41 protein-coding genes and 1 pseudogene (2 of these 42 cut by a window edge) are annotated in these 57,671 nt (G+C 64.1%); 22 read left to right on the forward strand and 20 right to left on the reverse strand.

The window, feature by feature from the left end; all coding sequences use genetic code 11:
* The 5 genes from mscK to betI form a co-directional block, all read right to left on the reverse strand.
* Positions 1-2,366, reverse strand: the 5' portion of a protein-coding gene (gene mscK, locus K5H97_RS02110) for a mechanosensitive channel MscK (RefSeq protein WP_028688424.1). Its footprint begins 940 nt before the window's first position; the window shows 2,366 of its 3,306 coding nt (coding positions 1-2,366); the start codon lies at positions 2,364-2,366; its stop codon lies beyond the left edge, outside the window.
* A gap of 35 nt (positions 2,367-2,401) precedes the next feature.
* Entirely contained in the window at positions 2,402-4,144 is a 1,743-nt protein-coding gene (locus K5H97_RS02115) for a potassium/proton antiporter (RefSeq protein WP_028688423.1), read from the reverse strand.
* 164 nt (positions 4,145-4,308) lie between these two features.
* Positions 4,309-6,006 (reverse strand): choline dehydrogenase, encoded by a 1,698-nt coding sequence (gene betA / locus K5H97_RS02120; RefSeq protein ID WP_028688422.1) that lies wholly within the window; start codon positions 6,004-6,006, stop codon positions 4,309-4,311.
* A gap of 76 nt (positions 6,007-6,082) precedes the next feature.
* Complete coding sequence (gene betB, locus K5H97_RS02125) at positions 6,083-7,555, reverse strand: betaine-aldehyde dehydrogenase (RefSeq protein WP_028688421.1); 1,473 nt, start codon at positions 7,553-7,555, stop codon at positions 6,083-6,085.
* A gap of 38 nt (positions 7,556-7,593) precedes the next feature.
* The gene (betI, locus tag K5H97_RS02130; protein WP_028688420.1) at positions 7,594-8,250 is read right to left on the reverse strand and encodes a transcriptional regulator BetI; all 657 of its coding nucleotides are present in this window, start codon (positions 8,248-8,250) and stop codon (positions 7,594-7,596) included.
* Between the two features lie 479 nt (positions 8,251-8,729).
* Here betI and K5H97_RS02135 point away from each other — a divergent pair, with 479 nt between their 5' ends.
* Both K5H97_RS02135 and K5H97_RS02140 read left to right on the forward strand, forming a co-directional pair.
* A complete protein-coding gene (locus tag K5H97_RS02135) occupies positions 8,730-10,733 on the forward strand; it encodes a BCCT family transporter (RefSeq protein ID WP_028688419.1) in 2,004 nt (667 codons plus the stop codon).
* A gap of 135 nt (positions 10,734-10,868) precedes the next feature.
* On the forward strand, positions 10,869-15,551 hold the full coding sequence (locus tag K5H97_RS02140) for a dermonecrotic toxin domain-containing protein (RefSeq protein WP_028688418.1): 4,683 nt from the start codon (positions 10,869-10,871) through the stop codon (positions 15,549-15,551).
* Positions 15,552-15,596: 45 nt separating this feature from the next.
* On the opposite strand, the gene K5H97_RS02145 is transcribed toward K5H97_RS02140, so the two are convergent.
* Positions 15,597-17,024 carry a trypsin-like serine peptidase gene (locus tag K5H97_RS02145; RefSeq protein WP_028688417.1) on the reverse strand — a complete coding sequence of 476 codons (1,428 nt, stop codon included), beginning with the start codon at positions 17,022-17,024 and terminating at the stop codon, positions 15,597-15,599.
* A 161-nt stretch (positions 17,025-17,185) separates the two neighbouring features.
* Between K5H97_RS02145 and K5H97_RS02150 the strand changes: the two genes are divergently transcribed.
* Positions 17,186-21,856: a dermonecrotic toxin domain-containing protein gene (locus K5H97_RS02150; RefSeq protein ID WP_028688416.1), complete on the forward strand. Its 4,671-nt coding sequence runs from the start codon at positions 17,186-17,188 to the stop codon at positions 21,854-21,856.
* Between the two features lie 5 nt (positions 21,857-21,861).
* Here K5H97_RS02150 and K5H97_RS02155 read toward each other — a convergent pair whose 3' ends face one another.
* The 4 genes from K5H97_RS02155 to gpmI all read right to left on the reverse strand — a co-directional run bounded on the left by K5H97_RS02155 (position 21,862) and on the right by gpmI (position 27,029).
* Complete coding sequence (locus K5H97_RS02155) at positions 21,862-22,626, reverse strand: divergent polysaccharide deacetylase family protein (protein ID WP_028688415.1); 765 nt, start codon at positions 22,624-22,626, stop codon at positions 21,862-21,864.
* A gap of 9 nt (positions 22,627-22,635) precedes the next feature.
* The gene (locus K5H97_RS02160) at positions 22,636-23,967 is read right to left on the reverse strand and encodes a S41 family peptidase (protein WP_028688414.1); all 1,332 of its coding nucleotides are present in this window, start codon (positions 23,965-23,967) and stop codon (positions 22,636-22,638) included.
* An 87-nt stretch (positions 23,968-24,054) separates the two neighbouring features.
* On the reverse strand, positions 24,055-25,353 hold the full coding sequence (locus K5H97_RS02165; RefSeq protein ID WP_028688413.1) for a murein hydrolase activator EnvC family protein: 1,299 nt from the start codon (positions 25,351-25,353) through the stop codon (positions 24,055-24,057).
* Positions 25,354-25,493: 140 nt separating this feature from the next.
* Positions 25,494-27,029, reverse strand: a complete 1,536-nt coding sequence (gene gpmI, locus K5H97_RS02170) for a 2,3-bisphosphoglycerate-independent phosphoglycerate mutase (protein ID WP_028688412.1) — start codon at positions 27,027-27,029, stop codon at positions 25,494-25,496.
* Positions 27,030-27,235: 206 nt separating this feature from the next.
* Between gpmI and K5H97_RS02175 the strand changes: the two genes are divergently transcribed.
* Genes K5H97_RS02175 through secB form a run of 3 tightly spaced genes read left to right on the forward strand, consistent with a single transcriptional unit; the run spans position 27,236 to position 28,427 of the window.
* Positions 27,236-27,649, forward strand: a complete 414-nt coding sequence (locus tag K5H97_RS02175; protein WP_028688411.1) for a rhodanese-like domain-containing protein — start codon at positions 27,236-27,238, stop codon at positions 27,647-27,649.
* A 1-nt stretch (position 27,650) separates the two neighbouring features.
* Complete coding sequence (grxC, locus tag K5H97_RS02180; protein WP_003249204.1) at positions 27,651-27,905, forward strand: glutaredoxin 3; 255 nt, start codon at positions 27,651-27,653, stop codon at positions 27,903-27,905.
* Between the two features lie 39 nt (positions 27,906-27,944).
* Positions 27,945-28,427 (forward strand): protein-export chaperone SecB, encoded by a 483-nt coding sequence (gene secB / locus K5H97_RS02185; RefSeq protein ID WP_011531802.1) that lies wholly within the window; start codon positions 27,945-27,947, stop codon positions 28,425-28,427.
* Positions 28,428-28,496: 69 nt separating this feature from the next.
* On the opposite strand, the gene trmL is transcribed toward secB, so the two are convergent.
* Positions 28,497-28,952, reverse strand: a complete 456-nt coding sequence (gene trmL / locus K5H97_RS02190; protein ID WP_028688410.1) for a tRNA (uridine(34)/cytosine(34)/5-carboxymethylaminomethyluridine(34)-2'-O)-methyltransferase TrmL — start codon at positions 28,950-28,952, stop codon at positions 28,497-28,499.
* Here trmL and K5H97_RS02195 point away from each other — a divergent pair.
* Both K5H97_RS02195 and K5H97_RS02200 read left to right on the forward strand, forming a co-directional pair.
* Positions 28,951-29,388, forward strand: a complete 438-nt coding sequence (locus tag K5H97_RS02195) for a hypothetical protein (protein ID WP_028688409.1) — start codon at positions 28,951-28,953, stop codon at positions 29,386-29,388. The genes trmL and K5H97_RS02195 overlap by 2 nt on opposite strands.
* Before the next feature lie 267 nt (positions 29,389-29,655).
* Positions 29,656-30,456 (forward strand): RHS repeat-associated core domain-containing protein, encoded by an 801-nt coding sequence (locus K5H97_RS02200; RefSeq protein ID WP_081791505.1) that lies wholly within the window; start codon positions 29,656-29,658, stop codon positions 30,454-30,456.
* 77 nt (positions 30,457-30,533) lie between these two features.
* Here the strand turns inward: K5H97_RS02200 and ntrC are convergent, their stop codons facing one another.
* The 4 genes from ntrC to glnA all read right to left on the reverse strand — a co-directional run bounded on the left by ntrC (position 30,534) and on the right by glnA (position 35,400).
* Entirely contained in the window at positions 30,534-31,970 is a 1,437-nt protein-coding gene (ntrC, locus tag K5H97_RS02205; RefSeq protein ID WP_028688408.1) for a nitrogen regulation protein NR(I), read from the reverse strand.
* Complete coding sequence (gene glnL, locus K5H97_RS02210; protein WP_028688407.1) at positions 31,957-33,051, reverse strand: nitrogen regulation protein NR(II); 1,095 nt, start codon at positions 33,049-33,051, stop codon at positions 31,957-31,959. The genes ntrC and glnL overlap by 14 nt, the downstream gene beginning before the upstream one ends.
* Positions 33,052-33,305: 254 nt before the next feature.
* Positions 33,306-33,848, reverse strand: a complete 543-nt coding sequence (locus K5H97_RS02215; protein ID WP_028688406.1) for a chorismate mutase — start codon at positions 33,846-33,848, stop codon at positions 33,306-33,308.
* 145 nt (positions 33,849-33,993) lie between these two features.
* Positions 33,994-35,400 (reverse strand): type I glutamate--ammonia ligase, encoded by a 1,407-nt coding sequence (gene glnA / locus K5H97_RS02220; protein ID WP_028688405.1) that lies wholly within the window; start codon positions 35,398-35,400, stop codon positions 33,994-33,996.
* 414 nt (positions 35,401-35,814) lie between these two features.
* Between glnA and thiI the strand changes: the two genes are divergently transcribed.
* Together thiI and typA are read left to right on the forward strand one after the other, a co-directional pair.
* Complete coding sequence (thiI, locus tag K5H97_RS02225; RefSeq protein WP_028688404.1) at positions 35,815-37,269, forward strand: tRNA uracil 4-sulfurtransferase ThiI; 1,455 nt, start codon at positions 35,815-35,817, stop codon at positions 37,267-37,269.
* A 127-nt stretch (positions 37,270-37,396) separates the two neighbouring features.
* A complete protein-coding gene (gene typA, locus K5H97_RS02230; protein WP_028688403.1) occupies positions 37,397-39,217 on the forward strand; it encodes a translational GTPase TypA in 1,821 nt (606 codons plus the stop codon).
* 116 nt (positions 39,218-39,333) lie between these two features.
* Here typA and K5H97_RS02235 read toward each other — a convergent pair whose 3' ends face one another.
* Complete coding sequence (locus K5H97_RS02235; protein WP_028688402.1) at positions 39,334-39,738, reverse strand: YkgJ family cysteine cluster protein; 405 nt, start codon at positions 39,736-39,738, stop codon at positions 39,334-39,336.
* Between the two features lie 198 nt (positions 39,739-39,936).
* Here K5H97_RS02235 and K5H97_RS02240 point away from each other — a divergent pair, with 198 nt between their 5' ends.
* The 3 genes from K5H97_RS02240 to K5H97_RS02250 all read left to right on the forward strand — a co-directional run bounded on the left by K5H97_RS02240 (position 39,937) and on the right by K5H97_RS02250 (position 44,176).
* Positions 39,937-42,402, forward strand: coding sequence for a glycogen/starch/alpha-glucan phosphorylase (locus tag K5H97_RS02240; RefSeq protein ID WP_028688401.1), 2,466 nt, complete (start codon positions 39,937-39,939; stop codon positions 42,400-42,402).
* A gap of 163 nt (positions 42,403-42,565) precedes the next feature.
* Positions 42,566-43,576: a class 1 fructose-bisphosphatase gene (locus tag K5H97_RS02245; protein WP_028688400.1), complete on the forward strand. Its 1,011-nt coding sequence runs from the start codon at positions 42,566-42,568 to the stop codon at positions 43,574-43,576.
* Positions 43,577-43,579: 3 nt separating this feature from the next.
* Positions 43,580-44,176: a DUF924 family protein gene (locus tag K5H97_RS02250; RefSeq protein WP_028688399.1), complete on the forward strand. Its 597-nt coding sequence runs from the start codon at positions 43,580-43,582 to the stop codon at positions 44,174-44,176.
* 122 nt (positions 44,177-44,298) lie between these two features.
* Here the strand turns inward: K5H97_RS02250 and K5H97_RS29915 are convergent, their stop codons facing one another.
* A complete protein-coding gene (locus K5H97_RS29915) occupies positions 44,299-45,129 on the reverse strand; it encodes a methyl-accepting chemotaxis protein (RefSeq protein ID WP_371916451.1) in 831 nt (276 codons plus the stop codon).
* A gap of 24 nt (positions 45,130-45,153) precedes the next feature.
* Positions 45,154-46,191: pseudogene (locus K5H97_RS29920) on the reverse strand (cache domain-containing protein); the annotation flags it as partial.
* Positions 46,192-46,414: 223 nt separating this feature from the next.
* On the opposite strand from K5H97_RS29920, the gene bamE reads away from it, so the two are divergent.
* On the forward strand, positions 46,415-46,669 hold the full coding sequence (bamE, locus tag K5H97_RS02260) for an outer membrane protein assembly factor BamE domain-containing protein (RefSeq protein WP_028688397.1): 255 nt from the start codon (positions 46,415-46,417) through the stop codon (positions 46,667-46,669).
* Complete coding sequence (locus K5H97_RS02265) at positions 46,666-47,238, forward strand: lipocalin family protein (RefSeq protein ID WP_028688396.1); 573 nt, start codon at positions 46,666-46,668, stop codon at positions 47,236-47,238. The genes bamE and K5H97_RS02265 overlap by 4 nt, the downstream gene beginning before the upstream one ends.
* Positions 47,239-47,396: 158 nt before the next feature.
* On the opposite strand, the gene K5H97_RS02270 is transcribed toward K5H97_RS02265, so the two are convergent.
* Positions 47,397-48,761, reverse strand: a complete 1,365-nt coding sequence (locus tag K5H97_RS02270) for a formimidoylglutamate deiminase (protein WP_028688395.1) — start codon at positions 48,759-48,761, stop codon at positions 47,397-47,399.
* A gap of 144 nt (positions 48,762-48,905) precedes the next feature.
* On the opposite strand from K5H97_RS02270, the gene hutC reads away from it, so the two are divergent.
* The 7 genes from hutC to hutG all read left to right on the forward strand — a co-directional run bounded on the left by hutC (position 48,906) and on the right by hutG (position 57,225).
* Positions 48,906-49,616, forward strand: a complete 711-nt coding sequence (gene hutC, locus K5H97_RS02275) for a histidine utilization repressor (protein WP_172402402.1) — start codon at positions 48,906-48,908, stop codon at positions 49,614-49,616.
* Complete coding sequence (locus K5H97_RS02280; protein ID WP_028688393.1) at positions 49,613-50,185, forward strand: HutD/Ves family protein; 573 nt, start codon at positions 49,613-49,615, stop codon at positions 50,183-50,185. The genes hutC and K5H97_RS02280 overlap by 4 nt, the downstream gene beginning before the upstream one ends.
* 155 nt (positions 50,186-50,340) lie before the next feature.
* Complete coding sequence (hutU, locus tag K5H97_RS02285) at positions 50,341-52,014, forward strand: urocanate hydratase (RefSeq protein ID WP_028688392.1); 1,674 nt, start codon at positions 50,341-50,343, stop codon at positions 52,012-52,014.
* Positions 52,015-52,101: 87 nt separating this feature from the next.
* A complete protein-coding gene (hutH, locus tag K5H97_RS02290) occupies positions 52,102-53,634 on the forward strand; it encodes a histidine ammonia-lyase (RefSeq protein WP_028688391.1) in 1,533 nt (510 codons plus the stop codon).
* Positions 53,635-53,783: 149 nt separating this feature from the next.
* Positions 53,784-55,187 (forward strand): amino acid permease, encoded by a 1,404-nt coding sequence (locus K5H97_RS02295; protein WP_028688390.1) that lies wholly within the window; start codon positions 53,784-53,786, stop codon positions 55,185-55,187.
* Between the two features lie 18 nt (positions 55,188-55,205).
* On the forward strand, positions 55,206-56,411 hold the full coding sequence (gene hutI, locus K5H97_RS02300) for an imidazolonepropionase (RefSeq protein ID WP_028688389.1): 1,206 nt from the start codon (positions 55,206-55,208) through the stop codon (positions 56,409-56,411).
* Between the two features lie 10 nt (positions 56,412-56,421).
* Positions 56,422-57,225 carry an N-formylglutamate deformylase gene (hutG, locus tag K5H97_RS02305; RefSeq protein WP_028688388.1) on the forward strand — a complete coding sequence of 268 codons (804 nt, stop codon included), beginning with the start codon at positions 56,422-56,424 and terminating at the stop codon, positions 57,223-57,225.
* Between the two features lie 62 nt (positions 57,226-57,287).
* Here hutG and K5H97_RS02310 read toward each other — a convergent pair whose 3' ends face one another.
* A protein-coding gene (locus tag K5H97_RS02310) for a dermonecrotic toxin domain-containing protein (protein WP_028688387.1) crosses the window boundary here: on the reverse strand, positions 57,288-57,671 show its 3' end. The gene runs 5,106 nt beyond the window's last position; only the last 384 of its 5,490 coding nucleotides appear in the window; its start codon lies beyond the right edge, outside the window; it ends in the stop codon at positions 57,288-57,290.

Consider the following 57,671-nt stretch of genomic DNA (forward strand, 5'->3'; position numbering starts at 1 on the left):
AGCCCGCCGATGAAGCCGCCGAGCAGGGCCAGGCGGATCAGGCGCAGGGACTGCTGGTTGACTTGCTCGATGTCCAGGGTCGGCTCCTCGACCACCACTTCGCCGTCGAGCCCTTCCTTGGCCGCCTGGCGTTTGCTCAGGGCGCGCTGGTAGGCCAGGCGCCGCGCCGCCACCGACAGGCCGCGCACGAATGCGGCCTCGATCACCAGCCAGAACAGCAGCAGGTAGAGGGTGTAGATCAGCCGGTCGGTGAGCTTGAGGGCGGTGTAGTAGTAGCCGAAGCACACCGCCACGAACAGGGCGATGGGCAGGGCGGTGAAGGCCACCCCGACGGCCTTGCGGAACAGCGAGGTGTTGCGGTGCGCCGGGCTGCTCAGCAGCAGGCGGCTGAGCAGCCAGGCCATCAGCGCGTAGCAGGTCAGTACCACGCCGATGCCCAGCACGTCCTCGGCCAGGGCCGATGGCTGGTGTTCGGCCACCGCCACCACGCCGACCAGGGCCAGCACCACGGTGCCGAGCCGGCGCACCCAGCCGCGCAGGAACTCGACCTGCGGCTTGTGCCAGCGGAAGTGGATCTCGGCCACGCCGCCCGGGGCGAGGATACGGTAGGCGGTGTAGAACACCAGCCAGGCCTGGGCGATCTGCCACAAGGCGGCGCCGAGGTTGGCGTTCTGCCCGCGGGCATCGAGCTGCAGGGCGTAGCTGCCCAGGGTCAGGGCCAGGGCCACCGGCAGGGCCAGGAGGATGTTGATCAGGATCGCCTGGGGCGTGTGCCACTGGCTGTCGCGCTTGAAGTGGCCGATGTCCTGGTGGACCTTGCCCAGCCGTCGGTACAGCGCCTTGCGCCGCCACAGCAGGGCGCCGATCACCAGGATCAGCGGCAGGAACAGCAGCGGCTGTTGCACCAGGCCGTCCGCCAGCTCCTTGATGCCTGCGCCCCAAGGCAGGCTGGCCACCTGGGTGGTCAGGCGCTCGGGTACCTCGCGCAGCCATTGCCAGTCCAGCGGCTTGTTGCTGGGGATCCAGAACATCTGTTCTTCCAGCGTGGTGCGCAGGTTCTGGGCGGTGCTCAGCAGTTGCTTCTGGTTCAACTGCAGGGTGATGCATTCGTTGAGCAGCGCCGACAGCTCGCGGTTCAATCGTTCGAGCAAGTCGCTGCGGGTGATCGCCACTTCCAGCAGGGCCTTGCGCAGTTGCGGGGTGACATCTTCCTCGGGCTGGCTGGCCAGCAGCTTGTCCACATAGGTGGACGGGCTGCTTATCTGTTCGCGTTCCTGGTTGATCTCGAACTGGTAGAGGCGGATATCGGCGATCTGGTCGGCCAGGTTGCGGTCAAGCTTCAGGTGCGGCAGGGCCTGCTTCTGCTTGTAGAGGATCTTCGACAGCAGCAGGCTGCCCTTGAGCACGTTGATCTGTTCGTCCAGGGCCAGGTCGGCCTGGGTGAGGCTGTCGAGCTGTTGCTTGGTACGCAGGTTCTGCTGGGTCACCTCGTTGAGGCGATCGGTGCTGCGCAGCAGGTAGTCGGACAGTTGCAGGTTGGCGGTGCTCTCGGTGGCCAACAGGTTGCTGCCGCCGGCCTTCTGCGCCTCGATCGACTGGCGGGTGACGGCCTGTTGCGACTGGGCCAGGCGCTTTTCGTTGATCAGCGTCTGCAGGTCCTGGATTTCCTGCTCCAGGCGGGTGGCGCGCTCGATCAGCAGGTCGTGGCGGGCGTTGCCCAGGTCCTGCAGCACGCTGTTGCCGGCCAGTTCCTGGCGGCGCAGCAGGGTCAGCGCGTTGAGCGAGGCCAGCTCGGCGTTGAGCTGGTTGCGCTGGTCGGCGTTGATCGCCTTGCCGTTGTCCTTGCCGCTCTTGAGGCTGCTGTTGATCTGCTGGGCGCGCATCTGGTTGCCGCTGATCTCGGCCTGGGCGCGTTCAGGACGGGTCTGCGCATTGATGATCAGGCTGTTTGCTTCGGACAGCGCCTTTTGCAGATCGCCCTGCTGGGTGCTGCGTTCGCTGAGCATCTGCTCGAGCTGCGGTACCGTCAGGCTGGCGTAGCGCTGCGCCACCGGCGGGGTGGTGCTGGCCTTGAGCTTGATCAACTCGCGCTGGCTGTCGCGGATCTCCTGGGGTGCGCCGGCCAGCTGCTGCTTGAGGGCTTCGAGCTTCTTTTCGCTGTCGTCGCGGGCGTTGAGCAGCGCCAGGGTCTGCTCCAGCACCTGCTGCACGGCTTTCTGCTCGGTTTCCGGCAGCTTGCGCTCGGCGATCTTGCTCAGGCTGCTCTGGATGCCCGGGGTGGTCGGGACTTCCACCGCGCCGGCGGCGAACGAGAGGGTCAGGCACAGCCCCAGCAGGGCTGCGCGGCAATGGTCACGCAGGGACATAGGCAGAGTTCTTGTGTTACGCGGCAAATCGGAGTTTAGAGGAACAGCCCGGGTCCGGGGCGGGTACCTTCGGGGAATCTGACGCCCACTTTCTGGATCTTGTTCCCGTCCATGACCGCGACGGTCCAGATCGTGCCGTGCCATTCGATCTGGTCGCCTACTACTGGCGCGCCTCCGACCTTCTGTCGGATGAACTGCGCCAGCGGCATGTTCGCGTCCAGGCCATCGAGTTTCAGGCCATACAGCGCGGCCACCGCGCCCAGTTCGGCGTCGCCTTCGAGGACGAAGTCGCCGAAGAAACGCAGGTCCAGGCCACGCTGTGGTGCCTGGCTGAACAGCTTGCCCAGCGCCGGCAGGTTATGTTCGTGGCCGATCACGCAGAGCATGTCGCCGACTTCCAGCACGGTGCTGCCCGATGGGTGCAGCAGTTGCTCGCCGCGAAACAAGGCGGCGATGCGCGTGCCCTCGGGCATCTTCAGCTCGCGCAGGGCGGCGCCGATGCACCATTTCTCGGCGCCCAGGCGGTAGACGAACAGCTCCCACTCGCTGGTGACGTGCACTTCGAGTGCGGAGCGGGAAATCGGCGCCGGGTCCGGCGGTACCGTGACCTTCAGCAGTTTGGCCATCCACGGCAGGCTGGTGCCTTGCACCAGCAGTGACACCAGCACGATGAAGAAGGCCAGGTTGAAGAACAGCTGGGCCTGGGGCAGCCCCGCCATCAGCGGGAACACCGCCAGGATGATCGGTACCGCGCCACGCAGGCCGACCCAGCTGATAAAGCCTTTCTCGCGACCATGAAAGGCCTTGAACGGCAGCAGGGCGGCCACCACCGACAGCGGGCGGGCCACCAGGATCATCCACAGCGCCAGGCCCAGGGCCGGCAGGGCGATGGGCAGCAGGTCGTGGGGCGTGACCAGCAGGCCGAGCACCAGGAACATGCCGATCTGCGCCAGCCAGGCCATGCCGTCGAGCATGTGCAGGATGCCGTGGCGGCTGCGGATCGGCCGGTTGCCCAGCACCAGGCCGCACAGGTACACGGCCAGGAAGCCGCTGCCGTGCAGGGCGTTGGTCAGGGAGAACACCGCCAGTCCGCCGGCTACCACCAGGATCGGGTACAGGCCGCTGGCCAGGTTGATGCGATTGACCAGTTGCAGCATCAGCCAGCCGCCGCCCAGGCCCATCAGCCCGCCGATGCCGAACTCGCGCAGCAGGTGGGTGAGCAGGCTCCAGTGCAGGCCGGTCTGGCCGCTGGCGATCATGTCGATCAGGGTGACGGTGAGGAACACCGCCATCGGGTCGTTGCTGCCCGACTCGATCTCCAGGGTGGCGGTGACCCGCTCGTTCAGGCCCTTGCCGCCGAGCAGCGAGAACACCGCCGCGGCATCGGTGGAGCCGACGATGGCGCCGATCAACAGGCCCTGGATCAGGTTCAGGTTGAACAGCCAGGCGGCGACCATGCCGGTCAGGCCGGTGGTGATCAGCACGCCGATCGTGGCCAACGACAGGGCCGGCCACAGCGCCACGCGGAAGCTCGCCACCCGGGTGCGCAGGCCGCCGTCGAGCAGGATCACGGCGAGTGCCAGGTTGCCCACCAGGTAGGCGGTCGGGTAGTTGTTGAAGATGATGCCGCCACCATCGACCCCGGCAATCATGCCGACCGCGAGGATGATGACGAGAATGGGGATGCCCAGGCGCGATGACAGCGAGCTGACCAGGATGCTTGCGCCCACCAGTAAAGCGCCGATCAGGAACAGGCTGTTGATGGTGCTCGCATCCAAAGGTGGTACTCCGGGATATCGCGGGGGAAGGGACCTGGAAGCATGAACTAGCAGGTCGCGTGCCAATCGATTCTAACCTGATGAATTGGCAGGCTGTAAAGCGTTTCTGCAGATGTAGAAAAGGCACCTCGAGAGGTGCCTTTTCTTGTGTTGCCGCAGCAGGCTTACGCTTGCTTCACTTCACGCATCGGCTTGCCCTTCACCGGTGCATCGCCGGCCACGTAGTACTTGGCGGTGCTGCGCGGCAGCGGCTTGCGGCCACGGATCTTGTCCGAGATCTTCTCGGCGATCATGATCGTGGTGGCGTTGAGGTTGCCGGTGATGATCAGCGGCATGATCGACGCGTCGACCACGCGCAGGCCCTGCATGCCATGCACGCGACCTTCGCCGTCGACCACTGCCATGTCGTCGGTGCCCATCTTGCACGAGCAGGATGGGTGGAAGGCGGTTTCGGCGTGCTCGCGGATGAACTTGTCCAGCTCTTCGTCGGTCTGCACGTGGGCGCCTGGGCTGATCTCGCGACCGCGGTACGGGTCCAGCGCCGGCTGGGCCATGATTTCGCGGGTCAGGCGAATACCGTCGCGGAATTCCTGCCAGTCCTGCTCGGTGGACATGTAGTTGAACAGGATGCTTGGGTGCTGGCGCGGGTCTTTCGATTTGGCCTGGATGCGACCACGGGCTGGCGAGCGCATGGAACCCATGTGCGCCTGGAAACCGTGTTCTTTCACACCGTTCGAGCCGTTGTAGTTAATCGCTACCGGCAGGAAGTGGTACTGGATGTTCGGCCACTTGAATTCAGGACGGGTGCGGATGAAGCCACCGGCCTCGAACTGGTTGCTGGCGCCGATGCCGGTGCCGTTGAACAGCCACTCGGCACCGATGGCTGGCTGGTTCCACCACAGCAGCGACGGATACAGCGACACCGGCTGGGTGCAGGCGTACTGCAGGTACAGTTCGAGGTGGTCCTGCAGGTTCTCGCCGACGCCTGGCAGGTCGTGGACCACCGGGATGTCGAGGCTTTCCAGCAGTGCGCGCGGGCCGACGCCGGAGCGCTGCAGCAGCTGCGGCGAAGCGATGGCGCCGGAGCTGACGATGACTTCCTTGCGCGCCCGGGCTTCGACACGCTCTTCGCTGTCACCGACCAGGTAGGTCACGCCGACGGCGCGCTTGCCGTCGAACAACACGCGGTCAGTCAGGGCGTGGGTGACGATGGTCAGGTTCGGGCGTTTCTTGGCCTGGTCCAGGTAGCCGCGGGCGGTGCTGGAGCGACGGCCGTTCTTGGTCACCGAACGGTCCATCGGGCCGAAGCCTTCCTGCTGGTAGCCGTTGAGGTCTTCGGTGCGCGGGTAACCGGCCTGCACGCCGGCTTCGACCATGGCGTGGAACAGCGGGTTGTTGCCGGCTTTCGGCGTGGCCACGCTGACCGGGCCGTCGCCACCGTGGTAGTCGTTCGGGCCGATGTCGCGGGTTTCGGCTTTACGGAAGTACGGTAGGCAGTCCAGGTAGGTCCAGTCTTCCAGGCCCGGCAGTTCCGCCCAGCCGTCGAAGTCCATGGCGTTGCCGCGGATGTAGCACATGCCGTTGATCAGCGAGGAGCCACCCAGGCCCTTGCCGCGGCCACACTCCATGCGGCGACCGTCCATGAACGGCTCCGGATCGGTCTCGTAGGCCCAGTTGTAGCGACGGCCCTGCAGCGGGAAGGCCAGGGCGGCCGGCATCTGGGTGCGGAAGTCGAAGCGGTAGTCGGGGCCACCGGCTTCCAGCAGCAGCACGGTGACGCTGGCGTCTTCGGTCAGGCGGGTGGCCAGGGTGTTACCGGCCGAGCCGGCACCGACGATGATGTAATCGAATTCTTGGGACATGAAAAGTACCCTCGTTGGCGGTGGTCAGGGAGCGCAAGCGCCCGTGCGCGAAGGCACGGGCGTGGCTAAACGGGGTTTAGAAAACCGAGTTGTAGCCGCCCAGCTCGACCTGGACCGACTTGATGCGAGTGTATTGAGCCAGCGAGCTGACACCGTTCTCACGGCCGACGCCCGACTGCTTGTAACCGCCAACCGGCATTTCCGCCGGCGACTCGCCCCAGGCGTTGATCCAGCAGATGCCGGCCTCGAGCTTGTGGATGATGCGGTGCGCGCGGCTGATGTCGTTGGTGCAAACGCCGGCGGCCAGGCCGTATTCGGTGTCGTTGGCGCGACGGATGACTTCTTCCTCGGTCTCGTAGCTGAGGATGCTCATCACCGGGCCGAAGATCTCTTCCTTGACGATGGTCATGTCGTCGCTGCAGTCGGTGAACACAGTCGGGGCCACGAACGCGCCCTTGGCGAAGTCGCCGTCCAGCAGACGCTCACCGCCGCACAGTACGCGGGCGCCTTCTTCTTTACCCTTGGCGATGTACGACAGCACGCTTTCCATGTGCTGGAAGCTGACCAGCGGGCCGAAGTTGGTGTTCTCGTCTTCCGGGTTGCCGGCACGGATGCGGGCGACGCGCTCGGCGATCTTGGCTTCGAAGGCGGCTTTCATCGAGGCTGGGATGAACACGCGGGTGCCGTTGGTGCAGACCTGACCGGAGCTGTAGAAGTTGGCCATCATGGCGATGTCGGCGGCCTTGTCCAGGTCGGCGTCGTCGCAGATGATCAGTGGCGACTTGCCGCCCAGTTCCATGGTCACTTCCTTCAGCGACGAGCTGGAGGCGCTGGCCATGACTTTCTTGCCGGTGGTGGTGCCGCCGGTGAAGGAGACTTTCTCGATGCGCGGGTGCTCGGTCAGCCAGGTGCCGACTTCGCGGCCGCTGCCGGTCAGGACGTTGAACACGCCGTTCGGCAGGCCGGCTTCGGTGAAGATCTCGGCCAGTTTCAGGGTGGTCAGCGAGGTGACTTCCGACGGCTTGAAGATCATCGCGTTGCCGGCGGCCAGGGCCGGGGCGGATTTCCACAGGGCGATCTGGATCGGGTAGTTCCAGGCGCCGATACCGACGGTCACGCCCAGCGGCTCGCGGCGGGTGTAGACGAAGGACGATTCGCGCAGCGGGATCTGCTCGCCTTCGATGGCCGGTACCAGGCCTGCGTAGTACTCCAGTACGTCGGCGCCGGTGACGATGTCGACGTAGCGGGTTTCGGAGTACGACTTGCCGGTGTCCAGGGTTTCCAGCATGGCCAGCTCGTCGTTGCGCTCGCGCAGGATGTCGACGGCGCGGCGCAGGATGCGCGAACGCTGCATGGCGGTCATCGCGGCCCAGATTTTCTGGCCGCGCTCGGCGCTTTCGACGGCTTTTTCGACGTCGGCTTGGGTCGCGCGCTGCACATGGGCGAGGACTTCGCCGGTGGCCGGGTTGATGGCTTCGAAGGTGGCGTCGCTGCCTGCGTCGACGTAAGCGCCATCAATGTAGAGTTTTTGCGTTCCGAAACGGGCCATAGTGTCCTCGCAAGTGCAGTGTGTGGTTGGCTGCCGCGTCACGCTCCTGCCGGTTGGCTGGTCGCTGCGCGCGGCTGTTCAGAGGCCTGGTCGGTTGTGCCCAGGGACTGCTGTTTCGCCAGTTGTAGATCCATGTATTCGTAAGCGATGCGTATCGCCTGGTCGGTGTCGAATGCATCCCCCGACAGGGCGCCACGCAACCACAGGCCGTCGATCAGGGCCGCCAGCCCGCGGGCAGCCTTGCGCGCATGGTAGAGCGGCAGGACGCGGCGGAACTGGCAGCACAGGTTGGAATACAGACGGTGATCGTTGATCCGCTGCAACCTGTGCAAAGACGGCTGGTGCATGCTGGAGGCCCAGAAGGCCAGCCAGGTTTTCATTGCCGGGCCATTCACCTGGCTCGCATCGAAGTTGCCTTCGATGATCACCTTCAGGTGGGCACGCGGGCTGTCGTCCGTGAGTGCCTGACGACGCGCGATCACACCCTCGTTGAGCATGTTCATGATGTGGCGCATCGTCGCTGCGATCAGGCCGTTCTTGTCCTGAAAGTAGTGACTGATGATGCCGTTCGACACGCCGGCCAAACGGGCAATCAGCGCAATGCTGGCATCGCCCAGTCCGACCTGATCGACCGCCTGTAACGTGGCTTCGATCAACTGCTGGCGGCGGATGGGTTGCATACCGACCTTGGGCATCTTGCTATCTCCTCAGGCCTGCGGGCAGACGACGAGCGGCTGCCTCGGCGAAGGCCAGTCTATTTTGTTTTGATTGAACGTTCAATCAATAAAGAATAAGCTCTGCGACAATTTGTGCCATTGACAGTTTTTCAGGCCGTCAAAGGGACACGAATCGACACCCCAGGAAATCGTGTAACCCCCGGAATACAAGGCGTTGACGGGCATGAGCGATGCAAAGGACAGATTCTGCCGAGCGGTCATGGACTGCGCGGTCGGCCCTTGGAGCGGGCCAGGTGGTCTGTGGCGAATGCGCGCACCTTCTGCTGAGTGCGTGGCAATGCGACAGACGGCCGGTCTGTATTTTTTGCAGCGTTTCGATTCGGGATCACGGTTTCCAGGTGCCTTTTATAACACCTTGCGTAGTAGGGCTATTGCACCAATTGCGCGGGAAATAACTGTTTAGCCTCCACTGCCGCACTGCCCGGAGCATTCGTGCAATGAGTTCTGCCTCCCTGACAAAGCCTCCCGCCGAGCGGGTACGGGTCAACCGCGTGGTGTTCTACACCTCTGCGCTGATGATCCTCGTTCTGACTGCCCTGCTGATTGCTGTACCCGAAGCCGCCGGCCAGGCGCTGGGCGTTGCCCAGAAATGGCTGACCCGTACCTTCGGCTGGTACTACATGCTGGTGATCTGCGGTTACCTGCTGTTCGTCGTCTACCTGGCCTTCTCCGATTTCGGCAAGCTCAAGCTTGGCGGCAAGGACGACACCCCCGACTTCAGCTACGGCGCCTGGGCCGGGATGCTGTTCTCCTCGGGCATCGGTATCTCGCTGCTGTACTTCGGCGCCTCCGAGCCGCTGGACCACTACTTCAACCCACCCGAGGGCACCCCGGCCAGCCTCGAGGCCGCGCGCCAGGGCCTGCAGCTGACTTTCCTGCACTGGGGCCTGCACGGCTGGGCAATCTACGCCCTGGTGGGGCTTGCCGTGGGTTACTTCGCCTACCGTCACAACCAGCCGCTGGCACTGCGCTCGGCGCTTTATCCGCTGGTCGGTGAGCGTTGGGTCAAGGGTGGCGCCGGCCATGCCGTGGACATCTTCGGCATGTTCGTCACCCTGCTGGGCCTGGTGACCAACCTCGGTATCGGTTCGATGCAGGTGGCTTCGGGCCTGGAGTACCTGTTCGGCATGGACCACAGCAAGACCAACCTGCTGGTGGTGATCCTGGTCATGGCGGGCGTTGCCACCGTGGCCGCGGTGTCGGGCGTGGAGAACGGTATCCGTCGCCTGTCCAACCTGAATATCCTGCTGTTCAGCGGCCTGCTGATCTTCGTGCTGCTGGCCGGCAACACCCTGCACCTGCTCAACGGCTTCGTGCAGAACATCGGCGACTACCTCAACGGTGTCGTGCTGAAGACCTTCGACCTGTATGTCTATGAAGGCGACAACGACAAGTCCGAGCGCTGGCTGGGCCTGTGGACCGTGTTCTACTGGGCCTGGTGGATCTCCTGGGGCCCGTTCGTCGGCATGTTCATTGCCCGTATCTCCAAGGGCCGTACCGTGCGCCAGCTGGTCAGCGGCGTGCTGCTGATTCCTCTGGGCTTCACCCTGGCCTGGCTGTCGATCTTCGGTAACACCGCATTGGACCTGGTGATCAACCAGGGTGCGGTGGAGCTGGGCAAGACGGCGCTCGAACAGCCGTCGATGTCGATCTACCAGCTGCTGGAGTTCTTCCCGGCCGCCAAGATTGTCATCGGTGTAGCCGTGTTCGTCGGCTTCGTGCTGTTCCTGACTCCCGCCGACTCCGGCGCGGTGATGATGGCCAACCTGTCGTGCAAAGGCGGCAAGGTCGACGAGGACGCCCCGCACTGGATGGTGGTGTTCTGGTCGGTGGTCATCACCCTGGTCACCATCGGCTTGCTGTTCGCCGGTAACTTCGAGGCCATGCAGACCATGGTGGTACTGGCCGGCCTGCCGTTCTCGGTGGTCCTGGTGCTGTTCATGTTCGGCCTCATGAAGGCCATGAAGCAGGACGTCGCGGTCGAGAGCGAGCGCGCCGAGCTGGCCGCCCGTGGCCGTCGCGGCTTCAGCGAGCGCCTGAGCCAGTTGGACCTGCAACCGACCCAGGCCGTGGTCCAGCGTTTCATGGACAAGCAGGTCAGCCCGGCGCTGAAAGAGGCCGCCGAGCAGCTTCGCACCCTGGGCTTCGAGGTCGAGACCCGTGTAGGCCAGTCACGCAACATGATGGGCCTGCGGGTGATGATGGAAGAGGGTAACCCCTTCGTCTACGAAGCCAGCCTGGACGGTTACATGGCCGCGCCGAGCGAGGCGCCGGTCGAGGGCGAGCCGGAAGTGCGTCAGCGCTTCTACCGTGCCGAGGTGTACCTGCACGATGGCAGCCAGGAGTACGACCTGATGGGCTTCACCCGCGAGCAGATCGTGCGTGACGTGCTGGATCAGTTCGAGAGCCACCGTCAGCTGCTGGGGCGTGTTTACAGCTGATCGTGAGCGGTAACAGGCAGGGGCCTGGCGTGAAAGCGCCGGGCCCTTGTCGTTTCTGGGGCGCGCAATATGTACAGCCTCGCAGGCTGGTGGGTGACGGCATGGTGGCAGTCCACTCACCAGGAGGCGTTCACCATGACGACACCTTCGACACCCCTGTTCGATTTCAAGGGCGCTGCCGCCCGGCAGTTCGCCAACCGTCCGACCCTGCGCCAGGTGGCCAGCACGCAGGTGCTGAGCCTGCTGCTCGAACACTTGCCATGGCTGGCGTCGGTCACCCCGGCGCTGACCGACGCCGACCCGCTGATGCTCGACAGCCCTGTGCCCGGCACCAACTACTACACCACCGACAGCTTGGTCGACCTGGTGTTGCAGGCCATGGTCGCGGAGCAGCCCATGAACCTGGAAGCGCTCGAAGGGCGCCACCACAACCTCGGGCTGGTGGCGACCCACCGCTTCGCCGGCTCGCGCAGCGAGTTCGATACCCGCCGCCTGAGCGGGGTGACGGACGCCTTCAACGGGTTGCTGGCGCGCTTGCCCGAGCTCTTCTGCCAAGCGCAGCTGGACTATTGGCAGGGCCGGGGCAGCGCTGGCAAGAGCCGCGACCGGTGGCTGCAGTTGCTGTTGAAGATGGCGCTGCTGAGCAACCTGCCTGCGCAGGGGCTCGATGCCAAGGCGCAGGCGTGCGTGCGTGGCCTGATCGAGGGCGGTGCCGAGCAGCCGGCGACGTTCGTCGTGCAGGCCAGGCTGGGCTGGGATGACCAGGTGTTCACGGTCGTGCAACCCGGCCTGTTGGTGGTGGGCGAATGGGACGAAGCGCAGGTGGTGCTGTGGTGCAGGCCGTCGACCCAGGTCACGGCCTTCGCGTCGCTTGAGGCGTTTGGCCTGGCCCTGCGCGATGCGTTGGCGCTCGCGCACAGCTTCGACACGCTGAACTGGGAGCGCCATGCGCTCGAGGGCAACGTGTTCGCGCAGCAGAGTGCGCTGCTGCTGGCGAGGATGTGCGAGCACATCGCTCAGTTGCGTCTGCGTGGCCTCTCGGTGGCACGGATGGAGGCCCTGTTCGCGCAGTTGAGCGACCCCGCGCAGTGGCTACTTGGCGGCTACTTCCACGACGATGGCGTTCAGGCCAAACTCCCGCCAGGCCTGTCCAGCGCCTCGGCCAGCGACAGCTTCGCAGCCCAGGAAGCCCTGTTGAGTATGGCCTTGGCCCAAGCGCAGGCCGAAGGGGGCTCGGCGCTCGATGGCGTCCAGGACCTGCAGACCTACGCGCGCGAACGCTTGCGCGAACAGTTGCTGGCGGACTATCCGGTAGAAGCGAACTATTTTCCTGACGACCTGTTGCTGTCGCTCGCCACCGCCGAGGGCATTCCGGGTGGCGCGGGAAGCGGCGCAGGCGGGGGGGAGCCGTTGGCCGACAGGGGCGAGGTAAGCCTGACCGCCTTCGCCATCGGCAACCTCAGTTCACTGGGCGCGGCGGTCATCAAGGGCATACGGCACCGCACTGGACAATTGATCATGCCGTGGCTGACGGTCGACTACCTCAAGGGCGTGGTCCAGCGCGTCGACATCGGAGGCAAATACCCTCGCTACGTGGCGACCACCCTGGGTGACCCGTCAAGCCGGGCGCAGCGTACCCGGCACTTCGCCCGGGAGTGGCGCCAGGGGCTGTTATTCAGTGCCCTGCTGGCCAAGCTCGATGGCAAGGTTTCCGATGCCGGGCTGCAACACGTCGTCGATTTCTGCCAAGGCCACCTGGATCCTGAGTCACCCAGTAGCGTGCTGGCGCCCCTGGCCTTCAAGCGCCGTCCCGACGCCACGCATTCCGACCTGGTCCAGGCCATGTACGTATTGTTCTGTGCGCAGCCCTCGCGGGTGTTGCTGTACCGTCCGCTCTACGCCAAGGATACGCTGCTGGAGTACGCCAGCCTGGAGGCGATGATGGCGGCGATTCGCGCCTCCACCGAGCTGCAGCAGAGCCTGGTGGCGTGGATGAACCCAACGGCACGCTCCATCTATGACCACGACGGGTTCAAGGAACCGCACATCGGCAGCATCGGCATCGACCCTTATAACCTGCCGGAAAAGCCGGCCCCCGCCGAACTCGCCAGCTGCCACTGGGCCACGGGTGTGGATGAAAAGCTCTATGCCGCCAACCAGGCGTTGCGGGTGGCGCTGGCCGACGCGCAAAGCACCTCCACGGCAGAAAGCCGTTGGGCGCTGCTCGGCCAGGGCGCCTGGCTGCTGTTCGACGTGGCCAGCCTGGCGTTGCGTGGCCCGGTGGCATCGGCGGCATGGCTGGTGCAAACCCTCAGCGCCCTGGACAGCGATCTCGAGGCGGTGGCCCACAGTGACTATTTCAACCGGGACGCGGCCACGGTCGATCTGATCATCACCACCGGCATGACCTTGCTGCACGCGCACCTGCCCAAGGCTCCCCACGCCGATGCGCAGCCTTTACCCGGTGCGGCGGCGTTCACGCAAGCACCGGCCCAGGATGGCCGTTACCAGGCGCTCAAGGTCGTGCCGAGCCAAGGCCGGGTCACGTCACCTGGGCCCTTGGCATGGCCAGAGCCAGTGGTGGGCGACGCAGCCGTTGTGGACTTCAGTTGGCGTGGCAACCAGGGCTTCAACGACTTGCCGCCCTCGCGGCGCAAGGCGTTGATGGCCATGCGCTCGAACGTGGCACTCGCAGGTGAGCAGCCACAGGCATCAGGGGTTTACCGGGTGGCTGGGCAGGACTGCGTGCCGATGCTGGGCGAAGTGTTTGCCGTGAGCGCATCGGACGACGGCATCCGCGTGGTCGACCCGGCGGGTGGGCATGGCCCTTACTTGTCCTACGAGGCGGGCGCCTGGCGTGTCGATACCCGGCTGCGCTTGCGCGGTGGCATGCCCAAGGCTTCCCTGGAAAAGCAGTTCAACAGGATGCTCACGCAGATCGACCGGCTGACCCTGGAATCGAACCAGGCGGCGGGAGTTCTCAAGCCAACCCTTGATGAAGCGCTGGTATTGCAACGCAAGCACGATCAGCTCTGCGTGCTCGAGGCTGCGGAGCGAAAGCGTCGCCTGGACGCCGAAATGACAGGCGACACCTGCTTCGACAAGGTCGGCTCCGACCGCCTGATGACCAGCTACCAGGCACGACTCGCCGAGTTGAACACGGCGTTGAAGGCAAAGCGGCTCGAGGCGCTGTCGGCGCTGGAAGCGGTCATGGCGCCCGATCGCAAGCAGATCGCCCAGATCAAGGTGATGCTCGAGCCCAAGTATGGTCGCTACCGGCAGCATGGCGCGGGCGCGCTCCTCGATGGCCAGTTGAACCTGCTCACGCAGTCGACGATTCGTAACGCCGATTTCGCGCTGACCGAACTCTATACGCTGGCCGACTACGCGCACATCAGTGAGATGCGCAAACAGTTCAGGGGAAAGTACCTTTTCGAAGTGGCGGAGCACTATCGGCAATTTCGTAACGAACTCATCGATCTCTGCGAGATCAACGAGCGGGTGCTTGCTTTGCACGGCGAGCTCGACGTGCTGCTGCTCGGCGTGCCGGATACCCTGAATGTCAGCGCCACGACGACGGCCCGCAGCGTGGCGCAGTTGATCATGGGGCGGCGCTTCACCACGATCGATTTGCGTTTCCAGCACGTGTTGAACCTCGCGGAGGCCGCGTTGCGGCTGGAGTCCAGGAGCATGCCGCGGCGCTTGTTGAGGTTCCAGCGGGGGCTGGTCAACCCTGCGCTGAATCGCGCCTCCTCGGCGCATGGGGATTCGTTGAAGGCCAACCTGTCGGCGGCCGACCGGATCAGCATCCTGCAAGAGGCCTGGGACGTGTACACCGCCGCGATCGTACACAGCCTGCACATCGAGCCCCAGGCCGGCGAGTTGCTCGACCCCGTGATGCTGCGCCGCTACCGGGCTCACATGATCCTGCTCAAGGAGGACGCGGGGCGCCGCTTGGTCGATGCCATCGCCGAGCAGGACGGTGCGCCGACGTCCAGCGGGCGCGTGCCTTACCCCGTCGCCCAGGAGCCCAAGCGGATAATTCGCAATGACGACGGCCAGTTGCTCATCGCCACCGAGGTAGACCACGAAGGACGGGTTGTCCTGGAGGTGCGCCAGTCGATCACCGACAAGGTCTTGCAGGTGTTCGAGCGCAAAGGGGATGCCTGGGTCGAGCGTGTTGAGGACGCGCCCGCGCCCAGCGTGCAGCCAGGCCCATCGATTGACGTCGCTGCGCAGGTCAAGGCGCTGCTCGCGGACCACCAGGACCTGCTCGACGCCGCCCAGGCGTATGTGCAGGACGATGTCAGTGGCGCGCTGCTGGATCGCCTGCTCAGTGAGCAGGTGAAGGTGTTGGAGCAAGCCTTGGCAGGCTTCGCCGAGCAGGGGGCGCAGGCGACGGCTACCGCCCCGCTGAGAAAGGCCTTGGAGGCCTTGAAGACTTACCGGGTCGAACAGTTGACCCTGCTCTACGGCAAGACCCCATACCCCACGGCCAAGGGGTTGCGCTTCCTGCATGAGCAGCAACTGATCAAGGTCGAGTACGTGCGGCGCGAGAGCTCGGTCAACACCAGCCCGTTCGATGAGTTCAAGATCGTGCGTCTGAACGCGCCGGCTGGCAGCAAGGGTCGCCCGCTTTGGGCCGCGCATTTCCACTTGCCGTCGCAAGCGGCAAACCTGGCGGACTTCACCCACGCCCACCTCAAGCTCTGGAGCCAACGCTTGTTGGGCCGGCAGTACGAGGCCGCCAGCGGTCAGCGGGTGCACCGCGGGCGTCTGGAGCAGGCCGATGTGCAGGGCATCATCCCGCTGACCTGACGCCCGCAGGGACAGGCCCGGTCTTCACGACAGGGCCTTCGATCATCAACTTTCCGGGCTCAGCAACTCGCTGCGGGTGGCCGAGACCTGCCCGTCGAGATCGATCGCCCGGCTGCAGAGGGTGACCGGAAGCTGCGCCGCCGTGATGACCTGAGACGACATCAATGCGCGTCGGTAACCAAAGGGATTGGTGCAGTCGACTGCGTCCGGCTTACCCAGCTTGAGCACGTAACGCCGCAAGTAGGGCTGGTCAGTCTGCCAGTTGATCCGTACATGGCCTGCTTGGTGACGATCGATGCTGTAGCGCACCTGCGGCGAGCCCTCGGCGAGCAGTTCCAGCGGCACGCTCAAGGCATTGGCCATTAACGCTGGCGAAGGCAGTTGGTCGGCCGACTGCACGCCGATCAGGCACAGGTGATACCTGCCGGGTTGGCTGCCGATCGGGTCGTCGATGTGGTTTTCACTGGACGCTAGGGTTGCGCTGTAGCCGACAGGATCCTCGCAGGCCAGCGCATCGCGCACGGTTTTGTAGCGGTAGTAAGGGGTATCGAGGCTGAAGCTCATGTTCCATGTCGCGGGGAGGGGCTGGCCCTGCGCGTCGCTGGCTACCCGCTTCAGCAGACGGATGGGCGGCTTCTGGACGAGTTGGAAGCCGGGCAGCAGGTCGCAGCCCTCTACGCTGAGGTCTACGTGTGCGTTGCGAAAGCATCCCATCACCCGTTGCACCGGAATCGCGAAGTTGTTCATGGGCGTACAGGCGCCACCGGGGGCGCAGGCCTGGCCGACCGCCGCACTGTTGAGCACGCTGACCACGCGGCCGTTGGCGCGTTCGATCACCGGGCTGCCTGAGGCGCCTTCGCTACGGGTGGGGCAGTCGTTGGTCTTGAGCTTGCGCCAGACCCAGGGGAAGTCGGTCACGCTGTCCACGTCAGTCTCTTTGCAATACGCCGCGCGCAAGCCGCTGTCTGGTCGGCTGGGCTCACCCACCATCACCACTTCGCTGCCCGCTGGGGCGCGTTTGCCGAGCGTCAACGGCTCGACCCCGGCGGCCATGACATCGGCCAGGCTGGCTTGCAGTTCCACCAGGGCCAGGTCACTGCCTTGCACGCTGCTCCACACTGTGCGCTTGAGGGGGAAGGCGGCGCGTGTATCGGGGGTGTCGATGAAGTAGTTGAATGTGATCGTACCTTGCGCCGGTGCGTCATGGACGATCTGGCCGTTACGGGTGCTCAGGCAGTGGCCGCTGGTCAGCACGTAGGCGGGGCCGTTGGTGGCAGATGTCTGCTCACGGCTGTCGATCAGGGTGGCGATGCATTGGGTGTAGGGCGGCACGCTCAGGCGACCGATGCCGGTCCAGTGGGCGTTTTCGCCGTTGGCATTGGTCAGCGGCGTGGGCACCGCCTGGGCGGCGATGGCGTTAAGGGTGGTCAGGGCCAGTACGCTGGCCAGGGCGTTGGTGGGGAGCATGGGCATGGGGCGGTTCTCTTCGTGGGGGGCGCCGTCACGCTGCCGTAACCGGACCCTGCGTTGTGGTGCTTATTGATGACGTCACCGCGCTGAGCAATATGTAGGCCTGCCCCGCGTTCTTGGCTGTATACGCTCCTTGGCCACCCTCAGCCTGGAGCCGCCCGCCCATGACCCCTTTGACCGATGACAAGCACGCCGTGGCGATTCAGTTCGCCAGCCGCCCGACCCTGCGCCAGGTCGCGGGGCGGCAGTTGATGCAGGTGCTGATTGAGCATCACCCGACGATTGCCGAGTACCGCCCGGAGCTGACATCTGCAGAGGTGCTGTACCTGATGATCCCCCAAGCGGATACCACCTGGCGCAACCAGCCGTTCGTCGACTACATCCTGCAAGCGCTGCTGGATCGACGCGTCCTCGATTTTTCCCGGGTGGCTGGTCTGGACTACCGCCTAAGCCTTGAGGTCCCGCGCCGGTTCTACGCCAACCCGGCCCCCTTCGAAGGTTCCGATGCCGACGTGGTCAGGCTCGAAGCGCTGACCGACGCGCTCAATGACCTGCTGGTACTGCTGCCCGAGCACTTCTGCCAGGCGCAGGTCGAGTACTGGCAAGGCACGGGCAGTGCCGGGGTCAGCCGCGACCGCTGGCTGCAACAGGCGATGAAGTCGGCCTGGTTGGCCAACCTGCCCCTGCAAGGCTTGGATGCCGAGCAACAGGGCTACGTCCATGGCCTGCTTCAAGGCGGCAAGCAATCGCCTAGCGTGAGTGTGCTCCAGGTGCAATTGAGCCAAGGCGCCGAGCGTTACCACACGCTGCTGCCGAACCTGCTGCTCATGGGCGAAAGCGATGCGCGCAAGGTGTTCCTCTGGTGCATGCCTTCCAGTGCCATCCGCGCGTTCGACTCGCTCGAAACCCTGGTCCTGTTCCTGCGCGATGCATTCGCTCAGGAGCAGGCGTTCGAGACGTTCGTGTGGAACCGCTACGAACTGGAGGGCGATGCGTTCGCCCAGCTGAGCACGTTGATGCTCGAGGCGTCGCTCGAGCGCGTGCGCCGTGTCCGCTACTCGCAACTGGCCGATGTCGACGCCCTGGAGCGCTGCTTCGCCGCGCTGTGCGACCCGTCGCGCCCCTTCATCGAGGGCTACCGCGTGAACGACCCGCAAGCCCGCGCGCTATTGCCGCCGCAGTTTCTGCACGCGGTGCCGGCCGACAGCTTCGCTTGCCAGTGCGCGCTGTTCGACCTGGCCCTGGCGCAGGCGCTGTCCGATGGTGTCGGCGCCCTGGATGGCGTGCTCGACCTACAGGCCTACGCGCGCCAGCAGTTGCGTACGCAGTTGCTGGCCGACCATCCCGACGACGCCAACTACTTCCCGGACGACCTGGAGTTGACCCTGACCATCGCCCGAGGCACACCCGGCGGTGCGGGCGCAGGCGTGGGTGGCGGCAGCGTGGCGCACCGGCGCATGAGCCTGACCGAATTCGCCATCGGCAACCTGAGTTCGCTGCAAGGCGCGCTGCTGAGCGCCGTCGAACACCGCAAGGGCCAGTTGATCATGGACTGGATGAACCCGGGCTACGTGCAGTCACTGGTCCAGCGGGTCGATATCGGCGGGCACTACCCGAACTACGTGGCGCAGTGCCTGGACGACCCTGCCCAGCGCGCGCAGCGGGTCGTGCGGTTCGGGCGCGAGTGGCGCTGCTCGCTGTTGTTCAGCGCCCTTTCGGCACGCCTGGCCAAGACCCTCAGCGAAGCGGCCCTGGGCTGCGTGGTCGACTACTGCCGCGGTGTCGTCGATCCGCAGTCGCCTGCGCAGATGCTGATGCCCTTGGCGTTCAAGCGCGAGCCCGATGCGACCTCCAGCGACAAGGCGGCGGGCATGTACGTGCTATTTTCCACCCAACCTGAATGTGTGCTGCTGTACCGGCCGCTGTACGGTAATGCCGCGCTCATCGAGTACGCCAGCCTTAGGGCGATGATGGCGGCGATCAGCCAGTCCGGTGCGCTGCAGGACAGCGTCCTCGACTGGCTCACCCCCGAGGCGCGTCTTGTCTATGGCCGCGGCGGTTTTCTCGAGCCGCACCTGCTGCGGCCGATCGTCGACACCTCGGTGTTGCCTTCGCGGGTCAAGCCTGCCACCTTCGAGGCGCAGTTCTGGCAGCGCGACGTCGATGCCAAGCTGTACCAGGCCAACCGCGATCTGCTGGTGGAACTGGCCGACCGGCAATCGGTTTCCAATCGGGAAAGCCGCTGGGCGATCCTCACCCAGGGCGCCTGGTTGCTGTTCGATGTGGTCAGCCTGTTGCTGCGCGGGCCTGTGGCCACTGTTGCCTGGCTGGCGCAGGGCATCACAGGGATGCAGAACGACCTGGCGGCGCTGCGTGGCGACAACGCGTTCGAGCGCTCCGCGGCCGTGGTGGACCTGCTGCTCAACGCGTCAATGGCGTTGATGCACCTGCGCCTGCCGGGGGCGTCGGCCGTCACGCAATCGATCATGCCTGCATCGGCCATCGAGCGCCTGCCGTTGCTGCAGCCAGCTCGCCGCGCACAGGCACTCAAGCCTTCGCAGGGCAAGGTCGGGTTAGCGGGGGCCCTGGGTGACGCGGCCACACGGCTGGACTTCTCGTGGCGCGGCGCCCAAGGGCTCAACGTGCTCACGGCCGAGCGGCGCAAGGCGCTGCAAGCCCTGCGTGTCGGGCAATCGCTTGACGGTTTGGAGGCGATTGGAAGCGGTGACCATCAAGGGCTGTATGCGCTCGAGGGACATCACTATTTGCCCTTGGATGGCGATGTGTACCGCGCTCGTGTCTCTGGCGAGGGGGTGCGCATCGTCGACCTTGCCGGGCAAGCGGGGCCTTGGGCGGTGTTCGTCGACGGCCAGTGGCGGATCGACCCGGCGCTGCGCCTGCGCGGCGGCATGCCGCGCAGTCGTCTGAAGGCGATGAAGGAGGAAAACCAGAGGTTGTTCGACAGTCTGCGTCATAGCGAGACGGTATTCGCGCAAACCAACAACCGACTGGGCAAGCTACTGGAGGACCACCGCGACCTACTGAACCAGAAGGACCGTCAGATTGCCGCATTGGAAGCCTTGCCCGCACTGGACGAGCTGAACCAGAACGTCCTCGACCTGACTCGGCGCTTGCGCAAGAAGATCAACGAGAAAGTCATCTACGAACTCAAGGCGGTGGTGGAGAACGGTATCGAGCATGACCGGCTCCTTGCTCGCCTGCACGACATGCGGATCGACGACACGGCGCTGCAAGCTTCGCTCGCGGAGCAGCGCAGTGGCGTGCGCCAGGCCCTCGTCGAGAATCTTTCGGTGTACTACAACGAGATGGCCTCGATGATCAATGAAGAGGGGCTGGATGATATCTCCAAGGATGTCGCCGTGCGCCCCGAGGGAGCGCTGGAGATACAGCACTACAAGACGTTCCTGGCCTCGCTGGAGAATGTCATCAAATGGGAGACCGACCTGGTCGACATCTCCCGAGTGCTGGACAAGGTGCTCGTGGATACCCTGAACGACACCTCGATCGTGTTCAAGAATGACAAGAACGAGGCGAGGATCAACAAGGACACCGAGCTCAAGCAGACTATCGAGCGCCGACGCCTGTCGGCCATCGACCTGGATTTCCGCCTGTTGCTCGACCTGGCCGAGGTCAGCCTCGACCGCTTGGTGGATGTCGAGGAGCGTACCTTGGAGCAGTACCTCGACTACCTGGCCAGCGAAGCCCTGAAGAGTGCGGGCAATGCCCACGGTGACCTGGCCGGGAGCGAGCTTTCGGTCAATGAGCGGATCGACGTTCTGACGGGCATCCTGGAGGCCTACGAAGAGGCCAGGGGGATGGCGGACTACCTGAGTAGCCTCGGTGGCCAGGCGATCCGGCAGGATCGTTTACAGCAGTACAAGCAGACCCTCGAAGGCCTCAAGAACTTGGCGGAAAAAGACCTGGCCGAGGCCGTCCGGGAAAAGGAACTCGAGCTGCCGCCGGTGAGACAGGCTTCCACCTACGCGCCACGCGGCGGCAGGCGCAAAGTAGTCAGGACCAGCCGCGGGCGCAGCGTCCTGGGTGAAGAGGTGGAGATCGACGGTATCGCGGTGATCCAGCAGCGGGACTTCCGCACCCAAAGCGTGATCAAGACTTTCCACAACCAGGGTGGGGAATGGGTCGAGCAAGCCTCGGGGAGCGGGGCTGACGACCTTCCGCCCGTTTCGCCCAAGGACCCGCGCATCGCGCGTCAGCGTGCCCATGCCTTGGTCGGCCAGGTGGACTCGGTAATCAACCTGGCCCGGCTGTACGTCAAGTCCGATGAAGCGCTCGGGCTTTCCGCGGTGATGGAGGGGCATATCGGCAAACTCAAGGAGGTGCAGGCCAAGTTGCCTAGGCTGACCCCTGAAGACGAGCTGTTCGACAACCTGAGCCAGGCGGTGACGCGTCTGCAGGCGACCCAGCGTGACCTGCTGACGGGCATGTACCTGGTCACCTCCCACCCCACGGCGAAGAGTTTGCGCTTTCTGTTCGAGCACAACGAAGTGACGGTTCACCGAGCCGGCCCACGGCGAATGCTGTCGGCCAAGGACTACCTGGACGTTTATGAGATTCGCCGCCGTCAGCGGGCGGGCGAGCAACAGGGCGAGGGCCTGTGGGAGGCGCATTTCCACTACCCTGCAACGACCACCGGCACACGGCAATTCAGCAAGGGCCATCTCAAGCTGTGGTCGCAGCGCAAGCTGGGGCGCAAGGCGCAACTGCATGCGGCGGCCAGCGGCAAGGACCTGCTGGCGATCTACCGGGGGGAAGTGCGACTGGGTGAGGTGGAGGGCGTTATTCCCTTCGACTGAGGCGCTCAGCGGTTCAGGTAGCGGCCTTGCTTGCCGTGCGCGGGCGTGGCCTGGTTGCCCCGTTCGGCGATCATCTGGTGCAGGCTGATCAGCTCGATGCCTTGGCTTTTCAGCCGGGGCAGTTGCTCCTCCAGGACCGCCAGGGTTTGTGGGTAGGGGTGGCCGATCAGCACCGCCGAGCCTTGCTTGCGCGCCTGGGCAATGCCCAACTGCAACTGTCCGCTGATCGCCTCTGTCGTGCGCACGTCATCGAGGAACACATCCCTCGAAACATGAGCCAGGCCGACGGTCTGCGCTTCGGCGGCTGCCACGGTGGCAGCGCTGGTGCGGCTGTCGACGAAGAACAGGTGGCGGCGCTGTAGTTCTTCCATAAGCCAGTGCATCGGCTTGCGCTGGGCAGTCATGCGGCTGCCCATGTGGTTGTTGATACCCGCGGCGAAGGGCACCTTTGCCAAGGCGGCGTTCAGGCGCCGGGCCAGCTCCTCGATCGGCGTGCCAGGGTGCCAGGCGTAGGGGCCGGTGGCCGGGTCCATGGGCATGTGCAGGATCACCGTGCGTCCGGCCTTGTGGGCCTGGCGGGCGAAGTCGGTGGCGTGCGGGGTGTCGGGCATTATCGCCATGGTCACCGGCCCAGGCAGGGCGAGGGTGCGGCTGTCACGCTCGCTGTTCTGGCCCAGGTCGTCGATGATGATGCTCAGGTAGGCCTTGCCCGGCGCCGCCTGGGCGGTACCGAGCATCAGGCAGATAAGCGTGAACAGCAGGTAACGCATTGGCAACGGTCAGTCGCCCTTGGTGATGTTCAGGCCCTTCAGCAGGCTGAGGGCCTGGCTGAGCTGGAAGTCGTTGTCCTGTGGGCGGTCCTTGCGCTTGCTGCTGCCGCTCGGACGGTCGGCGCCGCCGTTGCCGTTGCCCAAGTGACCCTGCAGATCGGCTTCCTTGAAGTTGTCGTTGTCGGCCTCGGCGGTAAGCTTGGCAGGACGCACCTCGATGTCCGGGACGATGCCCTGGGCCTGGATCGAGCGGCCGTTGGGGGTGAAGTAAAGCGCGGTGGTGAGCTTAAGCGCACGGTCGTTGGCCAGTGGTAGCACGGTCTGTACGGAGCCCTTGCCGAAGCTGTCGGTGCCCATCAGCACGGCGCGTTTCTGGTCCTGCAGGGCGCCAGCGACGATTTCCGAAGCCGAGGCGCTACCGCCGTTGATCAGCACCACCAGCGGCACGCCTTCGCTGGCGTCGGCCGGATCGGCAGAGTAGCGCAGCTCGGAATTGGCGATACGGCCCTTGGTGTAGACGATCAGGCCTTTGGTCAGGAAGTGGTCGGCCACTTCCACCGCCGACTGCAGCACGCCGCCGGGGTTGTTGCGCAGGTCGAGGACCACGCCGCGCAGCTTCTTGCCGTTGTCCTTGCGCAGCTTGGCCAGGGCCTTGCCTACCTCGTCGCCGGTCTTGACCTGGAACTGGGTGATGCGGATGTAGCCGTAGTCGTTTTCCAGCAGCTGGCTCTTGACGCTCTTGACCTGGATCACCGCGCGGGCCAGTGTCACGTCGAACGGCGTGCCGCCGTCGCGCACCAGGGTCAGGGTAATTTTCTCGCCGATCTTGCCGCGCATCTTGTCCACGGCCTCGGTCATGGTCTGGCCACGGGTTGGCGCGCCGTTGATCTTGACGATCAGGTCGCCGGCCTCGATGCCGGCGCGGGATGCCGGGGTGTCGTCAATGGGCGAGACCACCTTGACGAAGCCGTCTTCCATGCCCACTTCGATGCCCAGGCCGCCGAACTCGCCGCTGGTGCTTTCCTGCAGCTCCTGGAAGTCCTCGGGACCAAGGTAGGCCGAGTGCGGGTCGAGGTTGCTGAGCATACCCTTGATGGCGTTTTCCAGCAGGGTCTTGTCATCCACTGGCTCGACATAGGCTGCCTTGATACGGTCCATGACCTCGGCGAAGGTGCGCAGCTCGTCCAGCGGCAGCGGCGCCTTGGCGGTCACCTCGGTGGCCGGCACGGCGGCGGGCTTGGCCGTCGTCGGCTTGGCCGGCTCGGCGGCAACGGCCAGGGGCGCGCCGACGACCAGAGCGATGGTCAAGGCCAGCTGGGTGAGGCGAGGCGAGTGCAGCATGTCAAACGAACTCCTGATCCTGTTGGTGCTCCCGTTGGGAGCATCGGTGCCACCGTTTCGTGGGCGGCGCCGTAAAAGTAGCATTAACTAGCCTCGGCACCATTGCGCTGGGTCGGTTGGCCGGCCCTGCTGGCGAATCGCGAAGTACAAGCCCGCGTTGTCCTGGCCACCGCTGTCGCCTACGGTGGAGATGGCATCGCCGGCCTTGACGATGTCGCCAGCGCTCTTGAGCAGGCTCTGGTTGTGGCCGTACAGGCTCAGGTAGCCATTGCCATGGTCGAGAATGACCAGAAGTCCAGCGCCGCGCAACCAGTCGGCGAACACCACGCGCCCGCCGTGCACGGCGCGCACCTGGGTGCCGGCGCTGGCGCCGATCATCACCCCGTCCCACTTGGCCCGGGCATCGCCGCCGCGGGTATCGCCGAAGCGTGCCAGCAATCGACCATTGACTGGCCATGGAAGTTTTCCCCGGGCCGCAGAAAAAGCACCGCCGTAGCTGGCGCCATCGCTGGAAACCACTGGGCCGAGGGTGGTACGGGCCTTCTTCGGCGCTTCCTCGGGTTCCTGGGCGCTGGCCGCCGCGGCCAAGGCCTGCTGCTTGCGGCGTTTTTCTTCTTCCTGCTTGGCCAGCAGGGCGCGCTGGCGGGCTTCCTCGGCCTCGCGGGCCTGACGGGCGAGGGTTTCCTCGATGGTCTTGAGCACCTTGCCCAGGTCGGCCTGGTCCTGCTCGCGGCTCTGCAGCTTCTGGTCGCGTTCTTTCATGTCGCTGTTGAGCTTGGCCAGCACCTGCTGGCGCTTGTCGCGTTCGGCCACCAGCGCTTGACGGCGGCCGTCGAGGTCGGCGCGTTGGGTCAACAGCTGTTCCTGCTGGCGGACGATGTCTTGCTCGACATTGGCCAACTGGCGCAGGGTCTCGTTGAAGGCGCGCAACTGCTCCATGCGTGCCTTGCTGAGGTAATCGTAATAAGTGAGGGTGCGGGCGAACTTCTCGGGGTTCTGCTGGTTCAGCAGCAGCTTGAGGTATTCCTCGCGGCCATTGTTCTGATAAGCGGAACGGGCCTGGATGGCAATCAGGCGTTGCTGTTCAACGCGGGCGCTCTGGAGTTTTTTTTTCTCGTGATCAAGGCGCTCCAGCTCGCCCTCTGTCTTTTTTAGTTCTTGCTGCAGTGCCTCCACCTGTTTCTCGAGGTTGCCGATGTCGGTCTCGGTGGACTTGAGGTCTTTCTGCACGCCGGCTTTCTCCTCCTGGAGCTTGCCCAGCATCTTCTTCAGCTCGGCGATGTCCTGGCGGGTGGCGTCCAGCTGCTGCTGGGTCTGCGCGCGCTCGTCGGCGAAGGCCGGGGTGAGCAGGCATGACAGGGCGAGTAAAAAGAGGGCGCGGAGCATGGGGTTTGGCGTACCGGGGATGGAGACTGGCCTAGTATGCCCTTGCGGGCCTGCAAAAAAAACGCCCCGCGGCTTGGGCGGCGGGGCGTTGGTCTGGAATTAGGGTATTTCGGGGCCACAAAGCGGCCCCAGTAGAACCCTCAAGCATCGATCAGGATCGAGGTTCCGGTCATTTCCGCCGGCTTTTCCAGCCCCAGCAGCTTGAGCATGGTCGGCGCCACATCGGCCAGCACGCCGCCTTCGCGGACCTTGACCTGACGCTTGCCGACATAGATGAACGGCACCGGCTCGGTGGTGTGGGCGGTGTGCGCCTGGCCGGTGCATTCGTCTTCCATCTGCTCGACGTTGCCGTGGTCGGCGGTGATCAGCGCTTCGCCGCCGACCTTGTCCAGCGCCTCGACGATGCGACCGACGCAACCGTCCAGCGCTTCCACGGCCTTGACCGCCGCGTCGAATACGCCCGTGTGGCCGACCATGTCGCCGTTGGCGTAGTTGACCACGATCACGTCGTAACGCTGCTGCTCAATGGCCTCGACAATACGGTCGGTGACCTCGGGGGCGCTCATTTCTGGCTGCAGGTCATAGGTGGCGACCTTTGGCGATGGGATCAGGATGCGTTCTTCGCCTTCGAACGGCTCTTCGCGCCCGCCCGAGAAGAAGAAGGTGACATGGGCGTACTTCTCGGTCTCGGCAATGCGCAGTTGGGTCTTGCCGTTCTTGGCAAGGTATTCGCCGAGTACGTTGTTCAGGCTGGCCGGGGCAAACGCCGCTGGGGCCGGAATCTTCGCCGAGTACTGGGTCAGGCCGATGTAGGCCGCCAGTTTCGGCAGGCGGGCGCGAGGGAATTCGTTGAAATCGGCCTCGACGAACACACGCGACAGCTCGCGGGCACGGTCGGCGCGGAAGTTCATGAAGATCACCGCGTCGCCGTCCTCGACCTTCACGGCTTCGCCGACACGGGTGGCCTTGACGAACTCGTCGCTCTCGTCGCGGGCATAGGCGGCTTCGAGGCCGGCCAGGGCGGTGTCGGCGGTGTAGTCGGCGACGCTGTCGACGATCAGGTTGTAGGCGGCGCTCACGCGGTCCCAGCGGTTGTCGCGGTCCATGGCGTAGTAGCGGCCGATCAGGCTGGCGATGCGGCCCTTGCCCAGCTTGGCGAAGGTGGCGTCGAGCAGTTCGATGGACGACTGGGCGCTGCGCGGTGGGGTGTCGCGGCCATCGAGGAAGGCGTGCAGGTAGATCTTCTCGGCGCCACGCTGCGCGGCCAGCTCGGCCATGGCGACCAAGTGGTCTTGGTGGCTGTGCACGCCGCCGTCGGAGAGCAGGCCGAGGATATGCACGGCCTTGCCAGCACCGACGGCCTTGTCCACCGCGCCGCCGAGCACGGGATTCTCGAAGAACTCGCCGTCACGGATGGCCTTGGTCACCCGAGTGAAGTCCTGGTACACCACACGGCCGGCGCCAAGGTTCATGTGTCCGACTTCGGAGTTGCCCATCTGCCCGTCGGGCAGTCCCACGTCCATGCCGGAACCGGAGATCAGGCCATGCGGCTGGGTGGCGCGCAGGCGGTCGTAGACCGGCGTGTTGGCAGCGAAGATGGCGTTGTATTCGGGGCTTTCGCTGTGACCGAAGCCATCCAGGATGATCAGGACCAGGGGTTTAGGCGTACTCGTCATCAATCAAACTCACGGTTGTTCAAAGATGATAAAGACACGCATTTTAGGGCAAATCCGCCAGCGACGGCGAATATTCCTCCCCTTGCCCGACAGGCGCGGTCAGGCATGCAACATGAAGACGCGTTTGCCGCCAGCCCAGTGGGCTTTGGTGGTCATGGGGCGCTGTGTATACTGGCCGCCATTTTCAATCGCCTGGAACACCCCTGATGGTTGCTCACCTGATTCAATTCGCGACAGATCACTACATCCTGGTGGCCATTTTCGTCGTCCTGCTGGTCCTGCTGCTGATCAACGAAGTCCGCCGTGGCGGCCAGAGCCTGAGCAACGGCCAGCTGACCGCGCTGGTCAACGCCGACAAGGCCGTGGTGATCGATATCCGTACCGCCAAGGAATACTCGGCCGGGCATATCGTCGGTGCGCTGAACATTCCCCAGGACAAAGTGGCCGGCCGCATGAGCGAGCTGGAAAAACACAAAGAAAAGACCCTGATCGTCGTCGACGCGATGGGCCAGCAGTCCGGCACCCTGTGCCGCGAACTGCTCAAGGCTGGTTACACCGCCGCCAAGCTCAGCGGTGGCGTTTCCAGCTGGAAAGCCGATAACCTGCCCCTGGTGAAGTGATATGAAGCCCGTCATCGTCTATTCCAGCGACTACTGCCCCTACTGCATGCGCGCCAAGTACCTGCTCGAGAGCAAGGGCGTGGCGTTCGAGGAGATCAAGGTCGACGGCAAACCCCAGGTTCGCGCCGAAATGAGCCAGAAGGCCGGCCGCACCTCGGTGCCGCAGATCTGGATCGGCAGCACGCACGTCGGTGGATGCGATGACCTCTATGCCCTGGAGCGCGCGGGCAAGCTCGACGCGCTGCTGGCGGCCTGATTCGCACTGCATTCAAGAACATTAGGAAAAGGATCTGCCATGACCGAGCAACAGACCAACGGCGCCACTGACGCCAACGCCCCACAATTCTCCCTGCAGCGCATCTACGTGCGCGATCTGTCGTTCGAGGCGCCGAAAAGCCCGCAGATCTTCCGCCAGCAGTGGGAACCGAGCGTCTCGCTGGACCTGAACACCCGCCAGAAGGCCCTGGAAGGCGACTTCCACGAAGTCGTGCTGACCCTGTCGGTGACCGTCAAGAACGGCGACGAAGTGGCCTTCATCGCCGAAGTGCAGCAGGCCGGCATCTTCCTGATTGCCAACCTCGACGCCGCTTCGATGAGCCACACCCTTGGCGCGTTCTGCCCGAACATCCTGTTCCCGTACGCCCGTGAGACCCTGGACAGCCTGGTGACCCGTGGCTCGTTCCCGGCGCTGATGCTGTCGCCGGTCAACTTCGACGCCCTGTACGCGCAAGAGATGCAGCGCATGCAGGAAGCCGGCGAAGTGCCGACCGTGCAGTAATCGCTGAAACAAGAAAGGGCGACTTCGGTCGCCCTTTTTTGTTCGTCGGTGTGCCCCGCGAAAGACCTTTCAGGCAAACCCCTGCTGCCGCCACGCCTCGTACACCGTCACCGCCACGGTATTGGACAGGTTCAGGCTCCGGCACCCCGGCCGCATCGGCAGGCGCAGGCGCTGCTCGGGGGCCAGGCTGTCCAGTACCTCGGCCGGCAGGCCACGGCTTTCAGGCCCGAACAGGAACGCATCGCCAGGTTGGTACTCGACCTCATGGAACGGGTGCGAACCCTTGGTGGTAAAGGCGAACAGCCGCGGCTGATTCAGGCTTTCCAGGCATTCGGCCAGGCTTTGGTGACGCTTGAGCGTGGCATACTCGTGGTAGTCCAGCCCGGCCCTGCGCAGGCGCTTGTCATCCAGTTCGAAGCCGATCGGCTCGATCAGGTGTAGGTCGCAGCCGCTATTGGCGCACAGGCGGATGATGTTGCCGGTATTCGGCGGAATTTCTGGTTGAAAAAGGATGACGTGAAACATGCACGGCTCCAAGCATGAGGATAACGAGCATTCTACCCCCGAACCCGACCCGCGTTCGAAGGCCTTCCCGCGGGTGATCCTGTCGCTGGCGATTGTCGGGCTGATGGTGGGCATGATGATCGGACGCCTGACCACCCCGGAGGAACGGGTGCTCGAGCAGGTGCAGGTGGTGCAGGATGGCCTGGACCTGTGGTTCAACGAAGAGCCCAGGCTGCATGGCGAGAACGTCCAGGGCACCGTGGCCATCGTGTTCGAGGCTCAGGGCAAGACCCAGCGTGGTCAGCTGAGCCTGCAGGGCAAGCCGGTGGGCTGGCGCCTGCAGAAGAGCGAAGAGGGGCTGGTGCTGACTGTGGTGGCCGCCCGCCCCCTGCGCGGTGAGTGGGCCGCAATAGAGGAGGCGGGGCGCTGGCGGGTGCAGGTGAGGCTGCATGAATAAAAGAGGGGATTTCCCGGCCTGCCTGTACCGAGGTCCCCAAAACTGGAGGTAATTGGTACATAGCAGGGAGCGTGCCAGGTCTTGTGCGCCCAGAAATACGGTGTTCCGGCCATTTTTTGAGGGCTTGCGAGGGCGAATCTGCCTTTTGCTGGTGCGCGCAGCACAGCAACGGTGCAAATGGGGCCTGATAATTTTGCCAGTTTCGGACACTGCCAGCCTCGGTTAGCTTTCGGCTCATGATTCCCGGCTCGATAGGAGTGACTGTTCATGAGCCAGTACTTGCCGATGACAGATCACCAGCGATCACCTTTCAGAGGACGCAATTTCTCCAGGGCGTATACGCCATATGGTGCTACTGCGGCTGCAGGAGGCCCAATTCTCGGTTTCTGTGGGCAGCCCTGCGAGAGGCCCATTGGTATCTACCCTCTGGGCAACGGCTACCGTTGTTATTCCCCAACCGCGTTGCGCTTCCTGTCTCCGGATCGATTGAGTCCTTTTGATGAGGGAGGGATCAATGCCTATGGCTACTGCGCGGGTGATCCAGTCAACAAATGGGACCTCAGTGGCGGGGTATGGGAGCCGATATTTGGTGGCATCATGGGTATTATCGGCACGGTGGAGACAGCAAGTAGCCTGGCCACAAATATCAAACTCAGAAAGAATATAAAAACGCAGAAAGCTACTTCCAATGACCCTGCCGTGCTGAATACTGTAGAGCCCACCAGAACACGTATTCTGGAAGAGAAGATAGCAACAGGCTTGGCACTGGGCGCCACGGCAAGTGCTGGGGCTACTTTGGCTGGTGTGGCAGTGGCCGCACCCGTTGGAGTTGTTCTTGCCGGAGGATCCTTTGGCGCGTGGGCCCTGGATAAGGTGGCAGCTCGTCGTGAAGAGAAGAGACGTGAAAACCCACTAGATTTTCTGGGGCGCTCGGCAGGGACTCGCGAGAACCAGATCATTGCCGCGTTCAAGGTGGTCAGAAAGGCGATCAATGACGACATAGGGTCGATTGAATCTGCACCCAATGAGGTTTTGGCGGCTGCCAATGAGTTGAGAGAACTGGTCTGACTTACCGTCTAAGTTGATGTTGTGCGGCGCACGTGAGGACCACAAATGGCCCTCACTGGCCTGTACTCTCTTGATGGTTAGTGATCTTCACCTTCATCGTCATCCGAACCATCTACTTTCATCCCCAACTCCTTGATCTTTCGCGTCAAGGTATTGCGCCCCCACCCCAGCAACAGCGCTGCATCACGACGACGTCCGGCCGTATGCTTGAGCGCGGTCTCGATCATGATCCGCTCGAAGCTCGGCACGGCGCTGTCGAGCAAACTTGACTGGCCACGGGCCAGGGCCTGGTCGGCCCACTGGCGCAAGGCCTGTTCCCAGTTGGTCACGGGCGCTGCGTCCTGGGGCAGGTTGAGCAGCTCCGGCGGCAGGTCGCCGACCAGCACTTCGCGGCTGGAGGCCATCACCGTGATCCAACGACAGGTGTTCTCCAACTGGCGCACGTTGCCCGGCCAGGGCAGGTTGCGGATGAATTCCTCGGTCTCCGGCTTGAGCAGCTTGGGTTCCACCGCCAGCTCCTGGGCGGCGCGACCTAGGAAATGGCGGGCCAGGGCCGGGATGTCCTCGCGCCGGTCCGCCAGGCGCGGTATATGGATGCGGATCACGTTGAGGCGGTGGAACAGGTCTTCACGGAACTTGCCGGCCTGCACCAGCGACTCGAGGTTCTGGTGGGTGGCGGCAATGATGCGCACATCCACCTTTACCGGCACATGGCCGCCGACCCGGTAGAACTCGCCATCGGCCAGCACCCGCAGCAGGCGGGTCTGGGTGTCGGCGGGCATGTCACCGATCTCGTCGAGGAACAGCGTGCCGCCGTCGGCCTGCTCGAAACGCCCACGACGCAGGTTGGCGGCGCCGGTAAAGGCGCCTTTCTCATGGCCGAACAGCTCGGACTCCATCAGGTCCTTGGGGATCGCCGCCATGTTCAGGGCGATGAACGGCGACGCCGCACGCGGGCTGTGACGGTGCAGGGCGTGGGCTACCAGCTCTTTACCTGTGCCGGACTCACCGTTGATCAGCACGGTGATGTTGGAGTGGCTGAGGCGACCGATGGCGCGGAACACCTCCTGCATCGCCGGCGCCTCGCCGATGATCTCGGGCGTGCGGGTCAGTGCCTGGGGCACTTCCAGGGCCTGCTGTTCCTGTGCATGCTGGTTGGCGCGCTTGACCAGTGACACCGCCTCGTCGACATCGAACGGCTTGGGCAGGTATTCGAAGGCGCCGCCTTGGTAAGAGGCCACCGCGCTGTCCAGGTCGGAGTGGGCGGTCATGATGATCACCGGCAGCCCTGGGTGCTGTTCGCGGATCTGGGCGAGCAGGTCAAGGCCGCTGGCGCCGGGCATGCGGATGTCCGAGATGATCACATCCGGTTGCTGGCGGGCCAGGCGGCCCATGACGCCGTCGGCGCTGTCGAAGCTCTGGGTGGTCATGCCTTCCTGCTGCAGGGCCTTTTCCAGGACCCAGCGGATGGAACGATCATCATCGACGATCCAGACGGTTTCACTTCGGCTCATGGGCGGTGGCTCCTTGTTCCAGGGGCAGGTAGATCGAGAAGGTGGTGTGGCCGGGGTGGCTCTCGCATTCGATCAGGCCCTGGTGCTGGCTGATGATGTTCTGGGTGATGGCCAGGCCCAGCCCGGTACCGTCCGGGCGGCCGCTGACCATGGGATAGAAGAGGGTGTCCTGCAGTTCCGTGGGGATGCCGGGGCCGTTGTCGACGATCTCGATCCGGGCGACCAGGCGGTGGCGCACATGGCCGATGGTGAACTGGCGCACGGCGCGGCTGCGCAAGGTGATGCGGCCCAGGCGCAGCTCGTTCTGCCCGCCGATGGCCTGCATGGCGTTGCGCACGATGTTGAGCACGGCCTGGATCATCTGCTCGCGGTCGATCAGTACGTCCGGCAGGCTAGGGTCGTAGTCGCGCACCAAGGTGATGCAGCCCTGGCTCTCGGCCTCGACCAGGCTGCACACGCGCTCGAGCACTTCGTGGATGTTGGTCATGGCCAGCGACGGCAGCTTGTTCGAGCCAAGCATGCGGTCGACCAGGTTACGCAGGCGGTCGGCTTCCTCGATGATCACGTTGGTGTAGTCGCGCAGGCTTTCTTCCGGCAGTTCACGGGCCAGCAACTGGGCCGCGCCACGGATGCCGCCGAGAGGGTTCTTGATCTCGTGGGCCAGGCCGCGCACCAGCATCTTGGTGGTCTCCTGCTTGCTCAGCTGGGCCTCTTCCTTGGTGATGCGCAACAGGCGATCGCGTGGGTGCACCTCCAGCAACAGCAGGGTCTGGCCCAGGTGCAGGATGGGCGTGACGGCATAGTCGACGGTGATGGTCTGTCCGGTCAGCGAGGTCAGCTGCGCTTCACGCTTGGTGAACGGGTGCGCCTGCTCCACCGCCTGGCGCAACGAATTGAGCGCCTCGGTCGATTCGGTGAACAGCTCGCTAATGAACTGCCCGTGGCTGCGCTGGCCGCTGACGGCCAGAAGCATCTCCGCCGCCGGGTTCATGTACTCCAGGCGCAGTTCAGAATTGAGCAACAGCGTGGCCGTGGTCAGGTTGTCCAGAAGCAGACGGTGCTGTGCATCGCTGATGGTCATAAGGCGTCGTTGACCTCTTTTGGCACAGTGGCGCCCAAGGGCTCAGGCCTGGGGCGCGCACGGAAGAGTGCTGGATGCAGTGAAAATGCAAGAACCAAACCAAGGCTCCGAAAAGAAGCGGAAATTCCGGATAAAGACTCGGAAATGCGCGAATTCGAGCCAGAAAGCCTTGGTTTATCGATTCTTGTGACCCAAATTGGGGTACATGATGGGGCGGCTTGCGCAATCATGCACCAATATGGAGCATAGGGCGGTCAGCGCAATTTGCACAGCTGGGCGCTGGCGCGAACCAGGGCGAGGTGGCGCGTGGTGTCCTGGGCGCGTTGCTGCAGGGCGTCGGCCAAGTGGTTGGCGCAATTGGCCGGCGGGGTCTGGTCAAAGCGGGCGAGGGCGCTCAGCAGCTGTTCCTGCAGCAGATCCAGTTCCGGGCGCACGTCGTTGGCCAGGTCGCGGCGTGGCAGGGCTGGCGCTTGACGGGCGCGATGCCAGGTGTCGAGCAGGTGGTACTGCAGGAGCTTGTTGGCTTCGATCTGGTCGGCAAAAAAGGCCTCGACGCGTGCCGGATCCAGGTGGTGAGCGACGGCGGCCTGCCGCGCACTGGCCAATACCTGCTGCTCGCGGGCGCTGGCCTGCACCGGTTGTTGGTGATCCCACTTGTGCAGGGCGACCGCTTCGGCCAGGTCCAGGCGCCGGTCAATGGTGGCAAGCAGCTGATCCAGGGTTGGCGTGACACTCGGTGAGGTGGCACAGCCGGATAGGGCGAAGCAGCAGGTCAGGGCGAGGGTGGTGGCACGCATGGCGATCTCCTTGGGAATGAAGCCTCGAGTGTCGCCTTTGGCTGTGTGGCGGCTAATAGGTGTTGTCCGATTATGAGGGTATGAAAAAGAAACGGCCTCCCGAGGGAGGCCGTCCTGATGTCATCGACGCGGGGCGCCGATCATATCAGCAGCTGTAGTACAGCTCGTATTCCAGCGGGTGCACGAAGGTGCGGACCTTGATCTCTTCTTCGCTCTTCAGCTCGATGAAGGCATCGATGAAGTCGTCGGAGAACACGCCGCCCTTGGTCAGGAACGCACGGCCCTTGTCCAGCTCTTCCAGGGCTTCCTTCAGGCTGCCGCACACTTGCGGGATGTCTTTCGCCTCTTCAGGCGGCAGGTCGTACAGGTTCTTGTCGGCGGCATCGCCTGGGTGGATCTTGTTCTGGATGCCGTCCAGGCCTGCCATCAGCAGGGCCGCGAAGGCCAGGTATGGGTTGGCCGACGGGTCCGGGAAGCGTGCTTCGATACGGCGGGCTTTCGGGCTACCGACGTACGGAATACGGATCGAGGCGGAACGGTTGCGAGCCGAGTAGGCCAGCATTACCGGGGCTTCAAAACCTGGGACCAGACGCTTGTAGGAGTTGGTCGAAGGGTTGGTGAAGCCGTTCAGGGCCTTGCCGTGCTTGATGATGCCGCCGATGAAGTACAGGGCGGTATCGGACAGGCCGGCATAGCCTTCGCCGGAGAAGGTGTTCTTGCCGTCTTTCCAGATCGACATGTGCACGTGCATGCCCGAGCCGTTGTCGCCGTACAGAGGCTTGGGCATGAAGGTGGCGGTACGGCCATAAGCGTCGGCAACATTGTGCACGACATACTTCAGGGCCTGCACTTCATCCGCTTTCTTGACCAGGGTGTTGAACTTGACGCCGATCTCGTTCTGGCCGGCGGTCGCCACTTCGTGGTGGTGAACTTCGACGGTCTGGCCCATTTCTTCCAGGGCATTGCACATAGCAGTACGGATTTCGTGGTCGTGGTCGAACGGCGGAACCGGGAAGTAGCCGCCTTTCACGCCCGGACGGTGGCCTTTGTTGCCGCCTTCGACGTCAGCGCCGGTCATCCACGAGCCTTGCTCGGAGAAGATCTTGAACATCGAACCGGAGATGTCCGACTGGAACTTCACTTCGTCGAAGATGAAGAACTCAGGCTCTGGGCCAGCGAACACGGTGTCACCGATGCCGGTGCTCTTCAGGTACTCTTCGGCGCGCTTGGCGATGCCGCGCGGATCGCGATCGTAGCCCTGCATGCTCGACGGATCGACGATATCGCAGGTGATGATCAGGGTCGGCTCTTCGGTGAACGGGTCCAGCACGGCGGTTTCGTCGACCGGCATCAGGATCATGTCGGAGGCTTCGATGCCTTTCCAGCCAGCGATGGAGGAACCGTCGAACATCTTGCCGACTTCGAAGAAGTCTTCGTCCAGGCCATCGCGCGCCGGCATGGTCACGTGATGCTGAATGCCCTTGGTGTCCGTGAAACGCAGATCAATCCACTTGACGTCATGATCTTTGATGAGTTGAACCGACTTCGACATGTTGTCCTCCGGATGGTCTAGGGCGCAGTTGGCCGCTGCCCTGGAAAAAGGGTGTCGCTGGGCGCGGATAGTCGGCCAAGCGTACCTGCCTCACAAGGGAGCAAATTGCATGCCAGTGCCCAAAAATGGCGAGAGTGGGATGAAAGGGGGCGTTGGCGGGCATTTCTTGGAGGGGTGGAGTGTAGCTTTGCACTCATAAGATGCGTTTTTGGGTGTAGGTGCACCATTGTGGTGCTTTCGTGCTGGCGTGGGCCTCATCGCGGGGCAAGCCCGCTCGCACGCAGCAGGCCGACGAGGGGTGGCGCGGCCAACATAAATCGCACCTTCTGTACAAAAGTTGCTCAAACCTTGAGCGATTTCCGCTATAATTCGCGCCCCCTATTTTCGGCAGGCCCTGTGCGCGCTGTTAAACCAATGAAACTTATCGTCAAAGTCTTCCCAGAGATCACCATCAAGAGCCGGCCGGTGCGCAAGCGCTTCATCCGTCAGCTCAGCAAGAACATCCGCAACGTGCTCAAGGATCTCGATCCTGAGCTCGCGGTCGATGGTGTCTGGGACAATCTCGAAGTGGTCACCCGCATCGAGGACGAAAAGATCCAGCGCGAAATGATCGAGCGCCTGCGCTGCACCCCGGGCATCACTCACTTCCTGCAGGTGCAGGAGTACCCACTGGGCGACTTTGACGACATCGTCGAGAAGTGCAAGCAGCACTTCGGTCACTTGCTCGCCGGCAAGTACTTCGCCGTGCGCTGCAAGCGCGGCGGCCACCACGACTTCACCTCGATGGATGTCGACCGCTATGTCGGCAGCCAACTGCGCCAGCAATGCGGCGCTGCCGGCATCGAGCTGAAGAAGCCCGAAGTGCTGGTGCGCATCGAGATCCGCGATCAGCGCCTGTACGTGATCCACAATCAGCACAACGGCATCGGTGGTTATCCGCTGGGCGCCCTGGAGCAGACCCTGGTGCTGATGTCCGGTGGCTTCGACTCCACCGTGGCGGCCTACCAGATGATGCGTCGCGGCCTGATGACGCACTTCTGCTTCTTCAACCTCGGTGGCCGCGCCCACGAACTGGGCGTGATGGAAGTGGCCCACTTCCTGTGGAAGAAGTACGGCAGCAGCCAGCGCGTGCTGTTCATCAGCGTGCCGTTCGAGGAAGTGGTCGGCGAAATCCTCAACAAGGTCGACAACAGCTACATGGGTGTCACGCTCAAGCGCATGATGCTGCGCGCGGCCGCCCGCATGGCCGACCGCCTGCAGATTGATGCCCTGGTCACCGGCGAGGCGATTTCCCAGGTCTCCAGCCAGACGTTGCCGAACCTGTCGATTATCGATTCGGCCACCGACAAGCTGGTGCTGCGCCCGCTGTTGGCCAGCCATAAGCAGGACATCATCGACCAGGCCACCGAAATCGGCACCGCCGACTTCGCCAAGCACATGCCCGAGTACTGTGGCGTGATCTCGGTAAACCCGACCACCCATGCCAAGCGTCACCGCATGGAGCACGAAGAGAAGCAGTTCGAGATGGAAGTACTGGAGCGTGCCCTGGAGCGCGCCAAGTTCATTTCCATCGACCACGTGATCGATGAACTGGGCAAGGACATCGAAGTCGAGGAAGTGGCCGAGGCGCTGCCCGGTCAGATCGTCATCGACATTCGTCACCCTGATGCCCAGGAAGACGAACCCCTGGCGCTGGACGGTATCGAAGTCCAGGCCATGCCGTTCTACGCGATCAACAGCAAGTTCAAGCACCTGGACCCCACGCGCCAGTACCTGCTGTATTGCGACAAGGGTGTGATGAGCCGTCTGCACGCACACCACCTGCTCAGTGAGGGACATGCCAATGTGCGTGTTTATCGTCCGACATAAGACGCCAGGGCTGTATGGCGGCAGCATCCGCCATCGCCCTCCCGACCGCCGGGCCCGCTGAGCCTTAAACAGTACATATTGGCCGCCTACACTGGCGGCAACCGAATCCTCTGATCGAGATACAGTTGTGATCGAAAATCTGCGTAACATCGCCATCATCGCCCACGTTGACCATGGTAAAACCACCCTGGTCGACAAACTCCTGCGCCAGTCCGGCACCCTGGAGCGTAACGAGCTCAACGACGAGCGCGTCATGGACTCCAACGATCAGGAAAAAGAGCGCGGCATTACCATTCTGGCGAAGAACACCGCCATCAACTGGAACGGCTACCACATCAACATCGTCGACACCCCCGGCCACGCCGACTTCGGTGGCGAGGTCGAGCGTGTAATGTCGATGGTCGACTCCGTGCTGCTGCTGGTCGACGCCCAGGACGGCCCGATGCCGCAAACCCGCTTCGTGACCAAGAAGGCCTTCGAAGCCGGTCTGAAGCCGATCGTCGTGATCAACAAGGTCGACCGTCCGGGCGCGCGTCCTGACTGGGTTCTGGACCAGATCTTCGACCTGTTCGACAACCTCGGTGCTACCGACGAGCAGCTGGACTTCAAAGTTGTCTACGCCTCGGCCCTGAACGGCATCGCCGGCCTGGACCACACCGAAATGGGTGAGGACATGACCGCGCTGTACCAGTCGATCGTCGACAACGTACCCGCACCGTCGGTTGACCGTGACGGCCCGTTCCAGATGCAGATCTCCGCACTGGACTACAACAGCTTCCTCGGTGTTATCGGCGTTGGCCGTATCGCCCGTGGTCGCGTCAAGCCGAACACCCCGGTTGTTGCCATCGACACCGAAGGCAAGAAGCGCAACGGTCGTATCCTCAAGCTGATGGGCCACCACGGCCTGCACCGCGTCGACGTCGAAGAAGCCCAAGCTGGCGACATCGTCTGCATCAGCGGTTTCGACGAGCTGTTCATCTCCGACACCCTGTGCGCCCCGGATACCGTCGAGGCGATGAAGCCGCTGACCGTTGACGAGCCAACCGTTTCGATGACCTTCCAGGTCAACGACTCGCCGTTCTGCGGTAAAGAAGGCAAGTTCGTCACCAGCCGTAACATCAAGGACCGCCTGGACAAAGAGCTGCTGTACAACGTTGCCCTGCGCGTTCAGGAAACCGATTCCCCTGACAAGTTCAAGGTATCGGGCCGTGGCGAGCTGCACCTGTCGGTACTGATCGAAACCATGCGCCGTGAAGGCTTCGAGATGGCCGTAGGCCGTCCTGAAGTGATCATCCGCGAAGTCGACGGCGTCAAGCAGGAACCGTTCGAGAACGTCACCATCGACATCCCTGAAGAATCCCAGGGCAAGGTCATGGAAGAGATGGGTCTGCGTAAAGGCGACCTGACCAACATGGTTCCGGATGGCAAGGGCCGTGTTCGCCTGGAATACAACATTCCAGCCCGTGGCCTGATCGGTTTCCGTAACCAGTTCCTGACCCTGACCAACGGTGCAGGCATCCTGACCTCGATCTTCGATCGTTACGACACCATGAAGTCGGGCCAGATGTCCGGCCGCCTGAACGGTGTCCTGGTTTCGGTCGAGACCGGCAAGGCCCTGACCTACTCGCTGGAAACCCTGCAGGCTCGCGGCAAGCTGTTCGTTGAACACGGCCAGGAGATCTACAACGGTCAGATCATCGGCCTGAACAGCCGTGACAACGACCTGGGCGTGAACCCGACCAAAGGCAAGAAGCTCGACAACATGCGTGCTTCGGGCAAGGACGAAGTCATCGCCCTGGTTCCGCCGGTTCGCCACACTCTGGAACAGGCCCTGGAATTCATCCAGGACGACGAGCTGTGCGAAGTGACGCCGAAGTCGATCCGTCTGCGCAAGAAGATCCTCGATGAAGGCGAGCGTACCCGCGCTGCCAAGAAAGCCAAGAACTGAGTCACTTAGTTCAGGCTGAATGAAAACGCCCCCGGTCGAAAGGCCGGGGGCGTTTTTGTTTGCCTTGAGGAATTGGGGCCGCTTTGCAGCCCCGGGATTTCACAAGCAAAGCAGGATCAGCGGGTAGCCACCTTGGGCTTGTACGCACAATATCCCGGCCGCGGCCCGATCTTGGGGTGATTGCGGCAGGTATCCGGGCGCTTGTCATAAATGGTGCACAGCCGGCTCTTGCGGTCCAGATAGAGGCAGTCGTCGTTGCTCATCCGGGTCAGGGTGAAGATCCCCGACTTCTGGTTGAAGCGTTCGATGATGCCGTCCTTCTGCAGGCGCTTGGCGATGTTCTTCGGCGGCTCGTCCTTCTCGAACTCGTCCACCACGCCGATACGGATCAGATCCTTGATCTTCACCTCCACCGGCAAGGTGCAGCAGGTCGAGTGGCAGCCACCGCACATGTGGCTGGCATAGCGCTGCCAGGTCTCCAGGCGGTCGACTTCGGCGGCGGCGATCAGGGTCGGTTTCATGGTTACGGTTTTATTCTTGCAAGGGAAATCACGGTTTTGGGGCGCGCGATGATACCGGAGTTGTTCAATTTGTGAACAACCTTTTGCCGGTTTCTCCAGCGGTGGATGAAAACCGCGAACCGTCGCTGTCGCTCCGTGTCAGAGCGTCTAGGCTGAACAATCTCCCTGCGCTTTCGCCCATTTGCCCGAGGATGCCCCATGTCCCAGGAAACCGAAGCCCGTGACGAAAAGCACCATAGTGCAGAGGTGGCGGCCTTTCGCGCCGCCGTGCTGGCCAAGCTGACCTACGCGGTCGGCAAGGATCCGGAACACGCCTTCGACCACGACTGGTTCGAGGCCATCGCCCTGGCCGCCCGCGACCACATGGTCGATCACTGGATGGACCATACCCGCCAGGCCTACCGGCGCAGCCAGAAGCGCGTCTACTACCTCTCCCTCGAGTTCCTCATCGGCCGCCTGCTGTACGACAGCCTGAGCAACCTCGGCTACCTGGAGATCGCCCGCGAGTCCCTCGAAGGTCTGAACGTGGACCTGGAGCGCATCCGCCTGCTCGAGCCCGACGCGGCGCTGGGCAACGGCGGCCTGGGTCGGTTGGCGGCGTGTTTCATGGAAAGCATGTCGACCCTGGGCATCGCCGCCCATGGCTACGGCATCCGCTACGAGCATGGTTTGTTCCGCCAGGCGGTTGTCGATGGCTGGCAGCAGGAGCAGACCGAAAACTGGCTGGATTTCGGCAACCCCTGGGAGTTCGAGCGCGCCGAGGTGATCTACCCGATCAGTTTCGGCGGCAGCGTTGAAACCGTGCACGAGGGCAACGGCCAGCAGCGCCAGGTCTGGTCACCGGGCGAAACGGTGCGGGCGGTGGCCTACGACACGCCGGTGGTCGGCTGGCGCGGTTCCAGCGTCAATACCCTGCGCCTGTGGCGGGCCCGGGCCCTGGAAGAGCTGCACCTGGAGCGCTTCAACGCTGGCGACCATCTGGGCGCGGTAGCCGAGGTGGCCCGCGCCGAGAGCATCTCGCGGGTGCTGTACCCGGCCGACAGCACCGAGGCCGGGCAGGAGCTGCGCCTGCGCCAGGAGTACTTCTTCGTCTCCGCCTCGCTGCAGGACCTGCTGCGCCGCCACCTGAACATGCACAAGGATCTGCTCAACCTGCCGGACGCCGCGGCGATCCAGCTCAACGACACCCATCCGTCGATCGCCGTTGCCGAACTGATGCGCCTGTTGGTGGACCAGCACGAAATCCCCTGGGACAAGGCCTGGGCGCTGACCGTCGGAACCTTGGCCTACACCAACCACACCCTGCTCCCCGAGGCCCTGGAAACCTGGCCGGTGGCGCTGATGGAGCGCATGCTGCCGCGGCACATGCAGATCATCTACCTGATCAACGCCTACCATATCGATGCCCTGCGGGCCAAAGGCCTGCATGACTTCGACGTGCTGCGCGCGGTGTCGCTGATCGAAGAGGACAATGGCCGGCGGGTGCGCATGGGCAACCTGGCGTTTCTCGGTTCGCACAGCGTCAACGGCGTGTCGGCGCTGCACAGCAAGCTGATGAAGAGCACGGTGTTCGCCGAACTGCACAAGCTCTACCCGCAGCGGATCAACAACAAGACCAACGGCATTACCTTCCGTCGCTGGCTGTACCAGTCCAACCCGCAGCTCACGGCGATGCTGATCGAGGCGCTGGGCCCCGAGGTACTGGACGATCCGGAAGGCAAGCTAAAGGGGCTGGCGCCGTTTGCCGACAAGGCCACCTTCCGCAAGCAGTTCGCCGCCCAGCGCCTGCACAGCAAGCGCGCCCTGGCCAGCATCATCCAGGACCGGCTGGGGGTGACGGTCAATCCGGAGGCGCTGTTCGACGTCCAGGTCAAGCGTATCCATGAGTACAAGCGCCAGTTGCTCAACCTGCTGCACACGGTGGCGCTGTACCAGGCGATCCGCAATGACCCCAGCACCGACTGGGTGCCGCGGGTGAAGCTCTTTGCCGGCAAGGCGGCGGCCAGTTATCACCAGGCCAAGCTGATCATCAAGCTGGCCAACGACATCGCCCGGGTGGTCAACAACGACCCCACGGTGCGTGGCCTGCTCAAGGTGGTGTTCCTGCCCAACTACAACGTCAGCCTGGCCGAGAGCATCATCCCGGCGGCGGACCTGTCCGAGCAGATCTCCACCGCCGGCTACGAGGCGTCCGGTACCAGCAACATGAAGTTCGGACTCAATGGCGCGCTGACCATCGGCACCCTGGATGGCGCCAATGTCGAGATGTGCGAGCAGGTGGGCGCCGAGAACATGTTCATCTTCGGCCTGACCGCCCAGCAGGTGGAGGCACGCAAGCGCAGCGGCGATTTCGGCGCCGCCGCGGCGATCGCCGCCTCCCATCGCCTGGGTGATGTGCTGCAGGCGATCCGCAGCGGGGTGTTCTCGCCGGACGACCCGGCGCGCTATGCCGGGTTGGTGGATGGACTGATCGCCTATGACCGCTTTCTGGTATGCGCCGACTTCGATGCCTACTGGGACGCCCAGCGACGGGTCGAGGAGCTGTGGCACGCCCCGCAGGACTGGTGGCGCATGGCGGTGCTCAATACCGCGCGGATGGGTTGGTTCTCGTCGGATCGGACCATCCGCGAGTATGCCACCGAGATCTGGAAGGCGTTGGATTGAGGTCCATCGCGGGGCAAGTCGGGCCGCCGCGATGGCTTAAACCGACCACCGGCCGGCAGCTTGCTGAACTCAACCCCGCCCGACGAGTCTCTTTGCTCGCTAGCCCGCCACTCTCCCTGTAAACTGCGGGGGTTTTCTCCCCCTATTCCTTTCGGAGCCATACATGTCCCGCGTTACCCTGAGTCGCTATCTGATTGAGCAGACCCGCAGCAACAATACCCCTGCCGATCTGCGCTTCCTGATCGAGGTGGTGGCGCGTGCGTGCAAGGAGATCAGTCACCACGTGTCCAAGGGCGCCCTGGGCGGCGTGCTGGGCAGCATGGGCACCGAAAACGTCCAGGGCGAAGTGCAGAAGAAGCTCGACGTGATCTCCAACGACATCCTGCTCGAGGCCAACGAGTGGGGCGGCCACCTGGCCGGCATGGCGTCCGAAGAGATGGACAACGCCTACCAGATCCCGGGCAAATACCCGAAAGGCGCCTACCTGCTGGTCTTCGACCCGCTGGACGGCTCGTCGAACATCGACGTCAACGTTTCGGTCGGCACCATCTTCTCGGTACTGCGTTGCCCTAACCAGTACCTGAGCCAGAACGAAAGCCTGAACGAGAATGCCTTCCTGCAGCCAGGCACCGAGCAGGTTGCCGCCGGTTACGCCATCTACGGCCCGCAGACCATGCTGATCCTGACCCTGGGCAACGGCGTCAAGGGCTTCACCCTGGACCGTGAACTGGGCAGCTTCGTCCTGACCCACGAGAACATCCGCGTTCCGGAAACCACCGCCGAGTTCGCCATCAACATGTCCAACCAGCGTCACTGGGAGGCCCCGGTGCAGCGCTACGTGGGCGAGCTGCTGGCCGGCGAGACCGGTCCGCTGAAGAAGAACTACAACATGCGCTGGATCGCCTCGATGGTGGCTGACGTGCACCGTATCCTGACCCGTGGCGGCCTGTTCATGTACCCGCGCGACGCCCGCGAGCCGAGCAAGCCGGGCAAGCTGCGCCTGATGTACGAGGCCAACCCGATGTCGTTCATCATCGAACAGGCCGGTGGCGCGTCCACCAACGGTTACGAGCGCATCCTCGACATCAAGCCGCAGAGCCTGCACCAGCGCGTGTCGGTGATCCTCGGCTCGAAGGAAGAGGTCGAGCGCGTCACCGCTTACCACAAGGAGTAAGTCATGCTCGCACCTTGGCAGCCGTTGCTAGAGTGGTGGTTCGGTTGGGGCACGAGTGCCCAGGCCGTGGCTGACGAGAAGAACACGCTGTGGTTCGGCAAGCATCACGACGCCGATGCCCAGGCGCTGTTCGGCGAGCTGGTCGAGCAAGCCCTGGCGGGCGGGCTCGACGAGTGGCAGCAGAGCCCCCAGGGCTGGCTCGGTCTGCTGCTGCTGCTGGATCAGCTGCCGCGCATGATCTATCGCGACACGCCGCGTGCCTTCGAGGGCGACCGGCGTGCCCAGGTGGTGGCCATGCAGGGTCTGCAGAAGGACTGGGACTATCAGCTGCTGCCGATCCAGCGGGTGTTCGTGCTGCTTGTGCTGGAGCATGCCGAGGTGCTGGACTGGCAGAACCTGTGCGTCGAGCGTTACCAGACCTTGCTGGACGAGCAGCCCGAGGCCAACCGCCGGTTGTTCGAAGGCTTCCTCGACTATGCCGAGCAGCATCAGCGGGTGATCGCCCGCTTCGGGCGCTTCCCGCACCGCAACCTGGTGCTGAACCGCCCGAGCACCAGCGAGGAGATGGACTTCTTGCTGGAGCCGGGTTCCCGCTTCTGAATAGCCGGGCCTGCTGCGCAGGCCTTTCGCGACACGAGGCCGCTCCTACAGGGAATCGCATCCCCCTGTAGAAGCGGCCTTGTGTCGCGATGGGCCGCAAAGCGGCCCCCAGGGCCTTCGAATCAGATCCTGAAACTCCCCACCAGATGCTTCAACCGCTCGACCTGATGTTCCAGGTCGGTGCAGGCACGCAAGGTGCTCTGCAGGTTCTGCACCCCTTCCTGGTTCAGCGTATTGATCTCGGTGATGTCGACATTGATCGACTCGACCACGGCCGTCTGCTCTTCGGTGGCGGTGGCCACCGACTGGTTCATGCCGTCGATCTCGCCGATGCGCTGGGTGACGCTGCCAAGGCGTTCGCCGGCCTGGTTGGCGATGCCCACGCTGCGGTCGCTGTGCTGCTGGCTCTGGTTCATGGTGCTCACGGCCACCTGGGCGCCGGCCTGCAGCTCTTCGATCAGGCGCTGCACCTGTTGCGCCGAGTCCTGGGTGCGGTGGGCCAGGTTACGCACCTCGTCCGCCACCACCGCGAAGCCGCGCCCGGCCTCGCCGGCGCGGGCGGCCTCGATAGCGGCGTTGAGCGCCAGCAGGTTGGTCTGCTGCGAGATGCCACTGATCACATCGAGGATCTGGCCGATGTTCGCCGTATGGTTGTTCAGCGTCTCGATATTGCCGCTGGCGTCGCTGATGCGCGCCGACAGTTGGTTCATCACGTTGATGGTCTCGCCGACCACCTGCTGGCCTTCCTCGGCCAGGCCACGGGCGGCGCTGGAGTGCTGCGAGGCGAGGGCGGCGTTCTGGGCGATTTCCTGGGCGGCGGCACCCAGCTGGTTGATCGCCGCGGCCACGCTGCTGGTGCGGCTCGACTGCTGGTCGGCGTTGTGGATCGAGGCGTTGGAGGCGTTGACCACCTGGCTGGCCACGGCATTCACCTGGCCGGTGGCCGAGGCCACTTCGCGGATCGACTCATGGATCCGTTCGACGAAGCGGTTGAACGACTGCGCCAGGCTGCCGAACTCGTCCTGGGCGTGGATGTTCAGGCGTCGGGTCAGGTCGCCCTCGCCCTCTGCGATATCGCGCATGGCGCGGCCCATGACGTGCAGCGGCTCCATCAGCACGCGGATGAGCAGGCCGAGCAGGGCGATGATCACCACCACCGCGATCAGCGTCGCCACCAGCGCCGAGGTGCGCAGCTCGCCGAGCATGGCGAAGGCCGCGTCCTGGTCCAGCACCAGTGCCACGTACCAGTCCGCCGACGGCACGCCGTCGACATGGGTGAAGCTGATGAACTGCCGGCGGCCTTCGACCTCGACCTCTTTCAGGCCGCTGCCGATGCGCAGGTCGTTGCCGGGGTAGACATCGGCCAGGGTCTTGAGCGCCAGCTCGCCCTTGGGATGGATGAGCACCTTGCCCTCGCCGTTGACGATGAAGGCATGGCCGCGACCGCCGAAGTCCAGGGTGTTGATCAGGTTGCTGATGGTCTGCAAGTCGGTGTCGACACCGCTCACACCAATCATGCGCCCGCCCTGTTGCACCGGGGTGGCCAGGGTGATCACCAGCTTGCCGGCCGAGACCGAGATGTACGGCTCGGTGACGATGGTCTGGCCCGCCGCGCTGGCCGCCTTGTACCAGCCGCGCACGCGCGGGTCGTAGTCGGCGGCGCGGTTGCCCACCGGCACCGACTGCATGCTGCCGTCCTGGCCGCCGAAGTAGGTGAGGATGAAGTTGGCGCTGTACACCGGCAGCGCCAGGATGCGCTCAAGGCTGCCCTTGGCCGGGCCGTCGACGGCGATCTGCTGGGCCACCGAGTTCACCAGCTGGATGCGGCTGTCGAGCCAGGTTCGGATGTTGCCCGCGGTCAGGTTGCCCAGTGACTGCAACGTCGATTCGGTGTCGCTGCGTAGCGACTGGCGCTGCCGGTAGTCGTTGAACAGAACGAAACAGGTAAAGGCGACGGCCACCACGAGGGCGGCGGCCAGCAGGATCTTGTGGCTGAACTTGAGGTTCTTGGTCATTTTTCTTGGAATCTGCGCACGGGCACGAAGGGGAGGGGTGCGGCAAAAGGCCACACCACCGCTCTATGTCGACGCGCAGGAATAAAACATTAATCGTTTGCGCGCCAGGCGACCAACGGCGCACAACGAAACCTGGCCTGCCAGGGAACCACGGAGCCTTTTTCCCTTCTAAGCTCCCTGCAGGCCCTCGTACCTGCGTATCCACCTCCAGGAGTGTCCCTTCATGTCGTTGCGTTCCCTCGCCCTGTTGTCCTTGTGCGTCGTCCTGACCGCCTGCAGCAAGATCAACCAGGAAAACTATTCCAAGCTCAAGGCCGGCATGAACAAGGCTGAGGTCGAGCAACTGCTCGGTTCGCCCAAGGAGTGCTCCGGCGCGCTGGGCATGAGCAGTTGCACCTGGGGTGACGAGAAGAGCTTCATCAGCGTGCAGTACGCGGCGGACAAGGTCCTGATGTATTCCGGGCAGGGCCTCAAATGAGGCGTCTGCACCTGCTGCTGGGCGTGTGCCTGGTGATGCTGCTCGGTGGCTGCGCCACCTCGGCCACCGACCCGCTGGCGCCGAAGACCGCAGGTGCGGTCGACCTCAAGCGTTACCAGGGCAAATGGTTCGAACTGGCGCGTCTGCCGATGAAGTACCAAGATGGCTGCGCCCAATCCGAAGCCCACTACAACCTCAAGCCCGACGGCACGGTCGGCGTGCTCAACCGCTGCCGCACCCTGGGCGATGAGTGGCTGCGCGCCGAAGGCCATGCCACGTCGCAGGAGGCCGGGCACACCGACAAGCTGTGGGTGGAGTTCGACAATTGGTTCACCCGGCTGGTGCCCGGCGTGGCCAAGGGTGATTACTGGATTCTGTTCGTAGACGAACGCTATCGCACGGCGATTGTCGGCAGCCCGGATCGCAAGTACCTGTGGATTCTTTCACGTACGCCTTCGCTGCCGGCCTGGGAGCGCGAGAACCTGTTGGCCAATGCGAGGCAGCAGGGGTATGACACCAATCGGTTGATCTGGCGCACGCCTGACAAGCAGATTGTCGTCCGGCATTGAGCAGCAGACTGACGCGGTCCCTGCAGGAGCGGCCTTGTGTCGCGATAGGGGTGCGAAATGCCCCCAGGATTTCAGTGTCAATGCACATATCGCCGGGGCCGCTATGCGGCCCTTTCCGACCGGTCCGACGCCTCGGCAAGGCCGCTCAGAGCCGGCGTTCAGGCTAGAAGCTGGCGCAGGACTGCCGCAAACGCCACCGCGCTTTCCTCGTCCTGCCCATGACGCCCCTGGCGCACCACCCACTGCCCGTTGACCATCACATCGCGCACCTGGCGGTCGCCGCCGGCGAACAGCCAGCGGTTCAGGATCGCATCGCCTTCGGCCACGGCCAGGTATGGATCCTGCCCATCGAGCACCAGCCAGTCCGCGCGCTTGCCCACGGCGAGTTCGCCGATCGGCTGCCCCAGCGCCTGGGCACCGCCCATCAGCGCGGCATCGTAGAGCGTGCGGCCCACCATTGGCTGGTCGGCGCGATACAGCCGGTTGCGGCGCTGGTCGCGCAGGCGCTGGCCATACTCCAACCAGCGCAACTCCTCGGCCACGCTGAGCGACACATGGCTGTCCGAGCCGATGCCCATGCGTCCGCCCTGGGCCAGGTAGTCCACCGCCGGGAAGATTCCATCGCCCAGGTTCGCCTCGGTGGTCAAGCAGAGCCCGGCCACCGCGCCGCTGCGGGCCATGGCGGCGACTTCGTCGGCTTCGGCGTGGGTGGCGTGTACCAGGCACCAGCGCTGATCCACCTCGACATGCTCGTATAGCCACTGCAGCGGACGGCGGCCACTCCAGGCCAGGCAGTCATCGACTTCCTTCTGCTGCTCGGCAATGTGGATATGAATAGGGCAGGCCGCATTGCTGGCGCCCAGCACATCGGCGATCTGGCCCGGCGTCACCGCGCGCAGGGAATGGAAGCACAGCCCCAGTGCTTGCGCCGGTTGTTGCGCCAGCAAGGGTGCAAGCTGCTGCTGCAGGCGCAGGTACTGCTCGGTGGAATTGATGAAACGTCGCTGACCGTCGTTGGGCGCCTGGCCACCGAAGCCGGAATGGCTGTACAGCACTGGTAGCAAGGTCAGGCCGATACCGCTGGCGCTGGCGGCGGCGCTGATGCGGCGCGACAGCTCGGCAGGGTCGGCATAGGCCTGGCCATTCTGGTCATGGTGCACGTAATGGAACTCGGCCACCGAGGTGTAGCCGGCCTTGAGCATCTCGATGTACAGCTGGCGGGCGATCACCTGCAACTGCTCCGGGGTGATCCGGCCGACCAGGCGGTACATCAGCTCGCGCCAGGTCCAGAAGCTGTCGTTGGGATTGCCGGCCACTTCCGCCAGCCCTGCCATGGCCCGCTGGAACGCGTGCGAGTGCAGGTTGGGCATGCCCGGCAGCAACGGCCCGGCCAGGCGCTCGGCGCCATCGGCGCTGGCATCGGCCTCGATCGAGGCCAGTCGGCCGTCGGCGGCGACCTCCAGGCGGACATTGCGGGCCCAGCCCGAGGGCAGCAGGGCGCGTTCGGCGAAGTAGGCGGACATCGGTGAAATCCTGTTATTGTTAACTTGTATATACATATACAGCCGTTTGCCTGCCGGGTAAACTCCGGCAAGCTACCGTTCACTCCAACCGCACAAGGATTCAACGCCGTGCCGACACCTCCTGTCTCCGCGCTGGTTGCCCAGATGGGCGAAGGGCCGGCGCCGCTCTACGCCCGGGTGAAACAGATGATCATCCAGCAGATCGAGAGCGGCAGCTGGCCGCCTCATCACCGGGTGCCTTCCGAGAGCGAACTGGTCAGCGAGCTGGGCTTCAGCCGCATGACCATCAACCGCGCCCTGCGCGAACTGACCGCCGAAGGCCTGCTGGTGCGCATGCAGGGCGTCGGCACTTTCGTCGCCGAGCCCAAGAGCCGCTCGGCACTGTTCGAGGTCAACAACATCGCCGACGAGATCGCCGGCCGTGGCCACCAGCATAGCTGCCAGGTGATTACCCTGGCCGAGGAGGCCGCCGGTTCCGAGCGCGCCCTGGCCCTGGACATGCGCGAAGGCCAGCGGGTGTTCCATTCGCTGATCGTGCATTACGAGAACGGCGTGCCGGTGCAGATCGAGGACCGCTACGTCAACGCGGCCATCGCTCCGGATTACCTCAAGCAGGATTTCACCCTGCAGACGCCTTACGCCTATCTATCGCAGGTCGCGCCGCTTACCGAAGGCGAGCACGTGGTCGAGGCCATCCTCGCCGAGCCTGAAGAATGCACGCTGTTGCAGATCGAGCGGGGCGAACCTTGCCTGCTGATCCGCCGCCGCACCTGGTCGGGGCGCCAGCCGGTGACCGCCGCGCGCCTGATCCACCCCGGTTCCCGCCATCGCCTTGAAGGACGATTCAGCAAATGACTCAGTTGCAGTTGTTGCGCGCCCGGGATTATCCGCGCATGCCCTGGAAGAACGGTGGTGGCTTCACCGAAGAGATCACCCGCGATGCCGGCGACAGCCTGGACGGTTTTGGCTGGCGCTTGTCGATTGCCGATATCGAGGAGTCCGGTGGCTTTTCCAGCTTTGCCGGGTACCAGCGGATCATCACCGTGTTGCAAGGCGACGGCATGCGGTTGCTGGTCGATGGCCAGGCCAGCCGGCCGCTGCTGCCGTTCGATGCGTTTGCCTTCAGTGGCGAGAGCCAGGTCAGTTGCAAGCTGCTGGGCGGGGCGATTCGAGATTTCAATCTGATCTACGCGCCGCAGCGGTATCGGGCTCGGTTGCAGTGGTTCGATGGTGGCAACCGCGTGTTCAGTTCGGCGTCGACGCTGTTGCTGTTTGCCGCCGGCACTCATGTCGAGGTGAGGTTGGCTGGGGAAGAGACGCAGCAGCTTGGGCGGTATGACTGCCTGCGGATCGATGGCAACGAGGGGTTGCTGGAAATGGATATGCAGGGGCGATTCTGCCTGATCGAACTCACTTCGCGTTGAAATAACTGGGGCCGCAAAGCGGCCCCAGTTATTTCAGCCGCTCAGCGGATAGGTCTGATTTTTTTGGTTGTCCATGCTTGTACATACAAGTAAAGGTGTGTTTGTATATTGAGCACGACATACCCGCCCGCGGACGACCGCAGAGGACCTCTCCCGTGACTGACAACAACAAATACCGTGACGTAGAAATCCGTGCCCCGCGTGGCAACAAGCTGACCGCCAAGAGCTGGCTGACCGAAGCCCCGCTGCGCATGCTGATGAACAACCTCGACCCGCAGGTCGCCGAAAACCCGAAAGAGCTGGTGGTGTACGGCGGCATCGGCCGCGCCGCGCGCAACTGGGAGTGCTACGACAAGATCGTCGAGACCCTGACCCGTCTGGAAGACGACGAAACCCTGCTGGTGCAGTCGGGCAAGCCGGTCGGCGTGTTCAAGACCCACAGCAACGCCCCACGCGTGCTGATCGCCAACTCCAACCTGGTGCCGCACTGGGCCAACTGGGAACACTTCAACGAGCTGGATGCCAAGGGCCTGGCCATGTACGGCCAGATGACCGCCGGCAGCTGGATCTACATCGGCAGCCAGGGCATCGTCCAGGGTACCTACGAAACCTTCGTCGAAGCCGGCCGCCAGCACTACAACGGCAGCCTGAAAGGCAAGTGGGTACTGACCGCCGGCCTCGGTGGCATGGGCGGTGCCCAGCCACTGGCCGCCACCCTGGCCGGTGCCTGCTCGCTGAACATCGAGTGCCAGCAGAGCCGCATCGATTTCCGCCTGGAAACCCGCTACGTCGATGAGCAAGCCAAGGACCTCGATGACGCCCTGGCGCGCATCGCCAAGTACACCGCCGAAGGCAAGGCCATCTCCATCGCCCTGCACGGCAACGCCGCCGAAATCCTGCCGGAGCTGGTCAAGCGTGGCGTGCGCCCGGACATGGTCACCGACCAGACCAGCGCCCATGACCCGCTCAACGGCTACCTGCCGGCCGGCTGGACCTGGGAGCAATACCGCGACCGCGCGCAGACCGACCCGGCTGCGGTGGTCAAGGCCGCCAAGCAATCGATGGCCGTGCACGTCAAGGCCATGCTCGACTTCCAGAAGCAAGGCATCCCGACCTTCGACTACGGCAACAATATCCGTCAGATGGCCAAGGAAGAGGGCGTGGCCAACGCCTTCGATTTCCCGGGCTTCGTCCCGGCCTACATCCGCCCACTGTTCTGCCGCGGCGTCGGCCCGTTCCGCTGGGCCGCGCTGTCCGGCGACGCCGAGGACATCTACAAGACCGACGCCAAGGTCAAGGAACTGATCCCGGACGACGCCCACCTGCACCGCTGGCTGGACATGGCCCGCGAGCGCATCAGCTTCCAGGGCCTGCCGGCACGTATCTGCTGGGTCGGCCTGGGCCTGCGCGCCAAGCTTGGCCTGGCGTTCAACGAAATGGTGCGCAGCGGCGAGCTGTCGGCGCCAGTCGTCATCGGCCGTGACCACCTGGACTCGGGCTCGGTGTCCAGCCCCAACCGCGAGACCGAAGCCATGCGCGACGGCTCCGACGCGGTCTCCGACTGGCCGCTGCTCAACGCCCTGCTCAACACCGCGGGCGGCGCCACTTGGGTTTCGCTGCACCACGGCGGTGGCGTGGGCATGGGCTTCTCCCAGCACTCGGGCATGGTCATCGTCTGCGACGGTACCGATGAAGCCGCCGAGCGTATCGCCCGTGTACTGACCAACGACCCGGGGACTGGTGTGATGCGCCACGCCGATGCCGGCTACCAGATCGCCATCGACTGCGCCAAGGAGCAGGGCCTGGACCTGCCGATGATCACCGGCTGATCGCCGCGCTTTGGATCGCACCCTTCACGGGTGATACTGAACAACAAGAAGGGGCCCCGCGTGGCCCCAAGCGATTGGAGTAGCGAAGTGACCGAATTGACCCTCAAGCCCGGCACCCTGACCCTGGCCCAACTGCGCGCCATCCACGCCGCCCCCGTGCGCCTGCAGCTGGACGCCAGCGCCGCGCCGGCCATCGACGCCAGTGTCGCCTGCGTCGAGCAGATCATCGCCGAAGACCGCACCGCCTACGGCATCAACACCGGTTTTGGCCTGCTGGCCTCGACCCGCATCGCCAGCCATGACCTGGAGAACCTGCAGCGTTCGCTGGTGCTGTCCCACGCCGCCGGTATCGGCGCGCCGTTGGACGACGACCTGGTGCGCCTGATCATGGTGCTGAAGATCAACAGCCTGAGCCGAGGTTTCTCCGGTATCCGCCGCAAGGTGATCGACGCGCTGATCGGCCTGGTCAACGCCGAAGTCTATCCGCACATTCCGCTCAAGGGCTCGGTCGGCGCTTCCGGCGACCTGGCGCCGCTGGCACACATGTCGCTGGTGCTGCTGGGCGAAGGCAAGGCGCGCTACAAAGGTCAGTGGCTGCCTGCCACCGAAGCCCTGGCCGTCGCTGGCCTCGAGCCGCTGACCCTGGCCGCCAAAGAAGGCCTGGCCCTGCTCAACGGCACCCAGGCGTCCACCGCCTACGCCTTGCGCGGCCTGTTCCAGGCCGAAGACCTGTACGCCGCGGCCATCGCCTGTGGCGGCCTGACCGTGGAAGCGGCACTGGGCTCGCGTTCGCCGTTCGATGCGCGCATCCATGCCGTGCGTGGCCAACGTGGCCAGATCGACACCGCCGCCTGCTTCCGCGATCTGCTGGGCGACTCCAGTGAAGTGTCGCTGTCGCACAAGAACTGCGACAAGGTCCAGGACCCGTACTCCCTGCGCTGCCAACCACAGGTCATGGGCGCCTGCCTGACCCAGATCCGCCAGGCCGCCGAAGTCTTGGGCATCGAAGCCAACGCCGTATCGGACAACCCGCTGGTGTTCGCCGCCGAAGGTGACGTGATCTCCGGTGGCAACTTCCACGCCGAGCCCGTGGCCATGGCCGCCGACAATATTGCCCTGGCCATTGCCGAGATCGGTTCGCTGAGCGAGCGGCGCATCTCGCTGATGATGGACAAGCACATGTCCCAGCTGCCGCCGTTCCTGGTGGAAAACGGCGGGGTCAACTCCGGCTTCATGATCGCCCAGGTCACCGCCGCCGCGCTGGCCAGCGAGAACAAGGCGCTGTCGCACCCGCACAGCGTCGACAGCCTGCCGACTTCGGCCAACCAGGAAGACCACGTGTCGATGGCCCCGGCCGCCGGCAAGCGTTTGTGGGAAATGGCCGAGAACACCCGTGGCGTGCTGGCCATCGAATGGCTGGGCGCCTGCCAGGGCTTGGATCTGCGCAAGGGGCTAAAGACCTCGGTCAAGCTCGAACAAGCGCGCCAGGCGCTGCGCAAGGACGTGCCGCACTATGACCGTGACCGTTTCTTCGCGCCGGATATCGAAGTGGCGTCCGAGCTGCTGGCCAAAGGTACCTTGACCGGCCTGCTGCCGGCTGGGGTCCTGCCTAGCCTGTAATGCCGCTGGGGCCGCTGTGCGGCCCTTTCGCCGGCAAGCCGGCTCCCACGCAGGTGTGCCGCATGCACCCTGTGGGAGCCGGCTTGCCGGCGATGGGCTGCGCAGCAGCCCCCTCATTCTCACGACCAGAACAACAATAAGGACGTGACATGCAACAAGCTCAAGGTCTCAAGCGCGGGCTGTCGGCCCGGCATATCCGTTTCATGGCGCTCGGTTCGGCAATCGGTACCGGGCTTTTCTACGGTTCGGCCTCGGCCATCCAGATGGCCGGCCCGGCCGTGCTGCTGGCCTACCTGATCGGCGGCGCTGCCGTGTTCATGGTCATGCGCGCCCTCGGCGAGATGGCCGTGCACAACCCGGTGGCCGGCTCTTTCGGCCACTACGCCAGCACCTACCTCGGCCCGATGGCCGGCTTCATCCTGGGCTGGACCTACGCCTTCGAGATGGTCATCGTCGCCATCGCCGATGTCACCGCCTTCGGTATCTACATGGGCTTCTGGTTCCCCGAGGTCGCCCGCTGGATCTGGGTGCTGGGTATCGTCTTCCTGATTGGCGGCCTGAACCTGTGCAACGTGCGGGTCTTCGGCGAGATGGAGTTCTGGCTGTCGCTGCTCAAGGTCGGCGCCATCGTCGCGATGATCCTCGCGGGCCTGGGCATCATGGCCTTTGGCTTCAGCCAGGTGGGCACCGGGCACGCGGTCGGGGTGAGCAATCTGTTCGACCATGGCGGCTTCATGCCCAATGGCGTCAGTGGCCTGATCGCCTCGTTCGCGGTGGTGATGTTCGCCTTCGGCGGCATTGAGATCATCGGCGTCACCGCCGGCGAGGCGAAAGATCCTCAGCGGGTCATCCCCAAGGCGATCAACGCCGTGCCGCTGCGCATCCTGCTGTTCTATGTGCTCACCCTGTTCGTGCTGATGTGCCTGTACCCGTGGCCGCAGATCGGCAGCCAGGGCAGCCCGTTCGTGCAGATCTTCAGCAACCTTGGGATCGGTTCGGCCGCGGCCGTGCTCAATATCGTGGTGATCTCGGCTGCGATCTCGGCAATCAACAGCGACATCTTCGGCGCCGGGCGCATGATGTATGGCCTGGCCCAGCACGGCCAGGCGCCGCGTGGCTTCGGCAAACTGTCGAAACACGGCGTACCGTGGATGACCGTGGTGGTGATGGGCGCGGCGCTGCTGATCGGCGTGCTGCTCAACTACCTGATCCCGGAAAACGTGTTCCTGCTGATCGCCTCGATCGCCACCTTCGCCACCGTGTGGGTGTGGCTGATGATCCTGGTCACCCAGGTTGCCATGCGTCGCAGCATGAACCGCGAGGAGGTCGCCCAGCTCAAGTTCCCGGTACCGTTCTGGCCCTATGGCCCGGCCCTGGCCATTGCCTTCATGGTGTTCATCTTCGGTGTGCTCGGCTACTTCCCTGACACCCAGGCGGCGTTGATCGTCGGCGTGATCTGGGTGGTGTTCCTGGTGGCGTCCTACCTGCTGTGGTGCAAGCCGCGCGCCGGTGGTGGCGAGCAGGTCCGGGAGCCTGCCGAGCTGCATCGCTGAATTAAAAAGGAGATCCTGATGAGAACCCTCTGGCAGCACTGCCACGCCGCGACCATGACCGATGGTCGCTACGCGGTCATCGAGGACGCGGCGATCGTCACCAGCGCTGGCCTGATCGAGTGGATCGGCCCCCGCGCTGACGTGCCTTCGGTCGCGGCCGACCGCGTCGTCGACCTGGACGGCGCCTGGCTCACCCCCGGGCTGATCGACTGCCATACCCACGCGGTATTTGGCGGCAACCGCAGCGGCGAATTCGAGCAGCGCCTGCAGGGCGTGAGCTATGCCGAGATCGCTGCCCAGGGCGGCGGTATCGCCAGCACCGTGCGGGCCACCCGCGCCGCCAGCGAGGACGAGCTGCTGGCCAGTGCCCGCCAGCGGGTCCAGGCGCTGATGCGCGACGGCGTGACCACGATCGAGATCAAGTCCGGCTATGGCCTGGACCTCGAGAACGAACGCAAGATGCTGCGCGTCGCCCGGCGCCTGGGCGAGGAGCTGCCGGTGACTGTACGCAGCACCTGCCTGGCTGCCCACGCCCTGCCGCCGGAATACGCGGGCAAGGCAGATGATTACATCGATCATATCTGCGAGCAGATGCTCCCGGCGCTGGCTGCCGAGGGGCTGGTGGACGCGGTGGACGCTTTCTGCGAGCACCTGGCGTTCTCCCCGGCTCAGGTCGAGCGCCTGTTCATCAAGGCGCGCGAGTTGGGGCTGCCGGTCAAGCTGCACGCCGAGCAGCTGTCTTCGCTGCACGGCTCGAGCCTGGCGGCGCGCTACCAGGCGCTGTCGGCCGACCACCTGGAGTTCATGACCGAGGAAGACGCCATCGCCATGGCCGAGGCCGGTACCGTTGCCGTGCTGTTGCCTGGGGCGTTCTACTTCCTGCGCGAAACCCAGCTGCCACCGATGGACGCCCTGCGCCGGCACGGCGTGAAGATCGCCCTGGCCAGCGACCTCAACCCCGGGACTTCACCGGGGCTGTCGCTGCGCCTGATGCTGAACATGGGCTGCACCTGTTTCCGCATGACCCCGGAAGAAGCGCTGGCCGGTGTCACCGTTCACGCCGCCACGGCGCTGGGGCTGGGCGACAGCCACGGCTCGCTGGAAGTGGGCAAGGTGGCAGACTTCATTGCTTGGCAGATCGAACGCCCGGCCGACCTCAGCTACTGGCTCGGCGGCGACCTGCCCAAGCGTGTGGTGCGCCTGGGCCATGAGATATCCAATTGAGCGAGGCGACATGGACAAGGTATTGAGTTTCCACCAGGGCCGCCTGCCCCTGCTGATCAGCATGCCCCACGCCGGGCTGGGTCTGACGCCAGCCGTGCGTGAAGGCCTGGTTGACCAGGCACGCAGCCTGCCAGACACCGACTGGCACATTCCACGCCTGTACGACTTCGCCCGTGACCTGGGCGCCAGTGTGGTGGCGGCCGAATACTCGCGTTTCGTCATCGACCTGAACCGCCCGGATGACGACAAGCCGCTGTACGCCGGCGCCACCACCGGCCTGTATCCGGCGACATTGTTCGACGGCAAGCCATTGTTCAGGGAAGGCCAGGTGCCCTCCGTTGAGGAGCGGGCAACGTACCTGGAAGAGATCTGGCGCCCCTACCACGACACGATACGTCGCGAGCTGGACCGTCTGCGTGCCGAGTTCGGTTATGCACTGCTCTGGGATGCTCACTCGATCCGTTCACATATACCCCACCTGTTCGATGGCAAGTTGCCGGACTTCAACCTGGGTACTTTCAATGGTGCCAGTTGCCACCCGGAGCTGGCCGAGCGGTTGCAGACTGCATGTGCCCAAGCCAAAGGCTACAGCCATGTCCTCAATGGCCGTTTCAAGGGCGGGCACATTACCCGGCATTACGGCGACCCGGGTAACGATATTCATGCCGTGCAGTTGGAGCTGGCGCAGTGCAACTACATGAATGAAACCGAGCCATTTGCCTACCGCGAAGACCTGGCCCAACCGACGCAGAAGGTATTGACGCAGCTTTTGCAGGCCCTTCTGGATTGGGGCAATGAACGGTACAGGCGCTGAAGTTTTCCTGTGGAGTTGGCGACGCGCCGCGGGCCATGTGCGTCGCCAGTTCAAGCAGTTAATCAGTTGTTGATCTGCGCTATTGTGAGCTCACGCAACAGCTCCTGCTCCTCCAGATCCCTATCATTTTGCAATCTCTGTTGCAGGCTTAGCTCCTCCCCAAGCGAATGATCCTTGTTGGCCAGCTCAAGCACGTGCTGGCGGAAACGGGTTTCAATTTCAGCGAAGCGGTCGGCATGTTCGGCTCGCAGGCGTGCAACCCAGTCCGTATTTGCCAACATATAGTCGACCAGAGCATCGCTCAGTTCACTTTTGCGAACGTTTTCCAGCACTTGCGACAATTCATTAGGCGCCAGATTCGCGGCACTTCGAAAACGCATGCTGTCGGCAAGTGGAAGGTCAAGTTCCTTGGCCAGCTCCCGCCGGTAGGCCAGTCGCACCGAAAC

The organism is Pseudomonas mosselii, from assembly GCF_019823065.1.
GTDB lineage: Bacteria > Pseudomonadota > Gammaproteobacteria > Pseudomonadales > Pseudomonadaceae > Aquipseudomonas > Aquipseudomonas mosselii.

What these genes read in the sequence shown, in the direction of transcription:
- K5H97_RS02240 (WP_028688401.1), top strand. Translation starts at nt 39,937, where the DNA reads ATGTCCCAGGAAACCGAAGCCCGTGACGAAAAGCACCATAGTGCAGAG.
- K5H97_RS02175 (WP_028688411.1), top strand. Translation starts at nt 27,236, where the DNA reads ATGGTTGCTCACCTGATTCAATTCGCGACAGATCACTACATCCTGGTG.
- K5H97_RS02155 (WP_028688415.1), bottom strand. Translation starts at nt 22,626, where the DNA reads ATGCGTTACCTGCTGTTCACGCTTATCTGCCTGATGCTCGGTACCGCC.
- bamE (WP_028688397.1), top strand. Translation starts at nt 46,415, where the DNA reads ATGTCGTTGCGTTCCCTCGCCCTGTTGTCCTTGTGCGTCGTCCTGACC.
- hutC (WP_172402402.1), top strand. Translation starts at nt 48,906, where the DNA reads ATGGGCGAAGGGCCGGCGCCGCTCTACGCCCGGGTGAAACAGATGATC.
- K5H97_RS02295 (WP_028688390.1), top strand. Translation starts at nt 53,784, where the DNA reads ATGCAACAAGCTCAAGGTCTCAAGCGCGGGCTGTCGGCCCGGCATATC.
- K5H97_RS02265 (WP_028688396.1), top strand. Translation starts at nt 46,666, where the DNA reads ATGAGGCGTCTGCACCTGCTGCTGGGCGTGTGCCTGGTGATGCTGCTC.
- betA (WP_028688422.1), bottom strand. Translation starts at nt 6,006, where the DNA reads ATGTCCCAAGAATTCGATTACATCATCGTCGGTGCCGGCTCGGCCGGT.
- betB (WP_028688421.1), bottom strand. Translation starts at nt 7,555, where the DNA reads ATGGCCCGTTTCGGAACGCAAAAACTCTACATTGATGGCGCTTACGTC.
- ntrC (WP_028688408.1), bottom strand. Translation starts at nt 31,970, where the DNA reads ATGAGCCGAAGTGAAACCGTCTGGATCGTCGATGATGATCGTTCCATC.
- K5H97_RS02140 (WP_028688418.1), top strand. Translation starts at nt 10,869, where the DNA reads ATGACGACACCTTCGACACCCCTGTTCGATTTCAAGGGCGCTGCCGCC.
- betI (WP_028688420.1), bottom strand. Translation starts at nt 8,250, where the DNA reads ATGCCCAAGGTCGGTATGCAACCCATCCGCCGCCAGCAGTTGATCGAA.
- K5H97_RS02195 (WP_028688409.1), top strand. Translation starts at nt 28,951, where the DNA reads ATGCACGGCTCCAAGCATGAGGATAACGAGCATTCTACCCCCGAACCC.
- K5H97_RS02270 (WP_028688395.1), bottom strand. Translation starts at nt 48,761, where the DNA reads ATGTCCGCCTACTTCGCCGAACGCGCCCTGCTGCCCTCGGGCTGGGCC.
- glnA (WP_028688405.1), bottom strand. Translation starts at nt 35,400, where the DNA reads ATGTCGAAGTCGGTTCAACTCATCAAAGATCATGACGTCAAGTGGATT.
- K5H97_RS02145 (WP_028688417.1), bottom strand. Translation starts at nt 17,024, where the DNA reads ATGCCCATGCTCCCCACCAACGCCCTGGCCAGCGTACTGGCCCTGACC.
- grxC (WP_003249204.1), top strand. Translation starts at nt 27,651, where the DNA reads ATGAAGCCCGTCATCGTCTATTCCAGCGACTACTGCCCCTACTGCATG.
- K5H97_RS02160 (WP_028688414.1), bottom strand. Translation starts at nt 23,967, where the DNA reads ATGCTGCACTCGCCTCGCCTCACCCAGCTGGCCTTGACCATCGCTCTG.
- K5H97_RS02165 (WP_028688413.1), bottom strand. Translation starts at nt 25,353, where the DNA reads ATGCTCCGCGCCCTCTTTTTACTCGCCCTGTCATGCCTGCTCACCCCG.
- secB (WP_011531802.1), top strand. Translation starts at nt 27,945, where the DNA reads ATGACCGAGCAACAGACCAACGGCGCCACTGACGCCAACGCCCCACAA.
- trmL (WP_028688410.1), bottom strand. Translation starts at nt 28,952, where the DNA reads ATGTTTCACGTCATCCTTTTTCAACCAGAAATTCCGCCGAATACCGGC.
- gpmI (WP_028688412.1), bottom strand. Translation starts at nt 27,029, where the DNA reads ATGACGAGTACGCCTAAACCCCTGGTCCTGATCATCCTGGATGGCTTC.
- glnL (WP_028688407.1), bottom strand. Translation starts at nt 33,051, where the DNA reads ATGACCATCAGCGATGCACAGCACCGTCTGCTTCTGGACAACCTGACC.
- K5H97_RS02245 (WP_028688400.1), top strand. Translation starts at nt 42,566, where the DNA reads ATGTCCCGCGTTACCCTGAGTCGCTATCTGATTGAGCAGACCCGCAGC.
- K5H97_RS02235 (WP_028688402.1), bottom strand. Translation starts at nt 39,738, where the DNA reads ATGAAACCGACCCTGATCGCCGCCGCCGAAGTCGACCGCCTGGAGACC.
- K5H97_RS02200 (WP_081791505.1), top strand. Translation starts at nt 29,656, where the DNA reads ATGAGCCAGTACTTGCCGATGACAGATCACCAGCGATCACCTTTCAGA.
- thiI (WP_028688404.1), top strand. Translation starts at nt 35,815, where the DNA reads ATGAAACTTATCGTCAAAGTCTTCCCAGAGATCACCATCAAGAGCCGG.
- hutI (WP_028688389.1), top strand. Translation starts at nt 55,206, where the DNA reads ATGAGAACCCTCTGGCAGCACTGCCACGCCGCGACCATGACCGATGGT.
- K5H97_RS02215 (WP_028688406.1), bottom strand. Translation starts at nt 33,848, where the DNA reads ATGCGTGCCACCACCCTCGCCCTGACCTGCTGCTTCGCCCTATCCGGC.
- hutG (WP_028688388.1), top strand. Translation starts at nt 56,422, where the DNA reads ATGGACAAGGTATTGAGTTTCCACCAGGGCCGCCTGCCCCTGCTGATC.
- K5H97_RS02250 (WP_028688399.1), top strand. Translation starts at nt 43,580, where the DNA reads ATGCTCGCACCTTGGCAGCCGTTGCTAGAGTGGTGGTTCGGTTGGGGC.
- K5H97_RS02150 (WP_028688416.1), top strand. Translation starts at nt 17,186, where the DNA reads ATGACCCCTTTGACCGATGACAAGCACGCCGTGGCGATTCAGTTCGCC.
- K5H97_RS02135 (WP_028688419.1), top strand. Translation starts at nt 8,730, where the DNA reads ATGAGTTCTGCCTCCCTGACAAAGCCTCCCGCCGAGCGGGTACGGGTC.
- K5H97_RS02280 (WP_028688393.1), top strand. Translation starts at nt 49,613, where the DNA reads ATGACTCAGTTGCAGTTGTTGCGCGCCCGGGATTATCCGCGCATGCCC.